Annotated in this window: 46 protein-coding genes (1 of these 46 only partly in view); 22 read left to right on the forward strand and 24 right to left on the reverse strand. The window is 61.1% G+C overall.

Annotated features, from left to right (window positions below):
• Positions 1 to 225: 225 nt before the first annotated feature.
• The 4 genes from P0D73_RS22915 (at position 226) to P0D73_RS22930 (ending at position 4,157) form a co-directional block, all read left to right on the forward strand.
• The gene (locus P0D73_RS22915) at positions 226 to 1,527 is read left to right on the forward strand and encodes an MFS transporter (RefSeq protein WP_408317739.1); all 1,302 of its coding nucleotides are present in this window, start codon (positions 226 to 228) and stop codon (positions 1,525 to 1,527) included.
• Positions 1,528 to 1,574: 47 nt separating this feature from the next.
• Positions 1,575 to 2,516, forward strand: a complete 942-nt coding sequence (locus tag P0D73_RS22920) for a glutamate cyclase domain-containing protein (RefSeq protein WP_408317741.1) — start codon at positions 1,575 to 1,577, stop codon at positions 2,514 to 2,516.
• Positions 2,517 to 2,551: 35 nt separating this feature from the next.
• Entirely contained in the window at positions 2,552 to 3,652 is a 1,101-nt protein-coding gene (locus tag P0D73_RS22925) for an alanine racemase (protein ID WP_408317743.1), read from the forward strand.
• A gap of 106 nt (positions 3,653 to 3,758) precedes the next feature.
• A complete protein-coding gene (locus tag P0D73_RS22930; protein ID WP_408317745.1) occupies positions 3,759 to 4,157 on the forward strand; it encodes a RidA family protein in 399 nt (132 codons plus the stop codon).
• Between the two features lie 29 nt (positions 4,158 to 4,186).
• Here the strand turns inward: P0D73_RS22930 and P0D73_RS22935 are convergent, their stop codons facing one another.
• Genes P0D73_RS22935 through P0D73_RS22950 form a run of 4 tightly spaced genes read right to left on the reverse strand, consistent with a single transcriptional unit; the run spans position 4,187 to position 8,473 of the window.
• Entirely contained in the window at positions 4,187 to 5,053 is an 867-nt protein-coding gene (locus tag P0D73_RS22935; protein ID WP_408317747.1) for an amidohydrolase family protein, read from the reverse strand.
• Positions 5,037 to 5,945, reverse strand: coding sequence for a polysaccharide deacetylase family protein (locus P0D73_RS22940; protein WP_408317749.1), 909 nt, complete (start codon positions 5,943 to 5,945; stop codon positions 5,037 to 5,039). Before P0D73_RS22940 ends, P0D73_RS22935 begins: the two co-directional genes overlap by 17 nt.
• A 56-nt stretch (positions 5,946 to 6,001) precedes the next feature.
• Complete coding sequence (locus P0D73_RS22945) at positions 6,002 to 7,297, reverse strand: MFS transporter (protein ID WP_408432935.1); 1,296 nt, start codon at positions 7,295 to 7,297, stop codon at positions 6,002 to 6,004.
• Between the two features lie 45 nt (positions 7,298 to 7,342).
• Positions 7,343 to 8,473, reverse strand: coding sequence for a porin (locus P0D73_RS22950; RefSeq protein WP_494478260.1), 1,131 nt, complete (start codon positions 8,471 to 8,473; stop codon positions 7,343 to 7,345).
• A 265-nt stretch (positions 8,474 to 8,738) separates the two neighbouring features.
• Between P0D73_RS22950 and P0D73_RS22955 the strand changes: the two genes are divergently transcribed.
• Positions 8,739 to 9,638, forward strand: a complete 900-nt coding sequence (locus P0D73_RS22955) for a LysR family transcriptional regulator (protein ID WP_408317753.1) — start codon at positions 8,739 to 8,741, stop codon at positions 9,636 to 9,638.
• 66 nt (positions 9,639 to 9,704) lie between these two features.
• Here the strand turns inward: P0D73_RS22955 and P0D73_RS22960 are convergent, their stop codons facing one another.
• From P0D73_RS22960 to P0D73_RS23000, 9 genes are all read right to left on the reverse strand, one after another.
• Entirely contained in the window at positions 9,705 to 10,793 is a 1,089-nt protein-coding gene (locus P0D73_RS22960; RefSeq protein WP_408317755.1) for an ABC transporter ATP-binding protein, read from the reverse strand.
• 45 nt (positions 10,794 to 10,838) lie between these two features.
• Complete coding sequence (locus P0D73_RS22965) at positions 10,839 to 11,609, reverse strand: SDR family NAD(P)-dependent oxidoreductase (protein WP_408317757.1); 771 nt, start codon at positions 11,607 to 11,609, stop codon at positions 10,839 to 10,841.
• 16 nt (positions 11,610 to 11,625) lie between these two features.
• Entirely contained in the window at positions 11,626 to 12,417 is a 792-nt protein-coding gene (locus P0D73_RS22970) for an alpha/beta fold hydrolase (RefSeq protein WP_408317759.1), read from the reverse strand.
• Complete coding sequence (locus P0D73_RS22975; RefSeq protein WP_408317761.1) at positions 12,417 to 13,763, reverse strand: extracellular solute-binding protein; 1,347 nt, start codon at positions 13,761 to 13,763, stop codon at positions 12,417 to 12,419. The genes P0D73_RS22970 and P0D73_RS22975 overlap by 1 nt, the downstream gene beginning before the upstream one ends.
• 48 nt (positions 13,764 to 13,811) lie before the next feature.
• Entirely contained in the window at positions 13,812 to 14,711 is a 900-nt protein-coding gene (locus tag P0D73_RS22980) for a carbohydrate ABC transporter permease (RefSeq protein WP_408317763.1), read from the reverse strand.
• The gene (locus P0D73_RS22985; RefSeq protein WP_408317765.1) at positions 14,708 to 15,646 is read right to left on the reverse strand and encodes a carbohydrate ABC transporter permease; all 939 of its coding nucleotides are present in this window, start codon (positions 15,644 to 15,646) and stop codon (positions 14,708 to 14,710) included. The genes P0D73_RS22980 and P0D73_RS22985 overlap by 4 nt, the downstream gene beginning before the upstream one ends.
• Positions 15,643 to 17,106: an N-acyl-D-amino-acid deacylase family protein gene (locus P0D73_RS22990; RefSeq protein ID WP_408317767.1), complete on the reverse strand. Its 1,464-nt coding sequence runs from the start codon at positions 17,104 to 17,106 to the stop codon at positions 15,643 to 15,645. Before P0D73_RS22990 ends, P0D73_RS22985 begins: the two co-directional genes overlap by 4 nt.
• A 389-nt stretch (positions 17,107 to 17,495) precedes the next feature.
• A complete protein-coding gene (locus P0D73_RS22995; protein WP_408317769.1) occupies positions 17,496 to 18,437 on the reverse strand; it encodes a MurR/RpiR family transcriptional regulator in 942 nt (313 codons plus the stop codon).
• 475 nt (positions 18,438 to 18,912) lie between these two features.
• The gene (locus P0D73_RS23000) at positions 18,913 to 19,905 is read right to left on the reverse strand and encodes a LacI family DNA-binding transcriptional regulator (protein WP_408288336.1); all 993 of its coding nucleotides are present in this window, start codon (positions 19,903 to 19,905) and stop codon (positions 18,913 to 18,915) included.
• 1,042 nt (positions 19,906 to 20,947) lie between these two features.
• On the opposite strand from P0D73_RS23000, the gene P0D73_RS23005 reads away from it, so the two are divergent.
• On the forward strand, positions 20,948 to 21,664 hold the full coding sequence (locus tag P0D73_RS23005) for an MBL fold metallo-hydrolase (protein ID WP_408317771.1): 717 nt from the start codon (positions 20,948 to 20,950) through the stop codon (positions 21,662 to 21,664).
• A gap of 657 nt (positions 21,665 to 22,321) precedes the next feature.
• On the opposite strand, the gene P0D73_RS23010 is transcribed toward P0D73_RS23005, so the two are convergent.
• Positions 22,322 to 22,630, reverse strand: coding sequence for a putative quinol monooxygenase (locus P0D73_RS23010; protein WP_132379765.1), 309 nt, complete (start codon positions 22,628 to 22,630; stop codon positions 22,322 to 22,324).
• Between the two features lie 150 nt (positions 22,631 to 22,780).
• A complete protein-coding gene (locus tag P0D73_RS23015; protein ID WP_408179737.1) occupies positions 22,781 to 24,277 on the reverse strand; it encodes a replication initiation protein in 1,497 nt (498 codons plus the stop codon).
• A gap of 1,242 nt (positions 24,278 to 25,519) precedes the next feature.
• Here P0D73_RS23015 and P0D73_RS23020 point away from each other — a divergent pair.
• Both P0D73_RS23020 and P0D73_RS23025 read left to right on the forward strand, forming a co-directional pair.
• A complete protein-coding gene (locus P0D73_RS23020; RefSeq protein WP_132381211.1) occupies positions 25,520 to 26,737 on the forward strand; it encodes a ParA family protein in 1,218 nt (405 codons plus the stop codon).
• Positions 26,734 to 27,708 carry a ParB/RepB/Spo0J family partition protein gene (locus tag P0D73_RS23025; RefSeq protein WP_408317773.1) on the forward strand — a complete coding sequence of 325 codons (975 nt, stop codon included), beginning with the start codon at positions 26,734 to 26,736 and terminating at the stop codon, positions 27,706 to 27,708. Before P0D73_RS23020 ends, P0D73_RS23025 begins: the two co-directional genes overlap by 4 nt.
• A 3,459-nt stretch (positions 27,709 to 31,167) precedes the next feature.
• Here the strand turns inward: P0D73_RS23025 and P0D73_RS23030 are convergent.
• Positions 31,168 to 31,311: a hypothetical protein gene (locus P0D73_RS23030; RefSeq protein WP_408319689.1), complete on the reverse strand. Its 144-nt coding sequence runs from the start codon at positions 31,309 to 31,311 to the stop codon at positions 31,168 to 31,170.
• 481 nt (positions 31,312 to 31,792) lie between these two features.
• Between P0D73_RS23030 and P0D73_RS23035 the strand changes: the two genes are divergently transcribed.
• Positions 31,793 to 32,071, forward strand: a complete 279-nt coding sequence (locus P0D73_RS23035) for an HU family DNA-binding protein (protein WP_408179739.1) — start codon at positions 31,793 to 31,795, stop codon at positions 32,069 to 32,071.
• Between the two features lie 361 nt (positions 32,072 to 32,432).
• On the opposite strand, the gene P0D73_RS23040 is transcribed toward P0D73_RS23035, so the two are convergent.
• From P0D73_RS23040 to P0D73_RS23050, 3 genes are all read right to left on the reverse strand, one after another.
• Positions 32,433 to 34,592 carry a malate synthase G gene (locus tag P0D73_RS23040; protein ID WP_408319688.1) on the reverse strand — a complete coding sequence of 720 codons (2,160 nt, stop codon included), beginning with the start codon at positions 34,590 to 34,592 and terminating at the stop codon, positions 32,433 to 32,435.
• Between the two features lie 41 nt (positions 34,593 to 34,633).
• The gene (locus tag P0D73_RS23045; protein WP_408432940.1) at positions 34,634 to 35,038 is read right to left on the reverse strand and encodes a heme-binding protein; all 405 of its coding nucleotides are present in this window, start codon (positions 35,036 to 35,038) and stop codon (positions 34,634 to 34,636) included.
• An 85-nt stretch (positions 35,039 to 35,123) separates the two neighbouring features.
• Positions 35,124 to 36,062, reverse strand: a complete 939-nt coding sequence (locus tag P0D73_RS23050; RefSeq protein WP_408319687.1) for an SMP-30/gluconolactonase/LRE family protein — start codon at positions 36,060 to 36,062, stop codon at positions 35,124 to 35,126.
• 236 nt (positions 36,063 to 36,298) lie between these two features.
• Between P0D73_RS23050 and P0D73_RS23055 the strand changes: the two genes are divergently transcribed.
• The 4 genes from P0D73_RS23055 to P0D73_RS23070 all read left to right on the forward strand — a co-directional run bounded on the left by P0D73_RS23055 (position 36,299) and on the right by P0D73_RS23070 (position 41,896).
• Positions 36,299 to 37,846 (forward strand): UxaA family hydrolase, encoded by a 1,548-nt coding sequence (locus P0D73_RS23055; protein ID WP_408319686.1) that lies wholly within the window; start codon positions 36,299 to 36,301, stop codon positions 37,844 to 37,846.
• Between the two features lie 99 nt (positions 37,847 to 37,945).
• Complete coding sequence (locus P0D73_RS23060; protein ID WP_342960174.1) at positions 37,946 to 39,253, forward strand: MFS transporter; 1,308 nt, start codon at positions 37,946 to 37,948, stop codon at positions 39,251 to 39,253.
• A gap of 73 nt (positions 39,254 to 39,326) precedes the next feature.
• Entirely contained in the window at positions 39,327 to 40,619 is a 1,293-nt protein-coding gene (locus tag P0D73_RS23065; RefSeq protein WP_408319685.1) for an MFS transporter, read from the forward strand.
• Positions 40,620 to 40,729: 110 nt separating this feature from the next.
• On the forward strand, positions 40,730 to 41,896 hold the full coding sequence (locus tag P0D73_RS23070; RefSeq protein ID WP_408319683.1) for a mandelate racemase/muconate lactonizing enzyme family protein: 1,167 nt from the start codon (positions 40,730 to 40,732) through the stop codon (positions 41,894 to 41,896).
• 70 nt (positions 41,897 to 41,966) lie between these two features.
• Here P0D73_RS23070 and P0D73_RS23075 read toward each other — a convergent pair whose 3' ends face one another.
• Both P0D73_RS23075 and P0D73_RS23080 read right to left on the reverse strand, forming a co-directional pair.
• Entirely contained in the window at positions 41,967 to 42,896 is a 930-nt protein-coding gene (locus P0D73_RS23075) for a dihydrodipicolinate synthase family protein (RefSeq protein WP_408179745.1), read from the reverse strand.
• Between the two features lie 41 nt (positions 42,897 to 42,937).
• Positions 42,938 to 43,936, reverse strand: coding sequence for a 2-hydroxyacid dehydrogenase (locus P0D73_RS23080; protein ID WP_408179746.1), 999 nt, complete (start codon positions 43,934 to 43,936; stop codon positions 42,938 to 42,940).
• A 142-nt stretch (positions 43,937 to 44,078) separates the two neighbouring features.
• Between P0D73_RS23080 and P0D73_RS23085 the strand changes: the two genes are divergently transcribed.
• From P0D73_RS23085 to P0D73_RS23095, 3 genes are read left to right on the forward strand one after another with little or no spacing between them, the layout of a single operon-like run.
• Positions 44,079 to 45,818 carry an IlvD/Edd family dehydratase gene (locus P0D73_RS23085; protein WP_408179768.1) on the forward strand — a complete coding sequence of 580 codons (1,740 nt, stop codon included), beginning with the start codon at positions 44,079 to 44,081 and terminating at the stop codon, positions 45,816 to 45,818.
• Between the two features lie 53 nt (positions 45,819 to 45,871).
• Positions 45,872 to 46,615, forward strand: a complete 744-nt coding sequence (locus P0D73_RS23090; protein ID WP_408319681.1) for a GntR family transcriptional regulator — start codon at positions 45,872 to 45,874, stop codon at positions 46,613 to 46,615.
• A gap of 33 nt (positions 46,616 to 46,648) precedes the next feature.
• Positions 46,649 to 47,455: an NAD-dependent epimerase/dehydratase family protein gene (locus tag P0D73_RS23095; protein WP_408288299.1), complete on the forward strand. Its 807-nt coding sequence runs from the start codon at positions 46,649 to 46,651 to the stop codon at positions 47,453 to 47,455.
• 203 nt (positions 47,456 to 47,658) lie between these two features.
• On the opposite strand, the gene P0D73_RS23100 is transcribed toward P0D73_RS23095, so the two are convergent.
• From P0D73_RS23100 to P0D73_RS23110, 3 genes are all read right to left on the reverse strand, one after another.
• Positions 47,659 to 48,360: a fumarylacetoacetate hydrolase family protein gene (locus P0D73_RS23100; protein ID WP_408319678.1), complete on the reverse strand. Its 702-nt coding sequence runs from the start codon at positions 48,358 to 48,360 to the stop codon at positions 47,659 to 47,661.
• Between the two features lie 89 nt (positions 48,361 to 48,449).
• The gene (locus P0D73_RS23105) at positions 48,450 to 49,409 is read right to left on the reverse strand and encodes a helix-turn-helix transcriptional regulator (protein WP_408319677.1); all 960 of its coding nucleotides are present in this window, start codon (positions 49,407 to 49,409) and stop codon (positions 48,450 to 48,452) included.
• A 91-nt stretch (positions 49,410 to 49,500) separates the two neighbouring features.
• Positions 49,501 to 50,367 carry a LysR substrate-binding domain-containing protein gene (locus tag P0D73_RS23110; protein WP_132379797.1) on the reverse strand — a complete coding sequence of 289 codons (867 nt, stop codon included), beginning with the start codon at positions 50,365 to 50,367 and terminating at the stop codon, positions 49,501 to 49,503.
• 128 nt (positions 50,368 to 50,495) lie between these two features.
• Here P0D73_RS23110 and P0D73_RS23115 point away from each other — a divergent pair, with 128 nt between their 5' ends.
• From P0D73_RS23115 to P0D73_RS23140, 6 genes are all read left to right on the forward strand, one after another.
• Positions 50,496 to 51,518 (forward strand): ABC transporter ATP-binding protein, encoded by a 1,023-nt coding sequence (locus P0D73_RS23115; RefSeq protein ID WP_408179751.1) that lies wholly within the window; start codon positions 50,496 to 50,498, stop codon positions 51,516 to 51,518.
• Positions 51,515 to 52,648, forward strand: a complete 1,134-nt coding sequence (locus P0D73_RS23120) for an ABC transporter ATP-binding protein (RefSeq protein ID WP_408319676.1) — start codon at positions 51,515 to 51,517, stop codon at positions 52,646 to 52,648. Before P0D73_RS23115 ends, P0D73_RS23120 begins: the two co-directional genes overlap by 4 nt.
• A gap of 102 nt (positions 52,649 to 52,750) precedes the next feature.
• Entirely contained in the window at positions 52,751 to 54,253 is a 1,503-nt protein-coding gene (locus P0D73_RS23125) for an ABC transporter substrate-binding protein (RefSeq protein ID WP_408319675.1), read from the forward strand.
• A 6-nt stretch (positions 54,254 to 54,259) separates the two neighbouring features.
• Entirely contained in the window at positions 54,260 to 55,204 is a 945-nt protein-coding gene (locus P0D73_RS23130) for an ABC transporter permease (RefSeq protein ID WP_132379805.1), read from the forward strand.
• The gene (locus P0D73_RS23135; RefSeq protein ID WP_408319674.1) at positions 55,204 to 56,100 is read left to right on the forward strand and encodes an ABC transporter permease; all 897 of its coding nucleotides are present in this window, start codon (positions 55,204 to 55,206) and stop codon (positions 56,098 to 56,100) included. Before P0D73_RS23130 ends, P0D73_RS23135 begins: the two co-directional genes overlap by 1 nt.
• Before the next feature lie 63 nt (positions 56,101 to 56,163).
• A protein-coding gene (locus P0D73_RS23140; protein ID WP_408319673.1) for a gamma-glutamyltransferase family protein crosses the window boundary here: on the forward strand, positions 56,164 to 57,671 show its 5' portion. It continues 130 nt past the right edge of the window; the window shows 1,508 of its 1,638 coding nt (coding positions 1–1,508); the start codon lies at positions 56,164 to 56,166; the stop codon falls past the right edge of the window.

A 57,671-nucleotide genomic window follows, 5' to 3' on the forward strand; every position in this document is an offset into this window, starting at 1 on the left:
TTTTCCTCACCGAGTCACCTTTGACCCAGCGCATGATCGGCGATTTCTATCGATTGCCCGGGTCACTTTCGATTATCTCCACTCAGAGCCGCGCACCTATACTCAATTTTTAACCAGCACGGAACAGGCGCCTGCGGCGTGGCAGATGACCAGTTCATCCATCGCCGATGCGCACAGCGCCGCGCATGTACGTGACATTCAAATAGCGAGTCAGGAGAAGCAGGCATGAGCAGAGCACCCGCAGCGGTCGTGGCGTACGCCCAGCCGAAGACATCGGTTCGCTGGAAGATTTTTCTCATCATGTTGCTGCTGGTCACGGTCAACTACATCGATCGTGCATCCCTGTCCGTCGCAATGCCGATGATCGCAAGCGAGTTCACGCTTACGCCGGTCATGCAAGGCCTCATCATGAGTTCGTTTTTCTGGTCGTACACGCTGATGCAGATTCCGGGCGGCATGGCAGTCGACCGCTTCAAGCCGCGGCTGGTCCTCGCGCTGTGCACTTTGCTCTGGGGTGCCTTCCAGGGTCTTGGCGCGTTGACAACCAATGCAATGTCCTTGCTCGCGACGAGGCTCGGACTCGGTGTGGCGGAAGCGCCCGTGGCCTCGGCGGGAGGTGCGCTCAATGCGATGTGGCTCACGCAGCATGAGCGGGTTCGTGGCGCATCGTTGATGGACGGCGGTTCACCGCTCGGCGCGGCGCTCGGATCAGTACTGATCACCTGGCTGATCGTCGTGGCGCACTCATGGCGCACAGCGTTCGCGATCGCCGGCGTCGGCACGGTCCTATGCGGCGTAGGCGCCTGGTACTACATCAAGAATCAACCGCGCGATCACGCCGGAGTCAACGAAGCCGAAGCGGAACATATCGAACAGGCCCGCCGAAAGGAAGATGAAAAGGAAGCGAAAAACCTGTCAGGCAACTCGCTCGATTTCTTCAGGTATCGCTCAGTGTTGCTGATGTTCGTCGGCTTCATGTGTTGCACGACGCTTTACTACGGCCTGTTGACGTGGATGCCCACCTATCTGCAGAAAGTGCAGGGCTTCAACATTCAGCAGATGGGCGGCGCCAGCTTCGTGATCTTCTTCTGCGGCTTCATCGGCGAACTCTTCGGTGCCTACGTCGCCGACAAGTGGCTCGCGAGCGGTGCCGCGCCGAACCGCGTCATGCGCACGATCTTCGGTATCGCCGGCGTGGTTGCCACGATTGCGGTGTTTTCAGTCGCACATGCGACGAGCCCCACGATGGTCGTGATCCTGCTGTCCATCACGCTCTTCTTTCTGCGCTGGGGTGGTCTGTACTGGTCGATCCCCGCCATGCTCGCCTCGCGCAACAAGGTGGGCGTGCTCGGCGGTCTGCTCAACTTCGGTGGGAATATCGGCGGCATGGTGATCCCGATCGCGATCGGCGCGATCGTTCAATTCACCGGCTCCTATTTCCTCGCGCTGATGTGTTTCGCCGCAATGGGCGTCGGCCTCATGCTCTGTTCGATCGGAATCGATTATGAAACGAAGATTCCGGTCTAAGCCATCGCCGCGCCTCGCATGAACAACGTTGCTACTGAGATTGGAAAATGGGAATAGCAAAAGTCGAAGACATCATTGGCCAAACCGTCCGGCGCGATATTGGCCGCATGAAACGGTTCGTTGAAGGTCAGCTGGAAGCGGCCGCGCGCTCGATCATGAGCACGCCCAACGCCCACGTCGGTATCGTGACTGGCTTCTTCATACGCAATGCCGTCCCGCCCTCTCCGGAGACGGACGGACTGGGCGGCATGGCCCACCTGGCCGCCGCACTTTCGAACCTCGGCATACCGGTGACGGTGATCTCGGACGCGCCATGCTGCAAGGCGGTCTGGGCTGTTACAACGGAATTGCCGAAAGACGTGGCGTTCGAGATTACCTCAGTGAGCGCCACATCGGTCAAGTCGCTAAGAGCCCGGCTCAGCGAGGCTGAACGTCCGATCACGCATATGATCGCGATCGAGCGGGTGTCGCCCGCGAGCGACGGCAAGCCGCACCGCGAGTACGGCGCCGACATGTCCGACGATACCGCTCCGCTGCATCTCCTGTTCGAGGATCCCGAGTGGCCGCGTCCGTGGGTCACGATCGGCATCGGCGACGGCGGCAATGAAATCGGCATGGGCGTGCTGCCCGAAGAAATCGTCCACGACGACATTCCCAACGGCCCATTGATCAGCGCAGCCATTCCCGCCGACTACCTGATCGTTTCCAGCGTCTCGAACTGGGGCGGCTGGGGCCTGGTATCCGCGATGGCGATGGTCGCGCCGCGAGATGCGGCCGCGCGGTTGCTCACCGATTTCACGCCGGAGCGCGACCGGGCGTATCTAGCCGCGGCCGTCGACATCGGGCAGGCGGTTGACGATAGCCGCATCGATCGCCCCGCTACGCCGAAGATGAGCGTCGACCGGCTGTCGTGGGAACAGCATGCACAAGTGCTGAGTCAGCTCAGAGCTCACGTTGACGGATATCTCGCAGCGCCGTCGCACTCGTGAGCGCGACGCCCTTTTCTTCTCTTAACGCACCAACCATGTTCGACCTTTCGAGTACCGCTCTCAAACGTGCGCCGTCATGGGCCGCCAGCTTGCCAGAAGAATTGCAGACACCGTGTTTCATCGTATCCGAGCGCGGCATCGTCGATAACCTGCATGCGACCGCCCGCGCGTGTGGAGGGGTGGAACGCCTCATGCCGCATGTGAAGACGCATCGCGCAGGGTGGATCGTCAAGAGACTGATTCGCGAGGGCGTAACCGCATTCAAGACCGCGACCGTGGCGGAAGTGGCGATGGTGCTCGAGGCCGGCGCGAAACACGTCGTCTGGGCGTATCCGACTGTGAACCCTGCTCATATCCGTACCGTGCTCGCGCTGGCGCATGCTCATCCGGACGCACGGGTCGAGGCGCTCGTCGACTCGGCGGCAGGCGTAGCCGCGTGGCGACTCGCGACAAATGGGGTGCAGTTGCCCAATCTCTCGCTGCTTATCGATCTGGATGCCGGCATGGGCAGAACCGGAGCGCCGATAGCAACGGCGACGCTGCAACTGGCCCGTGAGTTGGCCACGCTCGGCTGCTTTGGAGGATGGCATGTCTACGACGGCCACATCCATGATCTCGACAATGCCACACGCCGCAAGCGGGTGGCCGCCATCGTAGAAGAAGTCACGGCGCTGGCGCGCGCCGCCGAGGCAGAAGGATTGTCGAGAAGGCTCATCGCCGGGGGCAGCTATACGTTCGATCTGTGGCCGCTCACACTCGCCGATTTCGTGTCCCCCGGCAGTTGGGCCTATTCGAGCGCTCAACACGACCTGGAGTTGCCTGCGCTCGGCTGGACGCCGAGCGCCTATGTGCTGGCCACGGTGATTTCACGCAATAGCACGACCGCCACACTCGATGCGGGCTCGAAGGCGATCTCGCCGGACAAGCCGCTGGCCGAGCGCTTTCGCTGGGACGGCAAGATCGTCATGATGAGCGAAGAGCACGTCGTGGTCGAAAACACCGATCTGGCAGTCGGCGACCGGGTGATGCTATTGCCGCGCCACGCTTGCACGACTGCTTATCTCTACCCCAGCGCAATTGTGCTCACCGCGGAAGGGTCGTGGGAAGTGCGTGAGCAACTCGGGAACCGTCGATAGGCCATAAGGCTCGTGGCGGGCAGAAGTCGATTGAAGCGACGCCACGCAGCCACGCACGTCATACGGCAAGTTGGAAAAACACCAGATCAAGGCGAAGGGAAAAAACATGAACGATAGCGGCACGTCCCGCGCACTGCGTAGCGTCAATCCAACGGACCTCAAACCAGGCGGGCACTATTCTTCCGCGATGATCGCGGGCGACTTCGTCTTCCTGTCCGGCCAGACGCCGCGCGACGCCGACCGGAAGCTGATCGGCGACTCGATCGAAGAGCAGACCCGTGCAACGCTCGCGAATGTCGAGCGGGTGCTGGCGGCCGCCGGCGCGAGACTGCAGGATGTCGTCAAGGTCACGGTCTATCTGACCGACTTGACGCTCTTTAGCCGCTTCAATGCGCTTTACGCGAACTGGTTTGCCCAGCACAAGCCGGCGAGAACGACCGTGGAAGCCGGTCTGCAAGGTGTACTCGTAGAGATCGACGTGGTTGCCTACATCGGCAAGCATTGAACCAGGCGGCGCGGCGTGCCGCACGCATGCTAAAAGCCGTAAAGCCTCGCAGGATTTTCAACGAGGATTCGATGCCGCGTCGATTCATCCGGTATCCACAGCGCCAGGTCATCCACCAAATGGGCAGCGTCCGGCTTGTTGTCGGCCGCTTGCGTCGGATGAGGCCAGTCCGTTCCCCACAGCATCCTGTCCGGGGCAAGCCGGGCCAATCTAAGCGCGACAGCGCCGACGTCGGCGTAGACCGGCGCTCCGCTTTTCGACGCGAGATAGGGGCCGCTCAATTTGACCCAGGTACGGCCGCCGGCCAGCAGCGCCTCGACCATCCGGAACGCGGCATGCTCCGTGCCGTCCGGTTGCGGGATCTGCCCCATATGATCGATCACGAGCGGCGACGACAGACTCGCAAGCAACTGCCGATGCGCGAGTAGCTGCGCGGCGGTGGCATTGACCTGAATGTGCCAGCCGAACGGTTCGATCCGTTTCGAGAGCGGCGCCATCATCGATACAGTGACGCCGACCAGGTATTCGAGGTTAAAGCGCAGCCCGCGTACGCCCATATCGTGAAGACCGGCCAACTCACCATCCGTCACGGTGACGGGCACGGTCGCGATACCGCGCGCGGTCTTTCCGAATTGCGATAAGGCATCGAGCAGACATCGGTTGTCCGTTCCATACGTAGACGGTTGAACGACGACATGTCGCTCGACACCCAGCCTCCGCTGCAGCGCGCGATAGTCGGCGACCGTCGCGTCGGGCGGCTGCAACTGCGCTGACGGATCGACTGGATACCGCGCATCGTAGATGTGGTGGTGACTATCGGTTGCCTTCGGCGGAACCGGAAAGCGCGGCTGCCCGGCGCCGCCGGATCGCGCACTGGATTCAGGTCGGTTGTGCATGTTCAAGTGCCCATTCGGCGACATCGCGATGTGTCGCGAACCACACTCCCGGCAACGACTGCGCGTGCCGGATGATTTCTTCCAGAATCCATATCCTCGACCGGTAACCGGTAACGTGCGGATGCATCGTCAACTGGAAGACCCCACCCTCCGCATAGGCCGCATCGAACTCGCGGCGAAAGATATCGTAGACGTCGGCCGGCGAAGTATAAGGCCGCACCGCCTCGAAGCGATTCATGATCAAGTACGCGCCGTCGTCGCGAATCCACTCGACGGGCAGTTCGACGAGACCGCTCGGCACGCCGGCCTCGAGCAGTTCATAGCAGTCGACGTCGGCCATCAGCGACGAATCGTAGCGCAATCCCATTTCGCGCGCGATGGACAGCGTATGCGGGCTGAAATCCCATGACGGCGTACGCATGCCCACAGGACGCTGCCCGGTGATGGTCTCGAGCGTGTCCGCCGAGCGTAGCAACAGATCGCGTTCCGCCTCATGCGGGAGCACCGAGTTCAGTTCATGAATCCAGCCGTGCAGGCCGATTTCGTGGCCGTCGCCGACGATACTGCGTGCCTCTTCCGAATGCAAAAGGGCAGTGACCGCGGGTACGAAGAACGACGCCGGCACGGCATATTTGCGCAGCACGTCGAGAATGCGCGGCATGCCCGCCCGGCTACCGTACTGCCCCCAACTGAGCCGGCCGATCGACTTTCCGCCCTCGCGCAATTCACTGGTTTCGTGGTCGCAATCGAATGAGAGCGCCACCGCGCAGCGCGCTCCAGCAGGCCAGCCATTGGGGCGAAGCGCGCGTCCCGCGCGTACCTGGTCGACCAACTTCCGCCAATGGGCTTCAGGCCATTGCCAAGGCTGGCTATACGAGTCATCTGGGTTCATCAAAGCGTCCTTACTGACGGTTGTTAATTGAAGACCGGAAAGCGGTAGCGCCGGTCTCATACAGGCAACTTCTTCTCGTAATCGATGCCGAGCGAGCAGAGCAGCAAGCCAACGCCGGTCGCCGCAAAAAACATCATGGCGAGAAAATACGAACCGGTCGTCTGGACAATCCCGCCGACCAGAATCGGCGCGCCAATGCCGCCGACCGCCGCTCCCAGGTTCAGAAAACCACCTAGTGTGCCGACCTTGTTGCGCGTGGCAAGCAAAGGTGGAATGCACCAGTAAAGGTTGCCCCAGCGCAAAAAGAAAACCGTGCACGAGAGCAACGCGACGACCAGCGTCGCGCTGGACAAGTAAGCCACCGAAAACACCGAGACGGTGGCAATCACGCCAGCCGCGCCGAAAATCGTACGCAACACCGTGTTCGGCCTGCCGCCCGCCGCCAGCCACTTATCCGCAAGCCACGCGCCGACGAGTTCGCCGGCGAAGCCGGAAAAGTAGATGATGAAGCTCGACCCACCCATTTGACGGATATCGAGGCCGTGCTCCTTGATCAGATAGCTCGGCATCCACGTAAGCAATCCATTGAACAACGTGTTGCAGCACATGAAGCCGAAGAACATGAACAGGAAGGAGCGATACTTCAGAAAGTCGATTGCACGCCCGGATGCGTTGGCCGGCTCGCGCTCCAGTTCTTCCTCGTGCGAACGCTCGATGAACGATGCTTCGTCTTCGTTGACCGCCGGATGCTCACGCGGATGATTGCGGATATAGACCCAGGCCAGGGCGCCGGCCAGCGTCGTGGCGACACCCGCAACCACAAACGCGAGGCGCCACGAGCCCAATACTCCGATCAACGCCGAGATCAACAGCGATCCCACCGCTGCGCCGAGCGGCGCGCCGCCGTCCATTAGCGACGCGCCCCTTGTGCGTTCGTTGCGCGTCAGCCATAGCGCATTGAGCTTACCGCCGGCGGGAGCGATCGACGCCTCGGCGAACCCAAGACCGAGGCGCATGAGCAGCAGTGAAGCAGCGTTCGTGCAGAATCCCGCGCCGGCCTGGAAGCCTCCCCAGACGAGTGTCGCCACCGTGATCACGATGCGCGGCTTGAAGCGGTCGACCAGCAGGCCCGCCGGAATCTGCATCACCGTATACGACCAGAAGAACGAACTCAGAATCAAGCCTTGCACCATCGGCGAGAGCGAGAACTCCTTCGAGATCAGGGGCATCGCGACCGACAGCGAAGCGCGGTCCACGTAGTTGATCGTGATCAGCACGAGCAGGAACCAGAAGATCCTCCATCGAACCGATGATTTACGGCCGTGCGCCAGCGCTGCCATTCTCGTGTTCATGTTCACTCCCCTGCTTCAGTAATGGTTGCCGCTCGAGCGGCGCTATCAAAATCTCACGCGCAGGGCCGCACGCGCGACCCATTGCGTCGTCGTGCTCGATTCCGATCCCGGGAAACCCTGATAGATATCCGCGTTTGCTCCTCCAGCAGCCTTCTGATATGCCGCGTTCAGGTAGACGTCGGTGCGTTTGGAGAGAGCGTAGTCCGCTAGCAGGTTGACCTGGTTGTACTTCGGTCTCGCGCCGTTGTAGTCCACCTTGCCTTCCGTGAAGGTATAGCCGGCGCCCAGAGTCGTCGCTGGCGTCACGTGGTATTGCCCCCATATCTCGTAGTTGCTGAAGGTGACCGTGTTACCTGCCACGCCGCTCGCGTCCTCGAACCTGGTGTTGGTGTACGCCAGGGTGACCCGCGCCGGCCCGATCGTGTACGCGCCGCCCACGCCGATGTTCTGCATGTTGCCCGGATTGCCGACATAGCCGAATGCGCCCTGGCCGTTCGACACGCCCGGTATGGCGTTCGGCTTGAAACCACCATCCGGAAACTGTTGCGCGGGGTTGGTGGCGTAAAAGTATGCGGCGCCAAGGTACAGCGGACCATTGCGATAATTCGCGCCAGCGGCGATCGTGCTTTTCTGGCGGAAGTCGCCGGCGACACCCCCGAAGGCGTACATCGCTTCGGCCGTTAGGCCTGCCCAGGTCGGCGTGACATACTTGACCGAGTTGTTTACGCGAAAGGCATTGTCCGTGTTGTCGATATCGCTCGGGTGCGAGAACAGGCCACCCCATTGGCCATTGGAAGTGGTCGGCCCGATCATGTCGACAATCGGGTCATACTGGCGGCCGAATGTCAGCGTACCCCAGCGTTGGTTCGTCAGGCCGACGTAGGCTTGACGGCCGAATTCCAGACCACCCTGCCCGAGCGTGCCCGTGGAAACGTTGAAGCCGTTTTCCAACTGGAAGATCGCTTTCGTGCCGCCGCCGAGATCTTCGCTACCTTTCAAACCCCATCTGCTGCCGCCCTCGACGCCGCTTTGCAGGGCCCATTGACTATGGCCGGCGGAGTTGCTGACGTAGGTCAGCCCCTCATCGATCATCCCGTACAACGTGACGCTGCTTTGCGCAAACGCTGGAATAGCGAACGCGTTCGAAAGTGCGAGAGCGAGCAGTGACTTCCTTATCATAAGGATTCCCAATTCATCGTCAGAGGATTTATATGCCGATCTTGTGATAAACCGCGCACCACTTCGTATCTCGGGACCGGGCAGTGTTAGATTGCGCGCGGGGCAATCGGAGCCTACGGACTGTCTTGCTGCAAAGTGACCAATGACGCGCCACGCTTCCGTGTCAATTGAGAGGCAACCAAAGAGTGCACCGAGTATACGAATCCATTTTTTCCGGGAGATAATCAAAGTTAGCGAGACCATCTGATAGAAACCTTCGATCATGCGTATTTCTCTTCAGCAAATTGAAACCTTTTACTGGGTGGCGCGGTTGGGAGGGTTTCATGCGGCGGCGCGTCATCAACATCTCACGCAGCCGACCATTTCGGCGCGTATCCAGGAGTTCGAAGAACATCTCGGCGTGCAGCTCTTCACGCGCAGCCGGACGCGCTCCGAACTCACGCTCGCAGGCCGCGATGCGCTCGCCGATGCGGAACAGGTGCTGAAGCTCGCCGAGAAACTCGAACAGATCGCGAAGCGTACCGACCCCATGTACGGGCTTCTACGCCTTGGCGCGATCGAGTCCATCGCCCACGCTGGGCTTGCGGATCTACTGACGCAACTCAAGACGCGCTATCCGCACATGAAGATCGAACTCACGATCGATGTGGGCGTCGCGCTCGGACGCAAGCTTGGTGCGCACGAACTTGACATAGCGATACTGAACGATTCCACCGATGCGCCCCACGTGGTCGAGACCGCCATCGGCTACACCGATCTGCACTGGGTTGCTTCACCGCAACTCGTGCCTAACAACAAGATCGCACCTCACGATCTTGCGTCGGTGCCGATCATCACCGTCTCGCAACCGTCATCGAACCATTCGCTGGTGATGAACTGGTTTCGCAGCGCAGGTTGCAATCCGGACAACATCAGCTCATGCAATTCCCTGTCGATGATGTCGCGGCTCGTCGCGGCCGGACATGCGGCGGCCGTGTTGTCGCCCGCGATAATGCGCGCAGAGATCGATTCCGGGCTGATTCACGTGCTGAACACTGAGCGGCCAATCACTCAGCAAGGGTTCTTTGTCGCCTATCAGGAAGAGTGTCTTAGCGGCGCGGATACCATCGTGGAGCTGGCCAAAGAGGTGCTCACGCGCAGTCGCGTGCTTATTCCGGGGTAGTCGGCGAGCGGGAGTGGACTATTTATTGCGCGCCGTACAGCGCGAGACCGGCGTACGGCGTGTTTATCAGGACAGGGAGCGGTCGAGCTCCGGCAAACGTCGGCCGGTTTCCGCGTCGAACAGGTGTAGGGCGTCCGGTATTGGAGCGATGCACAGGCGCTCTCCCGGTCGCGCGAGAACGCGTTCGCGAAACTCGCAGACGATCTCGTCGCTGCCGTAACGGACATTGATCTGAGTGGCCGAGCCGGTCGTCTCGACGACCACGACTTCGGTCGGCGTGCCATCCTCCGTGATGACGAAATGCTCGGGACGTATTCCGAGGATCACCGGCCTTGAATGGTCCGCCCTGAGTTGGCGGCCGAGGCGAACCGTCAAGCCACTATCGGAACGGAACTCGGTTTCCTTGTCGCCATCGACAAGCGCGCCCCGCAAAAAATTCATGGCCGGCGAGCCGATGAACCCTGCCACAAACACGTTGCGGGGCTGATCGTATACTTCGAGCGGCACACCCACCTGTTCGACGACACCGTCGCGCATCACCACGATCCTGTCGGCCAGCGTCATCGCCTCGACCTGATCGTGAGTGACATAGACGGTCGTCGTCCGCAAGCGTTGATGAAGCTGCTTGATCTCGGTGCGCATGGCGACGCGCAGTTTGGCATCGAGGTTCGACAGCGGCTCGTCGAACAGGAAGACTTGCGGATCGCGCACGATCGCCCGTCCCATTGCGACGCGCTGGCGTTGCCCGCCCGAGAGTTGGCGAGGATAGCGTTCGAGGAGCGGACCGAGGGCGAGAATCTCAGCGGCACGCCTGACGCGCTGCGCGATTTCAGCCTTCGGGACATTGCTGATCTTGAGCGAGAATCCCATGTTCTGCCCAACCGTCATGTGCGGGTAAAGTGCGTAGTTCTGAAACACCATCGCCATGTCGCGGTTCTTGGGCGACACGTCGTTCACGACCTGCCCTGCCACGCGGATCTGTCCCGACGTGATGTCCTCGAGGCCCGCGATCATTCGCAGCAATGTCGACTTGCCGCAGCCGGAAGGACCCACGAGCACCGCGAATTCCCCATCCGGGATATCCACGCTGATATCTTGAATGACGGAGTGAGAGCCGTAGGACTTTTTAACATTGTGGATGCTGAGGTTTGCCAAAGCGGTGACTCCGGGAATGGATAGATGAATGGCGGGACGCTTGCTTCAAGGCATCAGCAGACCGCCATTGACCTCGACGACCTGACCGGTCACGTAGCCGCTCAATTGATCCGAGCACAGGTAAAGGAAGGTTCCGACGCAGTCCTCCGGGTCGCCGATGCGCGCCATCGGGATCTGCGTCGCGGTGGCCTTCAGCTGTTCGGGCGAGGTGACGCGGTCCTGCATGTCGGTCGTGATCACCCCGGGCGAGACGACATTCACCCTGATGCCTTCCGGCGCGAGTTCCTTCGCGATCGAACGCGAAAATGTCGACATGAAGGCCTTCGCGCCGGCATAGACCGCGGAGCCCGCGCCGCCACCGGTGCGTGCCGCGACCGAACTGACGTTGATGATGTTGCCGCCGCTCTCCTGACTTCGAAACTGGCGCACTGCCGCGCGGCATGCGGCGAACACAGGCCGCACGTTGATCGCCATATGGCGCTCGAAGAGTTCGTCGGGAAACTCTGCAATGCCGACGCGCGAGATCTGGTCGCCGGCATTGTTGATCAGCACGTCCAGCCGCCCGAAGGTCTCAACCGTTTCCCGAATTAGCCGCTCGGCGGTGCCTTGTAGCGCGATGTCGCCCTCTACGAGGCGGGCGGTGCCGCCATGCTGCTCGATGTCGGCGGCCACGGCCTCGGCTTGCGCACGTCCGCTGCGGTAATGAACCATCACTTTCGCACCACGGGCGCCGAGGCCGCGTGCCACCGCCGCGCCAATCCCGCGGCTCGCACCGGTCACCAGGCAGACCTTGTCCGCGATTTCATTCGGAATCATCTACGTTCTCCGTGGTTCAGGCTAAGGTCCGGCCGGCAACCGGTTGATCGATACACGCGGCGCGCAGGAAAGGCAGCGCAACGTCATGAAATGCGTGCGGCTGCTCGAGTTGCGGCGTGTGGCCTGCGTCCTCGATGACGGCCAACGCGGCGCCCGCAATCCTTGCGCGCATTTCTGCTCCATGCTCGGGCGTGCGCGCGCGGTCGTGCCGCCCCTGGATGATCATCGTCGGAACCCGGATGGAGGCGAGTTGGTCGAGCGTGTTATTCAATGCGTTGGAACGTGCCGCATCGACGGCGGCGGCTTGGGCCGCACTCAGCGCGATGCTGCGGAACCTTGCCAAGTCAGGAGCCGATGGAGGGCGCAGAAAGAACCCGTTCACGATCGGCTCGATCGCGGCTTCGTCCCAGGGTGCTGACGCCATGGCGTCGGCCTTCGCCAGCGCCGCGGCGGGGTCTGCGGCCATCGCGCCGGTCGCGACGAGCAGCAGACGTGCGACGCGTTCCGGGTAGCGCAAGACGAACTGCTGCGCGACGACGCCACCCATGGATCCGCCGATCAACGTGATGCGCGATAGGCCGCGTTCATCGAGCAGGCGCGCGACCGAGTCCGCCAGCGCGGCCATCGAGTACGGACCGCGTTCCCCCGCCGACGCGCCGAAGCCCGGCAGATCGGGCGCGAGACAGGCAATGCCGGCGGCGGCGAGCCGGTCGGCAGTCGGCTCCCAGTAGGCCGACGACTGACAGAACCCGTGCAGGAACACCGCAGTGGGGCCGGCGCCCTCCCGCTCAAGCGTGAAATTGGTCATTAACTCGCCTCCTTCTTCAGTTGTTGCGCTTTTTGCGCCGACGCGGTCAATGCCGCGATCGGCGTGATCTGCCGCATCAACACAGCCTGAATCTGCTGCTGCGTAAAGCGGTCCCATTCGGTGTACCAGGTCGTGGCGATGTTCTCGCGCGTGCGGGCATTCGACATTTGCTGCTGGATGATCGCTGGCTCGTAGCCCAGCTGTTTCTGCGAGGCCGCAATCTGCGGATCGCTGTCGAGCGGCTTGAACGGATACCCGACGCCGTACTTGAGATACCACGTCTGGGCGGATGAGAACTGACCCCTGGCATCCTTGCCGCCGAGGAAATACATCAGACGCCAGGCCGCGTCGCGCGCTTTGGTCTGCGCGCTCATGCCATACAGGCGCGCCCATCCCATCGGTCCTTTGCCGACATCCTTCACGGCTGGAAAGCGCGTCATGCGAATGCTGCCGGCACGCTTGCTGTACTGCGGATTGTTGGAGCGAGGAAAGACGTTTCCGACATTGGACGTGAAAATGCCTTGGCCACTCAGGAAGGCGTCGCGTACCTGGGTGTCGTCGAGTTCGAGGCCACGCGGGTCGAGGATCTGCCAGCTATGCATTGCATCGACCATCCATTGCAGCACCGTCAGCGCGGTCTTGTCTTCATTGGGAAACACAGGGTCCATCGCGGGATTGAACAGATGGCCGCCGGAGGCGAGCACCATGGACCAGAATTCGCTCAGCCCGTCCACGTTCGTTTTATAGCCCTTCAGGATCGGGTACTGGGCGAGGCCTGCTTTCTTGACCTCCAGGGCCGCGCTCTTGAGTTGATCGAGCGTGACGGGTGCCGCTTTGACGCCCGCCTTGTCGAGCGCGGCGCGGTCGTAGATGTAGACGTAGATGTCGCCGTAGTAGGGCGTACCGTATTGCTTGCCCTTGTAAAAGAGCGCCTGACGGTCGAAAGGAAAGATGTCGCGATTCAATTCGTCGAGCTTCGGCAAGCCGTCGATCGGCTGCAGCCAGCCCGCGTCGACCCATGCGCCCAGGTCCGTGTCGCGTACGTAGAAAGTGTCCGGTTGGGAGCCGGCATTGAACAGGGCGATCATCTTCTCGCTATACAACTGCATGTCGAGCGGCGAGTAGTTCACCTTGATGTCCGGATTCTCGGCCATGAACTGCCGCAGGCGCTGTTCGACCACCTGCGGCTCGAAAGCCCAGCCCGCAAATCGCACCGAGACATCGGCGGCGCGCGCCGGCGACATCAGCCCGAGGCCGCCGAGCGCCGCGCCCGTGCCAGCGAGCGCGGACATCGTCAGAAACCGGCGGCGGGACAACGCATGATAGGAATCTTCACTGGACGACATGGTGGTCCTCCTTGAGGCCATGAGATTGCATTGAATGGGTTGCCATAGTCAGTCCTTCACCGCACCGCTTGTCAGTCCCTGGACGATCAGCCGCTGGAACACGAATGCCAGCGCCAGAGGCGGGATGATGGCCAGTACGCCGCCCGTCGCCATCAGCGTGCGCTGGGTCGTCACGTCGGTGGCGAAGCCCGCGACGACTACCGGCAAGGTCTTCGACGCCGTCGTGCTCGTCAGGATCACGGCGAACAGGTAGTCGTTCCACGCGGTCATGAAGGCAAACATGGCCGAAGAGACGAGTCCGGGCATGGCGACGGGCAGCAGCACCTTGACGAGCATCTGAAACCAGCTGCACCCGTCCATCAGCGCGGCTTCCTCGAGCGAGCGCGGGATCGTCTGAAAGTAGTTCTTCAGCAGCCAGATCGTGAACGGCAGCGTGAAGGTCACGTAGGTGATGACCAGCGCGGACAGATGGTCCAGCATGCCGAGATTCTTGAGTGTCAGATAAAGCGGCACGATCAGCGCGATACCGGGGACCATGCGCGAACCGAGATAAACACCGAGCAGCGCACCCTGACCGCAAAAACGCAGACGAGCGAGGCTGTAGCCTGCGAGCGTGCCGAGCACCAGGTTGACCGCGGCCGTACCGAGCGCGGCGATCAGCGAGTTCAGCATGCCCGGAAGCATTTCCTCGGCAGCCCGGCCGCCGACGATCGCGCTCGTCCCCGATGGATGAAAGAACATCTTGTAGTGCTCGAGCGTCGGATGGCGGGGAATCCACTGCGTCGGCACTGTCAGCGCGTCCCGTTCATGCATGAAGCTGGTCAGCAGCAGCCAGCAGAACGGCGCGAGGATGTAGACCGCGACGGCAATCCCCGCCACGATCAGGAATACCTTGCGCCGCGATTGGCGGCCGGCGGGTGTGACCAACGAGTTGAGAAGAGCGCTCATGCTTCAAAGTCCCCACGTCCGTACAGCACTCGGAAATAGGCTAGGGCAAGCCCCAGCGTAATCAGGCTAACAAGCCAGGCGTAGGCGTTCCCGTGGCCGAAATCGAGGTTGTCGAACGTGGTGAGGTAGGTCTGCCAGGTGAGCGTGGTGGTAGCCGTGCCGGGACCGCCCGCTGTCAGCACATAAATGATGTCGAACGCCCGGAGCGCGGACATCGTCTGCAGGATCAATACGACGAGCAGCGACTGCGAAAGCCAGGGCAAGGTGATGTACCGGAACAGCTGGAACCTGCTGGCGCCGTCCATGCCTGCCGCCTCGTAAAGCTCCGCGGGAATGCGCTGCAGCGCGGAGAGCAACAGGATCACCGCGAGCGGCAGGAGGCTCCAGACTTCCGAGAACACCAGCGCGAGCAAGGCCGAAGTGGGAGTCGACAGCCAGCCGCGATACTGGTCGATCCAGCCAAGGCTGACCAGCAGCCCGTTGAGTGCGCCCACCTTGGCGTCATAGATCCATTGCCACATCAGGCCATTCACCACGGGCGGAATGGCCCACGGTAGCAGGACCAGCGTGCGCACCAGCGCGCGGCCGGGAAACTCGCGGTTGAGCAGCAGCGCGATCAGGATGCCGAACACCACCACCAGCAGGACCACCAGCACCGTGTACACGGCGGTGATCCGCAGGGCGGTCCAGAACTCGGACGACTCCAGTATGTCGCTGTAGTTCGACAGGCCGACGAACTTGAAAGCCCGCGGACGCTGGAGGTTGTACCGGTGCAGGCTGATCCACGCCGAGTAGGCTATCGGGAACGCGGAAAGCAGGACGATCGCGAGGAGCGCCGGTGTGTTGAGCAGCCAGGCGAACGCGCGGCGATCGTAGCCGATACGTTTGCTGCGAAGGCGCTGATTGCCGGACGACAACGACAGTGACGGTCTCATGAGCGGGTCCCCAGACGCAGGAACCTGCCGGCCCGAATGCCGGTAGGACCTTGTGCGTGGTAAGTCATCGAGCCGCTCACCATGACGCTGTCGATGCCGGCGGCCGGCGTAGTCGGCTGCGCGTAGGTGGCGCGGTCGATTACGAAATCCGGATCGAACACGACCAGATCCGCGTGCTTGCCAACCGCGATCTCGCCGCGATCCAGCAGATTGAAACGGAGTGCGGACAGGCTGGTCATGCGACGCACGGCTTCCTCCAGCGTGAACAAACCCAGCTCACGGGCGTAATGGCCTAACACGCGCGGAAAGGTCCCCCACAGGCGGGGGTGAGGATGACGATCGTGCGGCAGGCCGTCTGAGCCGATCATCGTCGCCTCGTATTGCAGGACGCGGCGCACGTCGTCCTCACGCATCTGGAAGTAACTCGCGCCGCCCGGCTGTAGGCGCTCGCAAGCTTCTCGCTGGCTGCATTGCCACTCCTGCGCGATATCGGCCAGCGAGCGCCCGCTCATTTCAGGGTAAGGCTCGGACCACGTCACCATGATTTCGATGATGCCGTCCACCAGGTCCGGGCGCAGAATGGTCGAGCCGGCGACGTAGGGGTACGCGTCGAGGCCGATCGGCTGCGCGCGTCGCGCGGCGTTGATGTGGGCGAGTGTTTCGACGGACCGTCCCCAGTTGGCGGGCCCCGCGCACTTGTGATGTGAGATCACCACGGGCAGAGCGGCATCTCGTGCTGCCGTGAACGCTTCGTCCAGTGACGCGATCACGTCCTCGGCTTCGTTGCGGATGTGCGCGGTATAAACGCCACCCGCTTCGGCGGCGATACGCGCCAGCATGGTGACCTCGGCAACGTCTGCCGCCGCGTTGGTGTCGTAGAAAAGGCCCGTGCTGAGCCCCGTCGCGCCCGCGGCCATCGCTTCGCGCATCAGGTCCGCCATCTTCGCCTGCTCCGCACGCGTCGCGGCGCGGTAAGGGTCGTCCATTGTCGCGACGCGCAATGTCGAGTGGCCGACGAGGGCCGCGACATTGACCGCTGGACGCGCAGCATCGACGGCTTGCGCGTAGGCCTGCATCGTCGGAAAGACATGCTTGTCCGAGCCGCCCAGCAAGGTCAGCGGCGGCGGCACATTCGAGTGCACGAGCGGCGCGAGACTGATCCCGCAATTGCCCACCACAACGGTGGTCACACCCTGGCTGATCTTGGAGAGCATCTGCGGCGCCGACAGCACGCATTCGTCGTCGTGGGTATGCACGTCGATAAATCCCGGCGCCACAACGCGCCCCGACGCGTCGATGCGCGTCGCCCCGCGCAGCCCGAGGTCCGCGCCGATTTCACTGATGCGGCCGTTTTCGACGCGCACGTCAGCGCGAAAACGGGACGCTCCGCTGCCATCGATCACGACACCGCCCTGAAACAACCAATGCGCGGAGCCCTGCGCTTCCTGTGTTCCGTTCATAGGTCCCGTTTCGCCAAGGCAAATGTCGCTGTGGATGAGATGTAAGTAAATTTCATTTTAAAGGCCCGGTATCGTCGCTATACGCCGCCAAAAAAGAACACCATCCGCTCCGCCGGACGCCCGGCGTTTCAAAGAACCAAACACAAAACGCATTGCAGCATCGCTGTTTACGGTACTAAATCAATTTGTAGTCCTATTGAAATAGTGCATTCCTGTATTGATCAGCCATCCTCCTCCTTACGTGGCGATACCGCTCGATGTAACTAAATTTCAGAACCAAGCGTAATGCTTTGGTCCTTTGATGTCAAAAAGAAAAAAAGTAAACTTTGGGGGCGCTGGCCGATCACGGAGGCCAACCGCGCGGCGCTATGCCGCCAGGGTAGACGTATCTATTTATCGCCAAGTGCGTCGCGCTCGGCTTCCGACCAGGCACGCTGCAACGCCGGGTGGACGTCGCTATCGACGCCCCTCTCGCGCAGCACGGACCGGACTCGCTTGAGCCGCTCGAGCGCCGATGGTCCGAGCCGCAAGCCAACGCCGACCATCAGAACCTCGATGAGTATCTGGCCCGCGAGGTACGCCTCCGTGCCCACACGCGCAGCGGCGTCCTCGGGCACGATCATTCCGATCGGAATAGTGCACTGCTTTGCGAGCGGTGTGTCGGGCCGGGTAATGCCGATCACTGTCGCGCCTTGTTCGCGCGCGAGCGCTACCGCTTCCAGCAAGGTCGGCATGCGTCCAACGTGTGAAATCGCGAGCACGACATCCCGGGGTGACAGCGCTGCTGCCGAGATGACCTGCATATGCGGATCGAAATAAGCGTTCGATGTGAGACCCAGGCGCGCGAAGCGCGACTGGGCGTCGTTGGCAAGAAAAGTCGACACACTGCCCACGCTATAGCAGTCGATCCGGCTGGCCGCGGCAAGCTTCTCAATGGCGTGACTGATCGTGTCGGCATCGAGCTGGCTCTCGAGACCGGTCAGCACTGCGGCGGCTCCGTACAGGATTTTGTGGACGAGGCTCGGTACATCATCTTTGGCGTTGACCGCTCGATGAAGGTACGGCGTGCCTACCGCCAGGCTCTGCGCAAGCTGCAGCTTGAAGTCGCTCAAACCTTCGAAGCCCACAGCGCGGCAGAATCGAACGACGGTCGGTGCGCTGACTCCGGCGCGGTGCGCAATCTCCGCGACATTGGCTCGCACCGACCACTCCGGCTCGGCAAGTATCGCTTTTCCCACCTGTTGCTGCGCGTCAGGCAGGGAGTCTGAAATCGCCCGGACTCTTGCCAGAGTGTCGGTCGTCGAGTGCGGTACTACTTGCAGGTTATTCATGCTTCAGTTCGCTGATTTTGTGCGCACGCCTGACTCCCCGCACGCAGTTTTCCTGATAACGTTTTTGCACTAGCCAGTGTAAACAAATTTCACATGCACGCGCAGGAATTGTTCCGCGTCAGCTCCATACGTGGCGGCAATCGCGAGTTGCGACGTCGGGAGAAACTGGATTACACACCTGTCGTGCATGGAACTTGCCATGCGGAGGTCGCTAAATGGGCATTCTTGCCGTTGCTGTCCGGCACATCTGAGGCGCGGACTGCCGCCGAAGCGAATGCGGCCGCACTTGTTGCGTGCTGAGTCCGCGCATGGTGCAGAGTAGGCGTCAGCCATGCACTTGTTGTCGGAGTCACTGAGAATCCGAGCAGTCGGTCCGGACACACGAATCGCCGGCCCGTCGTCGCGCCACGCGCCGCAGTCCGTGCTCGCCCGACTTTGCGTCTTTCCATGACGCGCCACACCGCGCGTCGGCGACCTAGGTGTTGCGAGGACGCGCCGTCGTGCCGCGCACGATCAGATCGGTCGGAACGATATACTGCGAACTCACCGGCCGTCCTTCGATCCGTGCGAGCAGATACTCGGCGCTGCGCGCGCCGATTTCGTCAGCGGCGAGCCGCATGGTCGTTAGCGGCGGTGACGTGAAGCTGGAAAATTCGATGTCGTTGATGCCCGCGATCGACAGGTCGCCCGGTACGTCGATACCCGACTCGCGCGCCTCGGCCAGCGCGCCGATTGCAAGCAGATCGGTGCCGCAAATGACGGCCGTCGGTCGCTCAGGGCCGTTCATCAGCGCCTTCATCGCCATCTGCCCTTCAATGATCTTGTGCGGCATCTCGATCAGATGTTCGTGGCGCAACTGCAGCCCGCGCGATTGCAGCGCCGCGCGCACGCCGATGATGCGATCAGCCGCACGATCGCTGTGCTGCGTCATTTGCGTAATCATGCCGAAGCGCGTGTGCCCGAGATCGAGCAGATACTCGGCAAGGCGACGGCCGACCGCCACGTTGTCGAAACCGACATACGGGTAGTCGTGATCGACTGTCCAGCCATTGACGAGCGGAATCTGTTCCTTCTTGATCAGTTCGTAGAGCGCAGGCGAGTGGCTGCGGCCCACGAGCATCAACCCGGCGATACCGTCCGCGATCAGGGCACGGACCTGCTTCAGTTCGTCTTCCTGGTCGTAGTACGAGCATCCGAGCAGCAATGTATAGCCGGCTTCCCCGATGCGCTTTTGCAGCGCGAACACGCCGATCGCGAAGTTCTGGTTTTCCAGCGATGGGATCACCGCGCCAATCGTTTTCGAGCGCTGTGATGCCAGCGCACGCGCCGCGGCGTGCGGTGTATAGCCGAGTTCCTGCGCGATGTCGCGCACGCGGTTCTGCAGTTCAGCCGCTACCTTTGCGTTGCCGTTCAACACGCGCGAGACGGTCGCAGTCGATACCCCTGCCGCGCGTGCAACATCGATCACGGAAATCGCATTCGATTTGCGACGCGGCGCTCTTTTCTTTGCCTCGTTGGTCAACTTGAACCCTGCCCGATGTCGAGGCGCACCATCGCGCCTTCCCTGTGCGGCATACTATAACGCGGCACCTTGAGAAATGGCCACCGCTGGGCGCGGGCCTTCGTATGCTCGGTCCGTTCAGCGTTCGCGTCGACTGTACGAGTCAGTCGAAGCTGCCGGAAAGAGCGCCTCATGCCGATCCTTCACCCTCCCCGTGGCCGCGATCTGTACGGCGTACCATCGTGCGCTATTCTCCCGGCGCGTAGCCCAGCTGCCGTACGTTTTGCCCCTGCGGTTGCGCGCATTGCTCGACACACTGGGGGCGATCACGAAGTGCTAGTCGGGGTAATCGATGCAGCGCTTTGTCAGTTGCATCACGTAGTGATGGCTGAGCAACGAAAGGATGGCGCAGCGCCGTCGGCGTACTGCCGGGACGAAACCAGTTGATCCGCATGCATGCGACCGATATGCCGTGCCTGTTCCGCTTCCATCCAGCCGAGCGCATTGGCGATTACCCGGTGGCATCGCTGCAATCCCATCGGGTGATTCGAACTCGCGGGCACCACGCGTTTGACGTCGGCGTGCGAAGACCGGGCTCAGCGGCACCCAAAGTGGCATTCACCAAATACACAATTTAAGTAATCGTTTCTCTAGCGTTTGAGATTTCCTTCGAAATTTAATCAAAGCACACAAAACCTCGGGGCTTTTTACGGGTAAACCCCAATAAATTGATGAGAAAGCGCTTACTCATTTCACCTATACTGTGGCTTCCGAACGGCCATACCAGCGACCGCGACAACGCACCTTATCGCCCGGCAATGCGCGCGGAAGAGTCATGTGTACCGATAAGATCGCAGCATCACCTTCCTCATGAATGGGTGGGAAGGGAAACGACCGAACTCGCCCCACGACCGTTCATCTGATCACCGACCCAGATTCGGCCAGCGCCCAGCCCGTCAAGTGGGCACGCTGCGTCAGCATCACAAAACAGTTGAAGCGAGCCTCAGACATGGCATTCACCATCGTACCGATCCGCTGCGGCGATATCGTCAATCATGAGCGCTCGTGTTTTTTGTACCGCAAGAACTGCGGTTCCGCGCGCCTGCATGCGCCTTGTATTGCGTGGTTGCTGCGCAGCGCTCGCCAAACGATCGTCGTCGATGCCGGGCCGGGTCCCCGCTCGCGCGCACCGCAGTGCTACACCGAGACGGATGCCGGAATCGACGACCTGCTGCAATACGGTCTGGCGCGCGAAGGCGTCGACCCGGCTTCCGTCGAACTAGTCATTCTCACTCATCTGCATAACGACCACGTCGGCGGCGCGCGGTTGTTCACGAACGCACGCTTTCATGTCCAGGAAGCCGAGTTGAAAGAGGCGGTCTGGCCGGTGCCGTTCCAGCGTCCGATCTACGAAACCAACCAGCGCGGCCGCACTCCACCGTGGGTGGACATTCTCGACCGGATGGACGTGGCGTTCGGTGACGCCGACGTGGTGCCGGGCATCCGCGTATTGCGCCTGCCGGGACATACGGGGCTCACAGGGTGTGTTGGTCGACACGCAGGCAGGACCGTATCTCATCGCGGGCGACCTGATTCCACTCTACGAGAACTGGCCGGAGGACGGCAGCGAGCCGATCCCGAACGGCAACCACACGGACCTGCGCGCTTACGACGAAAGCTTCCGCCGCATCGCGGCGCTTGGAGCAACAGCGCTACCGGCGCATGAGCCAAAGGTTTTCGATTGCAAGGTGTATCCCCCGCCGCAGGTCCGGTAAGCGGTCGGTATTGCCACGGAAACAGACGATGAGGCATAGATGGTTCTAGCCGCAGGGCGACGATGATCAACTTCATGGATCGCATCAACTTGGGCTTCGCGATACCGGCCATCGCAGCGAACTGGCGTCGACCTCCGCGGTATTCGATTTCGCCTCCGGCGAGCTTTTTCCCGGCTATGGCATCGCGCAGCCGATCTGGGCCGGCTCACCGACCACAGATACGGCAAGACGCTCATTGCCGTTACGCGGGTGCTGTGGAGCATCGCCGAACTATCGCAGAGCATGGTCCATAACGCGTTGCAACGGGCGGCCGTACGTTTTGCGATCGGTCTGTTCGAAGGAGCATCTTCCCGACCTTCCTGCTGTTCGTGAAGAACGGGTTCGCGCCCTGTAGGCGGGCCACAAGTACCAGCGTCGTTCCGTTCCCAGATCCGCGCGCAACTGATTCGGCTTCCGTTGCGCAGGTGTAGCCAAGAGCACGCTGTTCCCATCGCACCGTCGCAGCCAATATGCTGCGAACGCATTCACCGCATCATTGATCGTTTAGGTGCCCGACTGCTTGAGACATTCCCTGCTCATCAAAAGCAGGGCTGCACGAGCCCAGCCCTTTAGCAAGCCTGGAGCACGTTGATGACGCGGCTCACGAGCAACGGGCGAGTATTGCGTCCGTATTCGGCCATATGCGCGGAGGCCGCATGCGCCTTTAACGCTTCCGCGCTTTCCCAGCGTTCGATTACAGCAAAGGTGTCAGTGCCGAGCGATGTCTGAATCGTCCCGAAGTCCGGTACGTCGACTACGGCCTCGTAGCTAATGCACCCCTCTTCCGCCAGCACCGCCGGACGGTTTTTGTTGAAAAGCGCCAGCACGGCTTCGCGTTGACCGGGCTGGGTAGTGATCGTTGCAATGACATGGATCATCCGGATTTCTTCCTTTCCTGTTTCGGCGCCGATCGCCGCGCGAAAATGATAGCCGCATTTGGACATGCTTGCTGACAGGGCCTCACTGTGCGGTTCTGGTCGGGCAACTTCCGCAGCGAAGCGCAGGATTGCTGATAACCGTACAGAACGTTATGGGTTCCGCGCGCGTACACGCGCAGCTTTTCTAATTTCGCCGGCGACGTACGAACTGAACGTATTGGCAACGTCTGGCAGATTCAGAATGTTGGCCTCAGTGACATTAGCCGGTTTGAGCATTTGACGCTCAATAGCGCGCAGTCCCATCGTGCTCGACGCGACAAACTTGCGGACGAGGTCCTCCCGTGTCTTCTTGTCCGCTGTGTCGAAGAATTCGCGCGCCAGACGAATCTCCTCCTGTCGACGTTTATCGGCTGCCGCGTTGGCTGCCGCTAGGCTGGCCTCGACTTCCTTTTGCCTGTCAGACCTCGTCCCCTGTTCCCCCGTCGCGGCCTCAACAAGCTGGGCCTGAATCAACTCGACCTGCCTGTCGGCGTCGGATACCCGGTAGTTGTCCGAAAGAGCCCTCATGAGGTAGGCGGATGCTCTTTTCACCTTGATACCCTGCCTGATTGTCCAGCGGGTGTAGTCGATGGCTTGTTGAATGCGCTCGTCCGTCCAGACGAACCTGTTCTCAGCGATTTTTTCAAACTGTTTTTCAGACAGTCCGAATTCGTCTTGAAGCATTTTGAAGAGTACGACTGAGTTCAGCATGGCCGCTTTGGATGCCAATGCCCCTTCTTTGCGTTTGAGCCGGAAGCGTATCTGGTCTTTCTTTCGCGAGCCGGGAGTTCCGGCACGGGTCTCATACGACAACTCGATGTCGGACAGTTCGTTGATTTGGTTGACGGCTGGCTCGAGATAATCGCGCTTGAAGTATTTGAACTCGGCGTTGTTTGCCCATGACTTGCCGGGCAAGTTTCGAACAAGGTCGAGTGACAGCCAGTCTGTTAGCCCGCTGGGTACGGATGGCAAGACATGGTCGTAAATGCCTCGAGCGTATATGAGCGTAAATCTCGAGGTGACTAGCAGGCTGGTCCAGTACGAGTTCTCAGGGTCCTTGATGAGGCGTTGCAGTTCGATAGGCACGCGGAAGCGAATCCGGCCATTTCTGACGCTGACCCGGCCGATCAACTCAAGCCAGTCTCCGTCTTCATTCTGGACGGCCAAGTCCTCATCCGCATCGTCATCACCGGCACTGCCCTCCTCGCCGGGTTCGAGAGGTTCCTCCAGCATGCGTCCTTTCGAATCTACGGACACTACCGGTGCACTCATCACTTCGAGCATCGAAGATTTGACGCTGCGAATGACGCTGGAAAAATGTTTCTTATTCCTGCTGTCATAGCGCATCAGCCATTTAAAAAAGCTGAGCGTCACGTCATAGGTTTCCTGAATTTCAGGGTCCTGCGCGACGATGAAGTAAGCGGCATCCACAAAGCGTCTGGCGGACAGTCCTAATCCGATAATGCGCGCGAAGACCCGGTTCTTTTGATACCCGATATCTTTATCCGGACTAGTCTCATCGATGGACCTTTGCGCCGGCGCCATCTCGACGAATAGGTCCAGTGCAAATTGAAGAGGAGTGACTCGCCGGTCGACGCTGCTGGACATGCCTGTTCCCTGGAAATTTCAGCAGACTCTAGGCATACAAAGGTGAGATGTCAACAAGAAAGTCTCACCTTTGGCACTGAGACGAACAGCATGCACATCATCTCTCACCTTCGGCACACCATCTCTCACCACTAGTGAAAGCGTCGGTGCCGCAGCCCATGATGGTAGAGGGTTTCAGCCGGTTATCCACAGGTGACGCAGGAAAATCTCTCACCTTCGGTAAAACGCGCTTTTGTCTCTCACCTCGGCATACTATAAATCTCCCCTTCTGCACCCAAATGTCTCACCTGAGGTGCACATTTTCTCTCACCTTCGGCACATTGCGTCTCACCTGTCCGGCACTAACCGTTTGATAACAAAGGAATCGCATTTCCCCTGTACGTTTGTTAGTTCGTTTTTTTTCTTTAAAACAACCAACAAACTGCTCGGCAACGTGGCTAGCTAAACGGCCCGCGCTAGACATCAGAGCCGAGCGCAAAGGTCCGATATGCGGTGGGACCTAAATAGGGCTGTCAACTCTGCGCGCTCGAGTGAGTGAGACAACAAGTCTCCCGCCGCGTTTAGGTCTGTATGGCGAGAACGATGGCGCTTTTCGGATGAGAGAAGCAGTGCCGCCCCACATGCATTTGGAGCGTCAGTCTCGGTGATGTTCTTCGCGCCTGCTTCAAAGGTGAGAGATTGTGTGCAGCATTTTCTGCTGGCCGATTCACACGAGGTCTTTCGTCCACGCCGTCGGTCACATTCAGTTGCGCCGCGACGATCGTCCTACGTACAACCTTCAGCGGCGAATGTTGATGACCGTGGGGTGAGGGATTTTGTGCATGCGGATGCGCGTCCGATACTGGCATTTGTGTGGATGCACACTATCTCTCACCTTTGCCCGCTTCTTCTGTCAAACGAAATAAAAATGTAATGTAATCGTCCCATGTATGTGCTCTCATCGCTACCAGACATCTTGAACTCTAGCCTCTCAGCCCGTTTCCTCGGCTCGGTCTGACGGATTAGTGGACAAAAACTCTCACCTTTTGTCCATAACTGCATCCCCCGGCGGCGTCACCTGCTTTAAAGGTGAGAGATTTTGTGCGGGCGATTTCGTTCACGTTGGCTGCCACCGATATCGTTGAAGGCATAAAAAACAGTGGCTTACGAACGGTATTTGAGAAACTGGACGACAATACAACGCTGTTTTTGCGTTTTTCCTGTATTCTCCGTTTAGCTTCAATTTCCAGGGAAAACTCCGAAATGGCCAATGTCAGCCAACCGATGCCGATAGACCGAACCGTGACGCTTGAGGAAATCTCAGATTTCGCGGACGTCGTCACCGATTATGCAACTGAACTACGGGACCAAATTCTCGCGCCGCGCCCGCGCAAGGAAGCGCCGGTGTTTACGACTGGAGAAGTCGCAGAGCTATGCGGCCTGACGCGTCAGCAGGTGCAATACCTGGCAACCAAGGGGGATGGTGTGTTGCCGGAAGGGCAGTCCACCGGGACAGGACGAAGCCGAAGTCGGCTATTTACACTAGGTGAAGCCCGAAATTGGGTACAACAGGTGTCGGACATCTACCAGACGCCTCTGGTAGCTGGACCGAGCGATTTCGAAGGCAAAGTACTCATCACGTCGCAGTTGAAGGGGGGCTCGGCTAAAACCACAACGTCGATGTGCCTTGCCCAAGGGTTGAGCCTGCGCGGGCGAAAGGTTCTCGTTGTCGACCTTGACCCCCAGGCTTCGCTTTCCGAGCTATGTGGGCTGTACGCCGAAAAAGAGGTATCTCCGGACGATACAGTGCTTCCATTTGTTTATGACCAAAAGGTCGAAGGAGGTCTGCTCTCCCGGGTGCAGCCAACGTACTGGGATGGGTTGGATATCATTCCAGCGCATACAGAACTGGTCGGGGCCGAGTATCACCTTCCCGCGATGCAGATGAAGCTTGCAGGATTCAAGTTCTGGCAGGTGCTCCGGGATGGACTAGCGCCATTGCGCAAGCACTATGATTACATCATTCTGGATACATCGCCTTCCCTGTCCTACCTCAACCTGAACGCATTGATGGCAGCGGACGCCATGGTAATGCCGATGGTCCCGGAGAATCTCGACTTCTTCAGCTCGCTTTCCTTCTGGCGACTTTTCTCAGACGTCGCCAAGTCGTTCATCAAATACGAAGCTAACAAAAAGTACGATTTCGTTTCTGTGTTGCTGACCCGCGTGAATTACAACAGCACTTCCGCGGCACCGGTTGTCCGCACGTGGGCACAAGGTGCGTATCGTCACTGGCTGGACCCGTTTGAGGTTCCTGCCAGTTCCGTAATGAGCTCAGGTGCTCTCGCATTTACGACCGTTTTTGACATCAGCAGCTCGCATAGCCAGGCGAAATCCTTAGCGCGCGTCAAGCAGCCGTTAATTGACTATTGCCGATGGGTCGATGACATGTTCGTCAAGCAATGGAGGCCAGCACAATGAGCGCCAACAATATCCGTGATCAGATGTTGGCCAAGACCGCAAATCTTCGGTCAACAGCGGAACGAACCCCCGATGCCAGCCGTCGCGCAAGTCGGACAGAGACGGCACCGGGGATGGCCGGAGCATTGGCGGCCGCGCAGTTGAGGGTACAGGAGCTTGAGTCGTCTGGGACGACGTCGCAGTTGCCAGTGACAGAAATTATTCCTAATCCCTGGCAGCCGCGGCGCGTATTCAATGAAGCCAAGCTGTCCGAGCTGGCAGAGTCGATTCGCGAAGTCGGGCTCATGCAGCCCATCGTGGTTCGTCGGGTTGAATCGGCCTACCAGATTGTGGCAGGGGAGCGGCGCTGGCGAGCACACAAGATACTCGGGGCGGAGTACATCAAGACAGTGGTCATCGAGTGCTCCGACCAGGACATGATTGTGTTGGCGCTGGTCGAGAATATGGACCGGGACGACCTCACCGATTATGAAGTGGCCATCTCGCTTCGTCGGTCTGAGAGCGAATTTCCTAGCCGCAAAAGGCTGGCGGAGGCAGTGGGCCTCTCACGTACCGGGCTATATCAATTTCTTGCGTTCGAAAATCTGCCGGACTTCATGAAGAAGGACCTTGATTTGCAGCCCGCCCTACTCGGCTGTAACGCTGCAGAGGAAATTGTCTCGGCCCTTAAGAAGCACGGCGGCGAAGCTGAATTGGCTGCACGCGAACTCTGGCCAGATGTGGTCAAGGGAGATCTGGCCCAAGGCAAACTTGCACCGGCGATTATCGCAATGGTGACCCGTCGTGCGTCGGGGACGACGGCTCGGGAGAGGCTTATCGAGAAATTCTTCGCCGGAAAAGACCAGGCGGGAAGCATTACCAAGGACGTCAATAGCTTTACGGTGAAAATCAAGGCTGCGGCTTTGACCGAGGCACAAGAGGCGCGAATTCGGCAGCTTATCAGTGAGCTGTACAAGGGCGAGCCGCGGTGACCTAGCATTTCTTGCGACAAAGGAGCCCGCGTCGAGCGGGTTTTTTTTTGTGCCGACGCGGGCGTCAGTAATACTGACACTGGACGCCTTGAAGCAAGACGATGTGTTCTATCGCCGAGGTGGTGGGAGGTCGATGGCAGGCCGTGTCTGCGATTCGCGTTCCGCTCGGGCAAGGCGCAACATTGGGCGCACATGTGTCAGTGAAACCGACACGACCGATTCTGAATTGCATACGGTGGACGACCCGTCCCGTCGTGGACGTTTGGCCGGCCCGGCCCTGTGGGAGCAGTGTCGGTATTACTGACACTCTGAGTTTTTAACAAAAAGGACTGTAAGCAGAAAACCTTAGCCCTCTGGGGTCGTCTTCCAAGCGCGAGTCAGCAGCGAGCTTGTGCATTCCATAGAGGAGAGAGCCTTACCCGCAGCGACGCCAGAAGATGAACCGGATCGCGGTCATCACGTGGGTCTCAACGTATGCCTCACCTGCTCCTTGATGTGCTTTTCGAGTGTGGAGTCTGCTGTAGTGTGGACCGCGGTCCCGTCGGCGTTGCCTAAAGTCACGGTATTTCCTCTTGCGAATGTGAGGGACCGGCTTGGTTGGCATGACCGCGTGGCCGAGGTTTATATGCACTGGAATCTGCGCAACCGCTACACGAGGAGCCACGAGTGTACTGACAGGTTGCGACAGCGACTCTTCAACGCGCCCTGTTCGGAGTGTCGGTATTACTGACACCCGCGGCCGATAGTCGATTTGCTTCGATCTGTCCGACTTTTCTTCGTGTAGAGGCGTCAGCATCCCTGACACGCGTTCAAGCCACACCTTTCAACCCATAGCGGGCAATATATGGCGACAGCGCAGCGACTCGACTGTTCATTTGCTCGCCGCTGATAGCGAGGGCGGAAAGTGCGTCCAGTGGCGTTGCCTCCCTCTACCTCGCACAAGCGTGGTCGTGTTAGAACTAACCCGTTGCCCCAAAGGCTGCGGGCCCGCTCTACCAATATGTAGATCGTTGCACTCTGGAGAAAAGCATAACTCAGCACACGCTGCAGCACATCCACGCGCAGGTGGCCGGCCGCGAGGAGGTTGACGAACGTGTACTGCAGCGCGTGCGGCGCCGCTGCCAGCGAAGGGCGCGGTTCCCGCACGTCCAGCGCGAGAGTTTCGTTCTCCGCGAGGCGCAGCTGTGTCCGCGTCACGGCTCGGTCTAACCCGTGGCGCAGGATCCACTACCAATCCACAGAATGAGCACATGCTTTGCTCGCGGGTCTCCGTGGTTGGGATCACCACCCGAGAGAGGCGGGACTTCTCGCTTCTTCGCATCCTAAAAATCATGTTCGCGATCGGCCGCGAGCGCGTGGCCCTTCGACGACCAGATTCGAACGAACTCTGTCCGCCACTTTCGGTTTCACAGAATCGCGACCTTCCAAGGGTATCTGCTTCTTCGTGCTGCTCGCGCCCGGGCTGGGGCAAACACGCGGATAGCTGCATATTGGCCAAGCCCATCAGAAGGACCGTTGCGCACGCGAGGCAGTACTGTGTGCCCGGTACCGTGGGGCCATTGACTTCCAGCGACATGGTACGCCGCGAGTGGATGAACTTCGCGCATTCAGGGGAGGAGCGCCGCCGCCGTGCGTGAACGACTCCTAGTGTCTCTTCGGCAGGCTTTGTCGACGGCAGCCGCCAGTCCTCGTTTCTGTCACCGGGTCCGCGATGTCCCGACATGGGTTGCCGCAAAGGTAGCGTACGCCAATCGCCACGCGAACATTCCCGCAGTACAAACACGTTGTACCACTGCAAATCGACGACGAATGCCCGGCAAACGGGCGCAGCGCACAGCTATTCCGAGTGCCTTCGTGCCGCCTCACCCTGGATACGACTGCGTGAGAAATCCCTCCGCGCTTGCACAGTGCCCATCGAGGCGCGGACATCTCTGCCAACCTCCAGACGCTGGCAAGGCGAAGCATTCAAGCCCCTTCTGGCCTCGGGGGTGTTCGGGACGTCGCGGAACAGAGCAGGTGTATCAGGATCGCTTCGACGTTGTTGTACGGGAGAGACTAGGGATGAGTTAAAAGCCGGGCGCGCGATTCCGGGCCCGGCTGCCGTCGCTCGACTCAGCGATGCGCCCAACCGGCGTCATCAATGATTTGCGCCCGGAGTGAACGACCGAGGTTCGTGCACTGCTCCTCGGACGCGAATTGCCGTTCCGGCGTCGCAGCGTCAGCATTCGGCCGCGCAGTTCGATGCAGGCCTGCAGTACGGTTAGAGTCTTTGCTTGCTGCTGATGCACTGGCCGATAGCCCACTTTCCCGAGCGATGCTGAAGTCGAGTCTTCCTCTTCGGAACTCAGTCCTTCTAGTAGTGCCCCTCACCCAAAAAGAACGGTCGGTCGACGTCGGCCGGCGACTGAACCTCTGCATGCCCACACGGTTCTCGGACAGGTAGCGGTTACTCAGACATAGTGCTTGCGTGGATGGTCGCGCATCTCAGCGAGCGATGCTTCCAGCCGCGTCGTCCTCTCGATGCGGTTCATCATGGGGGCGTCGTCTGGATTGGACGTGGTCCAACGATCCGGCGTTGGAGCAGTGTCGATACGGAGACAATGAGCGGTCAAATCACCGGCGCGTGGCGCCGCCCGGTTGCGATCTTATTGTGCTGGGCCATCAATAGGACCCAGGTGAGCATTCGGACCCCTGCCAGCTGGTAGTAACCAACGCACAACACCGCAAAGAGAGACCGCCGGGTGTCTCCCTAGAACGAGACAGCTACATCAAAAAAATGGCGAAGCAGGCGGGTGCGGGCATCAATTTGCTGCGCTGGCCATGACGGCTCATATTCATCAATACGCTAGATACGTTGTATGAACTGTGGCAGCCGCTTCAGCCGGAATTCTTCCGGCAAGCCGTACGACTCCCACGCCGCAAATTAGAGGAAGCCACTCTAGTTAGGCTCGATTTTTTTGACTCAAACCGCGGACTCGTCCGGCCGGTCGTGCAAACGTTGCGGTTCGCAGTGGAGGGCTCCCAGCCTCCCGCGATGTCGGATTACCTTTGAAAACATCACGACTGCGACATGCTTGCGCGTGCAGTCGTCGCGCCGCTATAAACGGTGGATGCTTATCACGGTCGTGTTCCCTCAGGTGGAACCGCTAGACAGCTGAGCGCCGGCAAAAAACGATTGCCTTCATATGCATTATCTATCTAAATAATTAATCAATAGTTCATCATGCATCGCATCGCATCGCATCGCGTGTCCTCGCGTGCTCGGAAGTCCCGAATGCGCGTCCCGAGCAAGAACACGCTATACGCGTCTCAGTTCGACGCACGGGGGAAGCTCTGACATTGCTTTCACGATACTTGCGAAAACTGTTGCGCTCCGAGTGAATACTGTCCACTGATCCGCTGCAAAACCTTCGAAAGTTTCGACCCTCGATCTTTGCCAGAGTTGGCCGGACGCCGAAGTCACAGCCCCGTAAGCCCATCCTTAGCGACGCCGACATTGAGGGCGACACCATCGATCAGCAGTAAGTCGTTCGGTTTATCGTCACCGTAGACGCGCGTGACAGTGCGTGCATCGGTCACGTGGAAGGTGCCGACGCCGCGCATGCAGGAGCAGTTTTCGTGCTGTTGCGGGGAGGACGCCAGCAGCGCGGAGCTTTACGGGCACCTCCACGACCCGCTCGAATGCCTAGCTACGGTTAGGCTTGCAGGGGCGGTATACACGAAGCGGACTTCTGAGATCGACTAAACAGCTTCTCGTGAAACAATTAACCGATCAATGCGGAAGCGAAAAAACGATGCACAAACAATAACTTGGAGGACTTTCGAGGCACGGCTGTCCTTATGTTTCACGACGAGGCGCAGTCTAAGGCTGCGAAATCGACAAGCGCTAACAAAAATCACCGGGCACTACCTTCGCAAACCGCCATGTATCAAATATTACGTATTTTGTAGTTCTAGTCTCGTGCGCCAACCTGTTACCGATGGCTACCGAGTAGCGACGAGGATCGCGCGCTGTGTGTCATTGCGCGAACGCGCGGCGATCGGGTAGGGTGACGGTTTCCACAAAGAAAACAACGGATCGACAATGAACAAACAGGAACTGGTGGATGCGGTCGCTGCGGCGACTGGCGCGAGCAAGGCGGCAACAGGCGAAGCGATCGATGCGTTCATCGGCGCAATCACGAGCGCCGTCAGGAAGGGCGACACGGTTCAACTCATCGGCTTCGGGTCGTTTTCGACGGGAGCCCGCGCCGCACGCGTGGGCCGCAACCCGGCGACCGGCGCCGAAATCCAGATCCCCGCAGCGAAGACCGTCAAGTTCACGGCCGGCAAGGCGTTCAAGGATGCCGTGAACGGATCCTGACAGCGTGCGACAGCCGCCGGTCGGTGATATGCCGGCGGCTGTCCGTTGCGAACACGTCGCTGGTCGCCGACATGTTCCGCGGACCACGCGGGATCGCGCCGGCGTCACCGCCACTCCCGGTGAACCTGCCTGTTTTGGCGTGCGGCTTATCAGCACGACGCCGAACTCGAACACGGAAGCGTTCGCACTCCGGCATGCCTCGCGTCCACACGCCTGGGTATCCTCACTAAAAGGAACATATTGTCAACGCGGCTATTTACACCCCAGCCGCAAGTTGCCAAGCACATGCGTACGCGGGATGCCACCAGCCGCCCGCGACGCATGCTGAATCGACCACGGTTTCGACTTCGCTATGCTGCGCCTACCACTTCGCACCAAGTCGGAACTTGTGCAGCAGTGGCTCCGTATACCCGTTAGGCTGCGACCGCCCTTCAAAAACCAGCGCCTTCGCCGCCTTGAACGCGAGTGATGTGTCCAGATGACCGGCCATTGGCTGGTACTGCGGGTCGTTGGCGTTCTGCGCATCCACCACCTTCGCCATGCGCTGGAACGTTTCGTTCACCAGCGCTTCCGACACCACCCCGTGACGCAGCCAGTTTGCAATGTGCTGGCTCGAAATGCGCAGCGTCGCGCGGTCTTCCATCAGGCCGATATCGTGCATATCCGGCACCTTCGAACAGCCGACGCCCTGATCGATCCAACGCACCACGTAACCCAGAATCCCTTGCGCGTTGTTCTCGATTTCCTTGCAGATTTCCTCATCTGACCACTGCGCCTCTTCGACGACAGGAATCGTCAGCAAGCCATCGAGCAGCTTATCGCGTACGCTGTCGTAGGCGGTCTTTTCCAACTCTTGCTGCACGGCCTGAACGTCAACTTGATGGTAGTGCAGCGCGTGCAGCGTCGCGGCAGTCGGCGACGGCACCCAAGCCGTGTTTGCGCCCGCTTTCGGATGCGCGATTTTCTGTTCGAGCATCGCATGCATCAGGTCGGGCATCGCCCACATGCCTTTGCCGATCTGCGCGCGTCCGCGCAATCCCGAGCTCAAGCCGGCCAGCACGTTATTGCGCTCGTAAGCCGCGATCCATGCCGACGATTTCATATCACCCTTGCGCATCATCGGACCGGCTTCCATTGCGCTGTGCATCTCGTCGCCGGTGCGATCCAGGAAGCCCGTATTGATGAACGCCACGCGCGCCGATGCCGCCGCAATGCACGCCTGCAGGTTGACGCTCGTGCGGCGCTCCTCGTCCATGATGCCCATCTTGATGGTATGGCGCGGCAGCCCGAGCAGATCTTCGACACGGCCGAACAGTTCATTGGAAAACGCGACTTCGGCCGGGCCGTGCATCTTCGGCTTGACGATGTAAATCGATCCGGTCCGCGAATTGAGCTTGTTTTGCAGGTCGTGCATCGCGCCCAGCGACGTCATCACGGCATCCAGAATGCCTTCGGGAATCTCGCGACCGTCGCGATCGACGATCGCCGGATTCGTCATCAAATGCCCGACGTTACGGATAAACAGCAACGAGCGGCCATGCAGTTTCACGGTCGAGCCATCTGGGGCGGTGTATGTGCGGTCGGCGTTCAGGCGACGCGTGAAGGTCTTGCCGTTCTTCGTGACTTGCTCAGTCAGTTCGCCTTTCGCGAGGCCGGTCCAGTTGCGGTAAAGCTGGACCTTTTCGACGGCATCGACAGCGGCAACGGAGTCTTCGCAATCGATAATCGTCGAGACGGCCGCTTCCATCAGCACGTCCTTCACACGCGCAGCGTCGGTCTTGCCGATGGAGTCCGTTGCGTCGATCTGGATCTCGAAGTGCAGGCCGTGATGTTTGAGCAGGACGGCGGAAGGGGAGCCTGCATCGCCCTGATAGCCGATGAACTGCGCGGGGACCTTCAACGCCGACGAGCCGTTCTTGAGCGTGACAGCGAGCTTGCCGCATTCCACGCGGTACGCGATGGCGTCGACGTGCGAGCCGTTGACGAGCGGCGCGGCTTCATCGAGGAATGCGCGGGCGCGCGCGATCACGCGTGCACCGCGCACCGGATTGAAGTAGGCGGTGCGCTCGGCACCGTCGGTTTCGGGGATCGCATCGGTGCCGTAGAGTGCATCGTAGAGGCTGCCCCAGCGCGCATTCGCGGCGTTGAGTGCGTAGCGCTGGTTCGACAGTGGCACGACGAGTTGCGGGCCGGCTTGCCCGGCGATTTCGGTGTCGACATTCTGGGTCGTCGCCTTAACGGCTGCGCTCGCCGATACGATATAGCCGATGCCTTCGAGAAATGCGCGGTATGCCTTCAGATCGCGCACGGGCCCCGGATGCGCGCCGTGCCACTGGTCCAGTTCCGTCTGCAGGCGATCGCGTTCTGCGAGCAGCGCGCGGTTCTTGGGGGCGAGGTCGTGGACGAGGGCAGCGAAGCCTTTCCAGAAGGCTTCGCTGTCGATGCCAGTCCCACTCAACGCCTCATCGTCGACAAATTTGCTGAGAACAGCCGCGACACGCAGCCCGTTTCTGTCGATCATTTCACCCATCATTTGCTCCAACAGTTTCAAATATCAATCAATCAGCCATTGAGGCTGTTTGCCGCGGTTCTGGCCACTTGCGAATCCTGATCCGGTTTGACACCGGACACGCCGACTGCACCCACAACGTTTCCGTCGACCACGACCGGGACGCCGCCCTCGAGCGTGCCGGCCAGCGGCGCGCTCAGGAACGCGGTGCGGCCGCCGTTGATCATGTCTTCGTACTGCTTCGATTCGCGTCGACCGAGCGCGGAGGTACGCGCCTTTTCGGTTGCGATGTAAGCGCCTATCGGCGCACAGCCGTCGAGGCGGAGCAGGGCCAGCAGATGACCCCCGTCATCCACGACCGCGATGGTGACTGCCCACTGGTGTTTCTCTGCTTCCACGCGCGCGGCTTCCAGGATTCGCGTAGCTTCTACAACGGTCAATACAGGTTTGCTTTGCATGTCAGGCTTTCAAGTCAGTGTTTCGGAGTGAAGTGTCGCCACCGGCGCATGCCGGAGGCCGTAATACGTTTCGTGGTGAACGGGGCTATCCACCCAGCGCGCCCTGCGTGTTGACGTGCACCGCATAAATGGACTGCGACGACGCCATGAACAGCCGGTTACGCGCGCGTCCACCAAAGCACAAATTTGCGCAGCGCTCGGGCAGGGCGATCCGGCCAATCATCTTTCCCTGTGGCGAAATAACCATGACGCCATCGAGTTCGTCATTGCCCATGCCCCAGCCGCACCACAGATTGCCGTCGATGTCCGCGCGCATGCCGTCGATCGTGCCGGCGCCCGCGTCATAGAACATTCGGCCTTCACCGATTCCGCGGCCATCCGCGTCCACTTCATAGACGTGGATCATCCGGTTGGGCACACCGCGCGATTCGATGATGTAGAGCAGTTTCTCGTCGGGTGAAAAGCACAGGCCGTTCGGTCCTTTCAAGTCGCGAGTGACTACGGACGCTTCGCCAGTCATGCCATCAATTCGATATACGGAGTGGGGGAGTTCCTGCTCCGCCTTGATTCCTTCGTAGTGTCCGGAGATGCCCATCGGCGGATCCGTGAACCAGATAGAACCGTCCGACTTCACGACCAGGTCGTTGGGGGAATTAAGCGGCTTGCCTTCAAAGGAATCGAGAAGGACGGTGATGCTGCCGTCGTACTCAGTGCGTGTGACGCGGCGGCCGTGCTCGCACGTAACGAGCCGCCCTTGTCTGTCGCGGGTGTTGCCATTCGCGTAGTTGGAAGGTTTCCGGAACACGCTGACTACGCCCGTTTCCTCCTCCCATTTCAGCATCTGGTTGTTCGGAATGTCGCTCCAGAGCAGGTAACGTCCATCGCCGAACCATACCGGGCCTTCGGTCCACCGGTAACCGGTAGCCAGCCGTTCGACGGCCGAAAAAGCCACGCGGTATTTATCGAAGGAAGGGTCTAGCGAAATCACCCGTGGGTCGGGGTATCGCTCAGCTTGTTGCCACATCTCACTCTCCTGTTCAGGCCCCGGCATTTCCGCCTATTGCGGCGGCACGACCGCTAGTATAAAGGGAAATGAGTAAGCGCTTTCTCTTGAATTAGTCCATGAAGTGCCATAAGATGCCTGAAATTCTTGAGCCGAGAGCAGTGACGCATCGGCCGTAGCGGTTATGTAAGAAAGCGATTACTCGTTTCGTGCGTTTTTTGACCGCCCGGCGCAAATTTCTAGAAGGGCAATGCCTGATGACTGAGATGACGAGCAAGAACGTAACCGGGCCGGTGATTCGGTTGCATCCCGCTGACAATGTGGTCATTGCGCGCATCGACGTCGCAATCGGTACGCCGGTTCCAGCGGAAGATTTTGTTTGCCGCAGCCAGGTGGCCGCAGGTTATAAGATCGCGGCGACGCCTATCAAAAAGGGCGAACCGGTTCGCAAATACAACGTGGTGATCGGTTTCGCCGCGACGGATATTGCGCCAGGCACGATGGTCCATAGCCATAACGTCGAGTTCCGTGAGTTCGACCGGGACTACGCATTTGGAGCGGACTACCAGCCCGTCGAGATGGTGCCCGAAGCCGAGCGCGCCACGTTCCAGGGCATCGTGCGGGATAACGGCGAGGTTGCCACGCGCAACTACATCGGCGTGTTGTCGACAGTCAATTGTTCCGCCACGGTCGCGCACAGAATCGCCGAATGGTTCACGCCGGAGCGCCTGGCGGACTACCCCAACGTAGATGGTGTGGTCGCGTTCACGCACTCGATCGGCTGCGGCATGGAAATGAGCGGTGAGCCGATGGCGCTGCTCCGCCGGACGATGGCGGGTTACGCGCGGCACCCCAATCTTGCCGCGGCGCTGATTGTCGGGCTGGGATGCGAGCGCAACCAACTGGCCGGACTGATGGATCAGGAAGGTCTGAAAGCTGATTCGCGGCTGCACACATTCATCATGCAGGAGAACGGCGGCACCCGTCAGACCATCGAGGCCGGCGTAGCGGCGGTCCGGGCGCTGCTGCCCGATGCCAATCGCGTGAAGCGCACGACGGTTCCTGCAAGTCATCTGAAAATCGGTCTGCAATGCGGCGGCTCGGACGGCTTTTCCTCGATCACCGCCAATCCTTCGCTTGGTGCGGCGATGGATTTGCTGGTCCGTCATGGCGGCACCGCCATCCTTTCCGAAACACCCGAAATCTACGGCGTGGAGCATACGCTCACGCGGCGTGCGGTCAGCCGCGAAGTCGGCGAGAAACTGGTTGAGCGGATCCGCTGGTGGAAAGACGAGTATTCGGTCGGTCGAGACGTTCAGATCAACGGCCAGGTCAGCCCCGGCAATCAGGTGGGCGGACTGGCGAACATCTTCGAAAAGTCGATCGGATCAGCGATGAAAGGCGGCACCGGGCCCCTCATGCAAGTGTATCGATACGCCGAGCTGGTGAAGCAATCTGGACTCGTATTCATGGACACTCCCGGCTTCGACCCCGTCTCCGCGACGGGTCAGATTGCGGGCGGCGCAAATCTTATTGCCTTCACGACAGGGCGCGGTTCGATGTTCGGCGCCAAGCCCGTGCCATCGCTGAAACTCGCCACCAATACGCCGATGTACACGCGTCTGACCGAAGACATGGATCTTAACTGCGGAGGGATTCTGGATGGCATCGCGTCGATCCACAGCACGGGCCAGAAAATCTTCGACGCTATTCTTGCCGCCGCGTCGGGCGAGCGCACAAAAAGCGAAATGCTCGGACTGGGTGACCACGAATTCGTGCCATGGCAGATCGGCATCATGAGTTGAGTGCGCAGTGGCTCAGCGCATTGCGAGGGCGAACGGCCATTTACACCTATAAGTAAAACCGTCGCCCGTAGGCAGTCGAACAAATGGCGGAGACAGCCTGTGAGTACCCAAACCCCGGCAATACAAATACCTGACAGCGCGACAAGCAACTCGATCTACACGCGAGTGACCTGGCGCTTCATGCCCTTGCTGTTCGTCTGTTACGTGGTGGCGTATCTGGATCGGGTCAACGTGGGCTTCGCCAAGCTCCAGATGCTCAGCGATCTGAACTTCAGCGAGGCGATGTATGGCTTCGGCGCGGGCATCTTTTTCATCGGGTATTTCTTCTTCGAAGTGCCGAGCAACTTGCTGCTGCACCGGCTCGGCGCGCGCCGCTGGATCGCCCGGATCATGCTCACGTGGGCCGTGCTCTCGGCCGCGACCGCGTGGGTCACCACGCCCACGATGTTCTACGTATTGCGTTTCTTTCTGGGCGTGGCCGAAGCGGGCTTTTTCCCGGGGCTGGTGCTGTATCTCACCTACTGGTTTCCATCGCACCGGCGCGGCAAGATGATTGCTTTCCTGATGGCGGGCAATCCGGTGGCGGGCATTGTCGGCGGCCCGATTTCCGGCTTCATCATGCAGCGCCTCGCGGGGCACGCGGGCCTTGCCGGCTGGCAGTGGCTGTTCATTCTGGAAGCCGCCCCCGCGCTGATCCTCGCAGCCGTCATTTTCTGGTTCCTCGATGATCGGGTGAAGGACGCAAAGTGGCTACCGGCTCAGGACCGCGACTTCATAGCGTCGGAAATCGATGCAGAAGCACGCACCAAAAGCCACGGCTCCGTGCGCGAGGTCTTCACGTCGCTCAAAGTCTGGACCTTGTGCACGATTCTCTTCGGTATCGTGATGGGCTCCTATGCAGTTGGCTTCTGGCAGCCAACCATCATAAAGAGTTCCGGAATCACGGACGCCTTCACCATCGGCCTGCTCACGGTCGTGCCTTATCTTGCCGCCCTGATTCTGATGATTGTGGTCGGCCGCCACGCGGACCGCACGCGTGAACGCCGCTGGCACGTCGTGTTGCCGCAATGCATGGCGGCTGCGGGGTTCGTGATGTGCGCCTACGCGGGCAACAATACGTATATTGCGTTGCTTGGCCTGACGCTTGCCGCTTCGGGCGTGATTACGGCCTTACCCATGTTCTGGGCCTTGCCCACTTCCTTCCTCGGCGGCACCGGTGCGGCGGCCGGCATTGCCTTGATCAATTCGACGGGCAATCTCGCAGGCTTCGTAAGCCCTGCGCTGGTGGGGTGGCTAAAGACGGTCACGCATTCTCTTGATTCGAGCCTGTTCCTGATTGCGGGGTCGCTGATTGTCTCCGCAGGTCTCATCCTGACGCAGCTTCCCGCCAGGCTTGTCAACAAGTAGTACCTCCATGGCACTCGAGAGAAGTGCCAGATAGCAACATTCGGTATCCTCAATTACATGGAATAGAGACAACATGAAGACTGGGAAGTATCGCTACGTTGTCGCCTTGCTGCTGTTTATCGCGGGCGCGATCAATTACATGGACCGCGCGGCGCTTGGCGTGGTCGCGCCTGTCCTGAACAAGGAGCTGAATCTTTCGCCGTCGCAACTCGGCGTAGTGTTCAGCAGTTTCTTCTTCGGCTATTCCATCTTCGCATTCGTCGGCGGACAACTCGCCGACAAGTATGGGCCGCGCCGGGTCTTCTCCTGGTCGATGGGGGCGTGGTCCATTCTCTGCGGGTTGACCGCGGCCGCGACTGGATTCGGCACGTTGCTGATCTCCCGGGCGCTGTTCGGCTTCGGCGAAGGTCCGATGAATTCGACGACCAACCGGACCATCACCAACTGGTTTCCCCGGCATGAAACCGCGACCATGGTCGGCTTTACGTTTTCAGGCCAGACGGTAGGCAGTGCGATCGCCGGGCCGGTGGTGGGACTGATTGCGATCGCCTACGGCTGGCGCACGTCGTTTGTGATCATCGCGGCGTTCGGGCTGGTGTGGATCGTCGCCTGGCGCATGTTCGCTACCGACAAGCCGGCGCAAAGCAGGCGGGTCGGCGAGGCAGAACGCGAGATGGTGGAAGCGAGCCGCAGTGCGGCACATCCTGCGGAAGGCGGCGAGGAAAGCACGCCGCTGCGCAGCTACCTGTTTCGTCCGAGCACGCTCGCGCTTGGCGTCGGCCTGTTCGCGGTGAACTACACGCTGTTCGTGTTCATCTCTTGGATGCCGAGCTATTTCACCAACGCGCTGCATCTCGACATGAAGCACATGAGCTTTCTGAGCGCAGTGCCATGGGCATGCGGCGGGATTGGATACTTCGGTGGCGGCCTGCTTGCCGACGCGTGTTTCAAGCGCATGAGCAACAAGCTGCTGGCGCGCAAGGTCTCGGCGATCGTGCCGCTCGCGCTGTCGGGTCTCGCCCTGGTGGGCGTCAGCATGGTCGATTCCGTGACTCCCGCAGTACTGCTTGTCGCGTTCGCCGTACTGTTTCTGACGGCTTCGTCGCAAGCGTGCTGGGCTACCATGCACGAGCTTGTGCCCGGCAGGCATCTTGGGGGCGTAAGCGGCTTTGTTCACCTGATGAGCAACATCTCGGGCATCGTCGGTCCGACCATGATGGGTTTGGCGGTCCAGTACCTGGGTGGTTACAGCAGCGGCTTCATGCTCGGCGCGGCGGTCGATCTGGTCGGCGTGCTGGCAATGCTGCTGGTCATCGGCCGGCGCGCGGCAGGCGAGACAGCCGGGCCGCATACCACCGCCGCATAAACGGTCCGTCCCGCCACGCAAGGAGCCGGGAGGCGCAGGCGGAGCCACCCGCCCGCGGCCGTACGCGTGGCCGCGCGAGTATCTCGTTTTTTTCGAGTCGATCTACTGCCATGAAACATGTCATCGTTGAATCCGAGCAAACCGATTATCAGACACGTTCGCGGATCGTTTCGGTGGAGGCGCGCACCATCCGCGTGCCGCTTGACCGCCACACTGCATTCTCGACCCGCCTCGTCACTGCCCGCGACTACACCGTAGTACGCGTCACGACAGCCGATGACCATCACGGCATCGGCTTTTGTTACAGCGGCAACCGCGCCGGCATGCTGGTCACGTATGCCGTGCGCGAACTGTTTGCGCCGCTGTTACGTGGGCGCTCCGCGCTCGACGTCGAAGGCTCGTGGTGCGCCATGTACGACGAGTCGCTGCTGCAAGGGCGTGCGGGCTCAGTCATGCGGGCGCTGTCCATCATCGACATCGCCTTGTGGGACCGCAATGCACGCGCTGCCGGCCTGCCGTTGAGCCGCTATCTCGGCGGCACATCTAGCGCCACTGTGCCGGCCTATGCCAGCGGTGGTTACTATCTGGAAGGCAAGACGCCGGAGCATCTCGGCGAGGAAATGGCGGGCTATGTGGCGCTGGGGTTTCGCGCGGTGAAGATGAAGGTAGGGCGGCTTGATCCGCGCAGCGAGGAAGCGCGGATCAGGGCAGCCCGCGAAGCGATCGGCGATGACGTGCTGCTGATGCTCGATGCCAACAACGCATGGTCCGACGTTCCGACCGCGCTCGAATACATGCGCCGGTACGAGCCGTTCAACCCGTACTGGATCGAAGAGCCGTTCAGTCCCGACGACATCGAGAGTCATGCGCAACTGAGCCGACGCACGCCGGTGACCGTTGCGACCGGCGAGATAGAAGCGGGGCGTTGGCGGCATCAGGAGCTGCTCGACAAGCGCGCGGCCATGATCCTTCAGTCGGACGCGGCGGTATGCGGCGGGATCAGCGAATGGCGGCGGATTGCAGCGTCGGCCGCGGCCGTGGGTGTGACGATGTGTCCGCACTGGTTCCACGATCTGCACGTGCATCTGGTGGCGTCAACGCCCAATGCGCGTTATGTCGAATTTTTTCCTGACGATCAGGTGCTGAATTTCCGCCGGCTGGTGGACACGCAGCTGTCGTTCGCAGACGGCAACCTGACCGTGCCGACTCGTCCAGGCCTCGGATTCGACTTCGATGAAGCCGCGCTGAACGAATACGCGCTAGACGATTGGGCCTGAAGCGGAAGCCATGGATAGCTGGAAAATACCACCGGTTGCGCATGCAACCGGCGGGTGTTTCTTCAGGGCATCAGGCGGTGACTTCGACCCCTGGCATTGAGAAGCCGATTTCGCGGAGTGCGGCGGCGAGCGCGTCGCATTGCACTGGTGTCAGATCGACGAGAGGAGGGCGGACGACGCCCCAGTCGGCATCGTTCGAATACACGCCGATCGCCGCCTTGAGTGCGGGAATCATCGGGAATTTGGCGAACACCGCACGCGTGGCATCCAGTGCTGCCTGACGGGCATCGGCGTCGGCCGATTGCCAGTGACGATACAACTGCACGATAGCCGCCGGGTTGACGTTTCCGGTTGCCGTGATGCAGCCAACGCCGCCCGCCCGCATGGTGGCCAGCAGGAAGGTCTCGCTGCCGGCGAACACATCGAAGCCATGCGGCTGGAAGCGCTCGAGCATGGCCTGCGTGTTGCTCCAGTCGCCCGAACTGTCCTTCACGCCGGCGATCACGCCCGGGAAAGCAGCGAGCAGCCGCTCGATGAGCGCGAGGCTGAGCGGCACCTGGGACACGGGCGGGATGTGATACAGATAAATGCGCAGTGCGTCGGAACCCACGCGTTCGATGATCTGCGCATAGCTGCGGAACAGGCCTTCGTCGGTGACGCCCTTGTAGAAGAACGGCGGCAGCGTCAGCACATGATTCACCCCTAGCGAAAGCGCATGGCGTGTTAGTTCGACCGTGTCGGTGAGGGCCGAGCAGCCTGTGCCCGGCATCAGACGATCGAGCGGAATGTCTGCGCCAACCAACGTTTCGAGCAGCTTCATTTTCTCGCTGACGGCGAGCGAATTCGCTTCCGAGTTGGTCCCGAAAACAGCGAGTCCGACGTCCTGTTCGATCAACCATCGGCAATGACGGACATAGCGGTCGTGATCCGGAAGAAGGTCTCTTGTGAACGGCGTGACCACGGGCGAGTAAACGCCGCGGGGTCGGTTGACTGAAGTCATCGCGTGTTCCTTTTGATTGAAGTGAGCGTGTTTCGCGCCATTCAGCCCGGGATCTGTTGCGCAGACGAGCGGGCGTGGAGCGCTTCGGGATTGACACAGGTCGACGAGAGTTGGCCGTCGAGTGCGTCGATGAGATTGCGTACCGCGCGCATGGCCATGTTTTCGCGCGTCTGTTGCGTAGCGGAACCGATATGCGGCACCGCTACCACGTTCGGCAACTGGAGCAGCGGCGAGTCCTGCGACACCGGTTCGCGTTCGAACACATCGAGACCGGCGCCGCGAATGCGGCCTTCACGAAGATGTTCGATGAGGGCGACCTCGTCGACGACCTGGCCGCGAGCGCAGTTGATGAGGATGGCCGACGGCTTCATGGTCCCGAGTTCGGCGCTGCCGATCAGCCGCTCGGTGGCGGGCGATAGCGGCACAAGCACGCAAACGAAGTCCGCAGTGGCGAGCAACTCGGGAAGCGGCCGCCATTGCGCGCCGTAGCGCTCCTCTGCTTCCGGGTTGCGGGAGCGGTTGGAATAGATCACGTCCATGCCGAAGCCAAGAGCGGCGCGCTTGGCGACCGCGCTGCCAATGCGCCCAAGCCCGACGATTCCCAGCGTTGTGTGGTGCACGTCGACACCGAATTGCGCCTCGCCGACAGTACGCGTCCATTGGCCGCGCCGTGTCCAATCGGCAAGTTCCGAAATGCGCCGGGCGGTTGCGAGGATCAGGCTGAATACGAGATCGGCGGTGGTTTCGGTGACTTCCTCCGGCGTATTCGTCAGTACGATGCCGCGGCGTGAGAGTTCAGGGACATCGAACGCGTCGAAGCCGGCCGAAATCGTGGACGCGACCTCGAGTAGAGGCGCCGCATCGAGGATCTCCGGCGTTATCTTGAGATTGTTGCCGACCATTGCGTGAGCCGCGCCCAGTGCTTGCCTGAACGGCGCGAGGTCGCCGGATGAAACGTCGACCAACTCGACGGAGCAGTGCTCACGAAGGAGCCCCAGCACGGCAGGAGGCAACGAACGATAGGCGACGACATGCTTCATGAAGACCTCGGCGGAAGGCTGTTGGAGAGTGGATATGCGGCACCGACCGCAACACAAAAGAATCGCTTGCGGAGAGACTATAAGTATCGGTAACATTCCCGTCAAGATTATTGATAATGTCATCGACGATTCAGGAGCGACAATGAGCGAGAAGAAAAGCGGCTTGCGGCAGGGGCTGACGAACTACGGCGATGAAGGTTTCTCGCTATTTCTGCGGAAGGCGTTCATCAAGGGGGCGGGCTATACCGACGACGCGCTGTCGCGTCCCATCGTGGCCATCGCGAACACGGGCAGTGCCTACAACCCATGCCATGGCAACGCGCCGCAGTTGATCGAGGCGGTAAAACGCGGCGTGATGCTGGCTGGCGGCCTGCCTGTCGAATTCCCGACGATCTCGATCGCCGAGAGCTTTTCGCATCCGACCAGCATGTACCTTCGCAATCTGATGTCGATGGACACGGAGGAGATGATCCGGGCCCAGCCGATGGACGCGGTGGTGCTGATCGGCGGCTGCGACAAAACCGTACCGGCCCAGTTGATGGGCGCGGCGGCGGCGGGCGTTCCCGCCATTCAGCTGGTGACGGGCGCCATGCTCACGGGCTCGCATCGCGGCGAACGGGTTGGGGCATGTACGGACTGCCGTCGCTTCTGGGCGAGTTTTCGCGGCGACCAGATCGACGAAGCCGAGATCGAAGCCGTCAACAATCAACTCGTCGCAACGGTGGGGACCTGTTCGGTGATGGGAACGGCAAGCACCATGGCCTGCATCGCGGAAGCCTTGGGCATGATGCTGCCGGGTGGTGCGTCCGCGCCAGCCGTGACCGCCGATCGCATCCGCATTGCGGAGCGCACCGGCGCGCAGGCTGTGGCGATGATCGGGCGGGACCTGAGTCCGACGGCCATCCTGACGCCCAAGGCGATCGAAAACGCATTGCGGGTGCTGCTCGCAATCGGCGGCTCGACCAACGGCATCATTCACCTAACGGCAATTGCGGGCCGGCTCGGGATTCGCATCGACCTTGAGCAACTCGACCGGATGGCGCGCGAGACGCCCGTCCTCGTCGATTTGAAACCGTCCGGACAGCACTACATGGAAGACCTGCATCGTGCCGGCGGGCTGACCACGGTGATGCGCGAGATGAAAGGCCTGCTGCATCTCGACGCGCTCACTGTGACCGGCCGTACGCTCGGCGAGGAGCTGGATGCCGCCCCGGCGAGCTTCCCGCAGGAAGTCGTCCGCCCGTTTAACCGCCCGATCTTTCCGCAAGGCGGTATTGCGGTGCTGCGTGGCAATCTGGCGCCGGGCGGCGCGATCATCAAGCAGTCAGCGGCAAGCGCCAGCCTGATGGAGCATGAAGGGCGGGCCGTCGTCTTCGAAGACGCGGAGGATCTGGCTCGTCGTATCGACGACCCGGAACTGGACGTGGAAGCACATGACGTACTCGTGCTCAAGCGGATCGGTCCGGTCGGTGCACCCGGGATGCCGGAAGCCGGCTACATTCCGATCCCGCGCAAGCTCGGCCGCCAGGGTGTCAAAGACATGGTGCGCATTTCGGATGGCCGCATGAGCGGCACGGCGTCCGGCACAGTGGTGCTGCACGTCACACCTGAAGCGGCCATCGGCGGTCCTCTCGCGGTCGTACAAACTGGCGACCGCATTCGCCTGAGCGTGGCAGAACGGTCTATCGAACTTGCCCTCAGTGACGAGGAAATCGCGGCTCGTCTTGCCGCGTTGCCGGCGCGCCAGGCCGACCCCGACGAGCGTGGTTATCGCAAACTCTTTCTGACCACGATCACTCAGGCCGACGAGGGCTGCGACTTTGACTTTCTGCAAGCTACCCGGATTACCGCGACCGTTCCCGGCAACGGAAACAAGGGTTAAAGATCATATTTTCGTATAGGCTCGCGGCTTAGATCATTTTGCGGATCCTTTCTATGAGCAACGCTGCCAAGCCCAAACGCTCCGCTGCACCCACTGCGAAGACGGTCGAACGCGACCGCAATATCGACGAGACGCTGCGCAGCGTCTCAGACGAGCTCGAGGAGCAGATCGTCCTTGGCGTTCTGCATCCGCGCGAACGGCTCGTCGAAGACGATCTGTGCGAGCGCTTCAGCCTGAAGCGCCACGTCGCCCGTCTGGTGCTGGCGGAGGTGGAGCGGCGCGGCCTGGTGGAGCGCCGCAAGAATGTAGGTGCGCTGGTCAAGTCGTTTACACCGCGCGAGGTCATTGAACTGTATGCGCTACGCGAATTGCTGGAAGCAGACGCGGCGCGACGCATCGTTTTGCCGGTCAGTAGCGAGGCGCTCGATGCGCTGACGGCAATTCAGGCAGAGCACGACGAAGCGGCCATCGCCGGCGACCTGCGACGCGTCTTCCGCGCGAACATGGCGTTTCACCATGCGTTCTTTGCGTTGTCGGAAAGCCAGGTTCTAACCGAGGCGATTCGCGAGTATGAACGCCGCACGCATGCGATCCGTTCAGTATCCATCGTGTTTCCCCAGTATCTGGAGAAGGCTCGTGCCGAGCATCACCAGATGATCGAGGCGCTCCGGACCGGCGACCGGGAATCGTTGATCAAGTTATGCCGGGACCATTTGGTGCCATCGCGCGATGCGTATCTCGAAGCGCATCATCGCCGCTCGGCTGGCTACGCCGTACAGAAAGGCGAAACCGATTAGCTGTTTTTTACCTGAATCACAGAGAGGGTATCAATGACTCGAGTACTGATCACCGGCGCGGCCGGTCACATTGGGCGCGTGCTCCGCGCCGGTTTCCAGGGCCACTATGCGCTGCGCCTCGCCGATATTGCGCCGCAGGCCGAGGCACAGGCAGGCGAGGAAATCGTGACGGCGAACATCACGCGCCTGGAGGATCTTCTGCCGGCCATGGAGGGCGTCGACGTCGTCGTGCACCTCGCCGGCATCCCCGACGAGGATCGCTGGGAACGCATCCGCGATATGAACATCGAAGGTTGCTACAACGTGTTCGAAGCGGCGCGGCAAGCGGGCGTCAAGCGCGTGGTGTTCGCGAGTTCAAACCATGCAGTGGGTTTTCATCGTCGCGACCGGATGATCGACAACAGCGTCGAGCCGCGCCCTGATAGCCGTTACGGCATCTCGAAGGTGTTCGGCGAGGCGCTTGGCCGGATGTACGCCGACAAGCACGGCATGTCGGTTGCGTGCATCCGTATCGGCTCGTTCCGCCCGGACAACAGGCCGACCGTACCGCGCCACCTCTTCACATGGATCAGCCATCGCGACATGGTGCAGGTGACGCGCCGCTGTATCGACTATCCGGACTTCCACTTCGCGGTCGTGTACGGCGTATCCAATAACGCGCGCAATCGCTGGGACAATGCCAACGTGCGCTATCTCGGGTACGTGCCGGAAGATGATGCCGAACTCTATGCGGCTGAGATCGCGGCAACGGGAAAGACGGAAGATGCGCGTGAAGCGCTGTTTCATGGCGGCCCCGGCTGTCTCGTCGAATTCGACGGCGATCCGCTCCTGATGGATTGAGGGTGGCGGTCTATCGTCGGAACGATTGCACCGCGTTAAAGCAGGTACTCGTGGATCAGCTTCCTTCATGAGCCTGCGACAGGAAGCAGTTGGACGTTGAGCCTGTGCGTCCACACTCGAGTCCCGCTGCGAAAGTGCGCCTCGGTTCGCACCGGTCGCACTTGTTCGCAGGGGAGATCTTCAGGCGACTTCCCGCGCCCCGTTCATCCGACCAGCGGGCCCACCTCGAAAATGAAGTTTGCAACGCCATCCACCCCGCCTGCGACCTTGTCGCCTGGGCGTAGTGCGCCGACGCCGGCGGGTGTTCCGCTGAAGATCAGGTCTCCCGGCTTCACGGTCACGGCCTGAGACACGTAACTGATGATGTCCGCGACAGGCCAGATCATTTCGCTGAGATCGCCTTGCTGACGGACTTCTCCGTTCACGGACAACCATATGCGGCCAATGGATGGATGCCCCACCTCGGACGTCGGTTTGATCTCGCTCACTGGCGCAGACGCGTCGAAGCCTTTTGCCCAGTCCCACGGGCGGCTCAGTTTCTTCGCCGTCGCCTGAAGATCCCGGCGTGTCAGATCGACACCGACTCCATAGCCCCAGACAAAATCGAGTGCGTCTTCGCGGGCGATGATCTTTCCTTCCTTGCCGATCGCAATGACGAGTTCAATCTCGTGGTGCAAGTCGGAGGTCAGGGGCGGATACGGAAGGACGCCGGTCGCTGGCACGACTGCATCGGCAGGCTTGGAAAAAAAGAACGGAGGGTCCCGGTCCGGGTTGGCGCCCATTTCGCGCGCATGCTCTGCGTAGTTGCGTCCGACACAGAACACGCGGCGCACGGGAAATCGGCTCGTCGAACCGCTGACAGCAACGGAGGTGATCGTGGGTGGTGTCACCGAGTATTCGGTCATGGTAAGCCTCGCAAGTAGTATTGGCCTACCTACGATATCGCCCTGCGAACCTGCCGAGCAGGACAAATCCGCTGAACACCAGGACGATCTTACGGTGCTTCCTTGCGCGCGGTTGCCCCGCCGTTTCGTTGACGCGCACTCCGGTGCATGTCGCGAAAGTCGCTCGGCGACTGACCGACCGACTGACGAAACCGCCTCGAAAAATAGGCCTCGTCGCGATAGCCGACCAGAAACGCGATGTCCTTGATGCGCCGGTTGTCGTTTGCCAGCAGTTCCTTTGCGCGTGCGATGCGTCGCTCGGTCACCCACTCGACAAACGTCCGGCCCGTCTCTTTCTTGATCAGATGCGTAAGATAGTTCGGCGATAGAAACGCAGCGGCGGCGGCAGAGGTCAGAGACAGCGTGTTGCTCGCGAGATGGGCATCGACATGACGGTCCACACGGACCAGAGCATCTCGTCGGCCGAGTCTCTGGACGTTGCGCGAGGAAAGCCGAAGTAGCTGATCCGCGTGTCGCTGGCATACGATCCCAATCAACTGGAGAAGGTATCCGCGCAGGAGGGCGCTCGCACCAAAGCGCCGTGTCTCATTGACCTCCAGCATACGTGACAAAACCGGCTCGATTTCGGCGAGATCGGCGTCCGCCAGAATGAAGTCGATGTACTCCTGAAGCCTGAACGGCGCGAGTTCGGGTGCCTGCGTAATCGACACATCCTCGAGGTCCAGGGGACCCGCGACTCCGTCCGTATTGGCGCGTAGAAACGCTTGCGTAAAGTTGATGACAATGAAGCGCGAATGCGCGGGATGCGGTATCAGATGCAAGCGATGCGGCAGGATAAAGGCGACCGCACCCGCAGGAAAAGGTCGGCGTACTCCGCCGATGTGCTGTTCGGTATCGCCGCCGAGGTTGATCTGAATCTGAAAATATTCGTGCTTGTGCGGCTCTTCAATTGCGGGGCGTGAGGCTTGGTCGCGTATGTAGAAATCGAGGCGATCGCTTCGCTCAGGCATCGCGTAAGTGCGTGATGCCGCCGCCCGTGAAGCCTTCATGGCTGCATGCTCCAATTGATTCAGGGTACTGTATCAGACCATATGTCGTCGTGTGCAGACGCACCGCTGTGAAGCGGTGGGCGCAGGCCGCTCAGTCGTTGTGCAGCGTGTCGATAATCGCCTGCGTGATGCCGCGCCGGTCATACGACGCGCGCTGGATCATGCCGACCGTGCGCAGCACCGGCGAATTCGAAATCGGCAGCACGCGTAGTAAGGGATCGTTTTGCCAGTTGCCGCGATGCAGAAGCGGCAGCACCGCGACGCCGACATTTTCGCGCACCAGCGCGACGATTGTCTCGATCGAGTTGAGTTCGAGGTATTCGTTGACCGTCAGGCCGACTGTCTGCAGTGCATGCTCGACGACGCGCCCGGTGCGCACGCGGCGGTCGAAGCGCAGAAAGGGGTGGCTGCGCAGAATTCGCCGCGGGTCGTTGTCACCGATTTCGCGGCTGACCACCAGCATCAGCGGCTCCGTGTATAGCGTCGTCCACTTCAGCGTGTCAGGCAGCGTCATGTCGGCACGCGCGACGACCGCCGCGATATCGACCTCACCCGCCTCGACCATCCGCGCCAGTTCGTCGGAGCGCGACGACAGCAGCCGCACATCCAGTTGCGGATGCGCGGCCTTCAAACGCGCGATGACCAGCGAGAGCGCGCCGATCACCGACACCACCGCGCCGATGGTCACTGGCCCGACCATCGAATCCGCCGGCGTCGCTTCGAGTTCGTCCAGGAGGTCGAAAATCTGCTCGACCTTCGGCCAGATATCTTGTCCGTGGCGGCTCAGCGCGATCTGCCGACCGCTGCGGTCGAACAACTGGCGGCCGAGCGCCTGTTCGAGCCCGCGCATCTGCAAGCTGACCGCCGCCTGGGTCAGCGCGACGCTCCGGGCCGCTGCCGCGAATGATCCGGTGCGCGCGATGGCCCGAAAGGTTCTCAACATGCGCAGGGTCGGCATCGCTCATCCCCAAGAAAAAGTTAAGTATCAGTAAGAAATATTAATATTTTCTGTCGTCAAGCGCACCACATAATCGCCGCGAGGACAGCCTTGAACAGGACTACCAGCTCGATATGGAGTTTCCCAGCATGACCGATGCCGCCCGCCGACCGGTTCTGGAGGTGCGCGGCTTTTCGTTGAAGTTCTCGCGCGCTGCCGAGGTACCGAACCTCGTCCACGACGTGTCGTTCTCAGTCGGCACTGGCGAGACACTATGCATCGTCGGTGAATCGGGTTGTGGCAAGAGCGTGACGTCGCTCGCGCTGATGGGTCTGCTCGCGAGCCCGCCTGCACAACGCGTCGCCGGCACCGCGCATTTCGAAGGCAAGGACCTGTTCTCGCTAACCGAGCGCGAACTGGCTGATATTCGCGGCAACCGGCTGTCGATGATCTTTCAGGAGCCGATGACGTCGCTGAACCCGGCGTTCACGGTCGGCGACCAGATCGCCGAAAGCATCCGGCGACATCGCGATGTCGAGCGCGGGCAGGCGCGCGAGCAGGCGCTCGAAATGCTGCGGCTCGTGCGGATCCCGGCGCCGGAAACCCGGCTCGATGCGTACCCGCATCAGCTCTCCGGCGGTATGCGCCAACGCGTGATGATTGCGATGGCGCTCGCGAACCGCCCGCGCCTGTTGATCGCCGACGAGCCGACGACCGCGCTCGACGTGACGATCCAGGCGCAGGTGCTGGCGCTCGTGAAAAATCTGCAAGCCGAGACCGGCACCGCGATGGTGTTGATCACGCACGATCTCGGCGTCGTCGCTGAAGTCGCCGACCACGTCGCGGTGATGTACGCGGGCCGCATCGTCGAATACGGCACCGTTGCCGATCTGTTCGACGACCCGCAGCATCCCTACACGATCGGCCTGATGGGCGCGATTCCGTCGGTCGGTAAGCGCGAAGGCGCGCTCGCGACGATCCGCGGTTCGGTGCCGTCGCCCGAGTTGATGCCGAACGGCTGTCGCTTCGCGCCGCGCTGCCCCTTCGCCGAGCAACGCTGCATCGACGCCGCGCCGCCCGACAAGGTGATAGCCGGTGTGCATCGCGTCGCGTGCTGGCTCGCTCCGGTCGAACAGGTTGCCGCGCCGCTGTTGCGAAAGGAAATTGCATGACGACGCCCAATACACCGACGCCGCACGCACACCCGGCCTCGAATTCGCAGACGCCGATCATCGAGGCGCGCGCGCTGACGAAGCATTTTGGCGGTACGCGGCATCTCTTCACACGCTCGCCAACCGTCTATGCAGTCAACGACGTGTCGTTTGCGGTCGACCCCGGCGAGACGTTTGCGATCGTCGGCGAATCGGGCTGCGGCAAGTCCACACTGGGCCGCCTGCTGCTCCGTTTGATCGACTCGACGGACGGCCGCGTCTTCTATCAAGGCAACGACATCACGCATCAGCAAGGCGCGCCGCTGCGGCGGCTGCGCCGCGAAATGCAGATCATCTTTCAGGATCCGTTCGCGTCGCTGAATCCGGGCATGACGATCGGCCAGATCGTCGGCGAGCCGATCGCGCTGCACGGGCTCGCGCGCAACGGCGCCGAGCATCGCGAGCGCGTCGCGCAACTGCTGCGCACGGTTGGCCTGCAACCGGCCTACGCGGACCGTTTCCCGCACGAATTCTCCGGCGGCCAGCGACAACGGATCGGGATTGCGCGCGCATTGGCCGGCGAGCCGAAGCTGATCGTCGGCGACGAGCCGGTGTCGGCGCTCGACGTCTCGGTGCAGGCGCAGGTGATCAATCTTCTCGAAACACTGAAACAGGATCTCGGCCTCACGCTGATCATGGTCGCGCACGACCTCGCGGTGATTCGCCACATGAGCGACCGCGTCGCCGTGATGTATCTCGGCGAGATCGTCGAGCTCGCTGAAGTCGATGCACTGTTCGACGCGCCGCTGCATCCGTACACGCAAGCGCTGCTGCGCGCGATTCCGGCGAGCAGCCCGCACGAGCGGCGTGCAAAGCCTGCGTTGTCCGGCGATCTGCCGAGTCCGACCGCGCCGCCTTCCGGTTGCCGTTTCCATACGCGCTGTCCGCATGCGAAGCCGCACTGCGCGCAAGCGCGGCCGATCAGCGAACGGCTCGATGACGGACGGCAGGTCGCATGCCACTTCTGGCGCGAGATCCAGAACGCCGGCGGCGGCGCACCGCTGGCCACGAGCGTCAGCCCGAAATTGATCGAGCGGCTCGCGATCTACCGCGACCGCCAGACGATGCTGGCCGCGGGCGGCGTCGATTGAGCCGGTGGTCGAGATGAAAATCGGGTGAAGAATCGAGCTACCGCCGCTGCGCTGCCCGCTCACCAAACCGTTTTGTGAATTGGAAAACAAAGGGAAGTCCTCATGCGAAGAATGTTGATTGCCGCGGCGCTCGCACTCAGCGCCACCGGCGCGATGGCCCAGACCAGCCAGACGATACGGATCGGCTTGCAGGACGACATCGGTTCGCTCGACCCCGCACGCAGCGTGCAGCTCGTCGACCGGATCGTATTTGCGTCGCTGTGCAACGCGCTGGTCGATATCACGCCCGACCTGAAGATCGTGCCGATGCTGGCGACGTCGTGGACGACGAGCGCCGACGGCAAGACGCTTACGTTCAAGCTGCGTCAAGGGGTGAAGTTCCAGGACGACGAGCCGTTCAATGCGGCCGCCGTCAAGGCGAACCTGGACCGCGACCGCACGTTGCCGACGAGCAACCGCAAGAGCGAACTTGCGTCGGTCGATCACGTCGACGTGATCGACGACTACACGGTCGCAATCGTGTTGAAGCAGCCAGACGCCGCGCTGCTCGCGACGCTGACCGACCGCGCCGGCATGATGCTCGCGCCTAAGACGCTGGCCGATCCGGCTGGCGTCGCCGCGCATCCTGTGTGTTCGGGCCCGTACAAGTTCGTTCAGCGCGTGCAGAACGATCGCGTCGTGCTAGAGAAATTCCCGGGCTACTGGGACGCCGACAAATACCCGGTCCAGCGCGTGATCTTCCTGCCGATTCCGGACAGCACCGTGCGCCTCGCAAACCTGCGTTCGGGTTCGCTCGACATGCTTGAGCGCCTCGCGCCGTCCGATGTCGCGTCGGTCAAGAGCGACGCGAGCTACAAGTTCGCGCCGGTCAGCGGCTTCGGCTATTACTACGTTACGTTCAACATCGGCAACGGCAAGCGCAGCAACGCGCTGCTGAAAGACAAGCGCGTGCGGCAGGCGTTCGAACTCGCGATCGACCGTGACGCGATCAACCAGGTGATCGGCGCGGGCATCTTCGCGCCGGCGAATCAGGCGGTGCCGAAGTCGAGCCCGTACTACAACGCGTCGCTGCCGATGACGCATCGCGACGTCGCGAAGGCGAAGGCGTTGCTGAAGGCGGCGGGCCACGAGCACGTCGACATCGAGTTCACTTACCCGAACAACACGGTGTCGAGCCAGATCGTGCAGATGATGCAGGCGATGGTCGGCGAAGCCGGCTTTAACCTGAAGCTGCGGCCGACCGACTATGCGACCGAGCTCAATGCCGCGCACAGCGGCGACTTCGAGGCGATGTACCTCGGCTGGTCGGGCCGTGTTGATCCGGACGGCAACCTGCATCAGTTCAACACGTGCGCCGGCAACCTCAATTACGCGCATTACTGCAACGCCGAAGTCGACCAGCTGCTCGACGCCGCGCGCGTGAAGCTGACCGCCGCGGACCGCAAAACGCAGTACGACGCGGCGTCCAGGCTGCTCGCCGACGACGATCCGATCATCTACGTCTACAGCCAGCCGTGGCCGTTCGAACTGTCGAAGAAGGTGCAAGGCTTCACGCCTTATCCCGACGGCCTGATCCGCCTACGCGGCGTCAGTGTCAAGGGCTGAGCGATCATGCTGCAGATCATTGCAAATCGCGTGCTGGTCGCCATTCCGACGCTGATTCTCGTGTCGATGCTGATCTTTGGCCTGCAGAAGCTGCTGCCCGGCGATCCGGTGATGGCCATGGCCGGGGAAGATCAGGATCCACAGTTGATCGCGTCGTTGCGCGTCAAGTACCACCTCGACGAACCGGTGCCGACGCAGTACGCACTGTGGGTTCGCGACGTCGTGCATGGCGATCTCGGCGCGTCGCTGCGCACCGACGTGCCGGTGACGTCGCTGATCGCGCAGAAGCTGCCGGTCACACTGCAGCTTGCGGCGATGGCGATGATCTTCGCGATCGGCATCGGCATTCCGGCCGGCGTCATCTCCGCTGCAAGCCGCGGCGGCGCGCTCGATTACGGCGCGAACATCTTCGCGCTGTCCGGCATGTCGATCCCGAACTTCTGGCTCGGGATCATGCTGATCTTCATCGTCTCGGTGCGCTGGCACCTGCTGCCGTCGTCCGGCTACGTGTCGCCGGCCGAAGACTTCTGGCTCAGCATCAAGACCATGTTGATGCCCGCGTTCGTGCTCGGCGCCTCGCTCGGCGCGCAATTGATGCGCCACACGCGCAGCGCGATGCTGAGCGTGCTGCGCACCGACTATATTCGGACCGCGCGTGCCAAGGGGCTGCTGCGCGGCACCGTCGTCGTCAAGCACGCTTTTCGCAACGCGCTGGTTCCTATTGTCACGGTGCTCGCGCTGCTGTTCGGCGAACTGCTCGCGGGTGCGGTGCTGACCGAGCAGGTTTTCACGATCCCCGGCTTCGGCAAGCTCATTGTCGATGCCGTGTTCAATCGCGACTACGCGGTCGTGCAGGGTGTCGTGCTCGTCACCGCGCTGTGCTTCATCGTCGTGAACCTGTGCGCCGACGTGCTGTACGTCCTCCTCAATCCCCGACTGAGACGCAGCTGATGGCTACTTCCGCCAACCCCGTTCACGCGTCGGCCGCTGCGTCGCAGACGACCGTACTGCCGCGCCGCAAGCGCCGCGGAATCGCGAAGTTCATGCGCAATCGCGCCGCCGTGTTCGGCGCGGCGCTCGTGCTGCTCATCGTCCTGATGGCGATATTCGCGCCGTGGCTCTCACATTACGACCCGGTGCAGGCCAGCTTCATGACCGTGCGGCAGGCGCCTTCGGCCGTGCACTGGTTCGGCACCGACGAACTCGGCCGTGACGTGCTGAGCCGTCTGCTGTGGGGCGCGCGCGCGTCGCTGCTGGCGGGCGTCGTGTCGGTCGGCATCGCGGTCGTGATCGGCGTGCCGCTCGGCTTGGTGGCCGGCTATTTCGGCAAGCTCGTCGACGGAGTGATCTCGCGAATCGCCGATGCGTTGCTGTCGATTCCGTTCCTGATCCTCGCCATCGCGCTCGCCGCGTTCCTCGGACCGAGCCTGACCAACGCAATGGCCGCGATCGGCATCTCCGCGATGCCGCGCTTCGTCCGGCTGACGCGCGGCCAGGCGATCACCGTGAAGGCCGAGGAATACGTCGAAGGCGCGCGGGCAATCGGCCTCGGCCACGCGCGGATCATCGTGCGGTACATCCTGCCGAACGTGTTACCGCCGATCATCGTGCAGGCAAGCCTGACGATCGCGACTGCGATCATCGCCGAAGCGAGCCTGTCGTTTCTCGGGCTCGGCCAACTGCCGCCAGCGCCGTCGTGGGGTTCGATGCTCAACACCGCGAAGGATTTTGTCAGTCAGGCGCCGTGGATGTCGATTTTCCCGGGCATCGCGATCTTTCTGGCCGTGCTCGGTTTCAACCTGCTCGGCGACGGCCTGCGCGATGCGCTCGATCCGCGCGAGTCGTAACCCGAGTCCGTCACCGCCTCAATGGGCCGACGGCCCCCTCATTACTCTCGTTTGAGTTTTTCAATGACACGTTTCAATTGGCAAAACCCGTATCCAACACCCCGTTTGCCCGTGTTCGCGCGCAACATCGTTTCGACGTCCCACCCGCTTGCCGCACAAGCCGGCTTGCGGATGTTGTGGAAAGGCGGCAACGCCGTCGATGCGGCGATTGCCGCGGCGGCGGCGATCACGGTCGTCGAGCCGGTTTCGTGCGGGCTCGGCAGTGACGCGTTCGCGCTCGTCTGGGACGGCGCGAAGCTGCATGGGCTGAACGCGTCGGGCGTGTCGCCCGCCGCGTGGAACGTCGATTACTTCAAGCGTAAGTACGGTGAGGAAAACGGTCTCGCGAAGCACCCCAAGCGCGGCTGGGATGCCGTGACGGTGCCGGGCGTAATCGCCGGCTGGGAGGCGCTGCATCGGAAGTTCGGCACGCTGCCGTTCGCCGACCTGATGGAGCCGGCGATCGAAATCGCCGAGCGCGGCCATGCGGTGGCGAGCGTCGTTGCGTACAAGTGGGCGGCCGCTGTGCCGGAACTGAAGGACCAGCCGGGCTTCGCCGAGACGTTCATGCCACGTGGCCGCGCGCCGGAAGTGAGTGAACTGGTGCGCTTCCCCGGGCACGCGAAGACGCTGCGCAAGTTGGCCGAACAGGGCCCGCGCGCGTATTACGAAGGCGAGATCGCCGAACAGATCGCCGCGTTTTCGCGCCAGGGCGGCGGCGCGCTCACGATGGACGATCTGCGCAACTATCGCGTCGACTGGGTCGAGCCGATCAGCAAGGACTATCGCGGCCACACGGTGCACGAAATTCCGCCGAACGGCCAGGGCATTGCCGCACTGATCGCGCTCGGCATTCTCGAACAGTTCGACGTGGGCGCGCTGCGGATTGACGGCATCGAATCGCAGCACCTGCAGATCGAAGCGATGAAGCTCGCGTTCGCCGACGTCTACCAGTACGTCGCCGATCCGCGCTCGATGGAGGTCACACCCGAACAGATGCTCGACGACGCGTACCTGAAGTCGCGCGCGAAGTTAATCGACCCGAAGCGTGCCACGCAGTTCGATTTCGGCATGCCGAAGGCGGGCGGCACGATCTACATGTCGGTGGCCGACGAGCGCGGCATGATGGTGAGCTTCATTCAGTCGAACTACATGGGCTTCGGCTCGGGCATCGTCGTGCCGGACGCCGGCATTTCGCTGCAGAACCGCGGCTATGGGTTCTCGATGGATCCGAAGTCGGCGAACGTGGTCGAGGGCGGCAAGCGACCGTTCCATACGATCATCCCTGCTTTCCTGACCCAGCGGGTCGACGGCCGCCAGGAAGCGGTGATGAGTTTCGGCGTGATGGGCGGCGACATGCAGCCGCAAGGACATCTGCAATCGATCGTGCGCATGCTCGACTACGGCCAGCAGCCGCAGGCCGCGTGCGACGCGCCGCGCTGGAAGGTCAATCGCGACTTCACGGTTGACGTCGAAGCAACGCTCGATGAGGACACGGTGCGTGCACTCGTGGGTCTCGGCCACACGATCAA

The organism is Paraburkholderia sp. RL18-101-BIB-B, assembly GCF_046026985.1.
Lineage (GTDB): Bacteria > Pseudomonadota > Gammaproteobacteria > Burkholderiales > Burkholderiaceae > Paraburkholderia.

Bases quoted from the DNA above. Each gene is read 5' to 3' on its own strand.
- P0D73_RS23010 (WP_132379765.1), bottom strand. From the start codon at position 22,630: ATGATCCATGTCATTGCAACGATCACTACCCAGCCCGGTCAACGCGAA.
- P0D73_RS23005 (WP_408317771.1), top strand. From the start codon at position 20,948: ATGGCATTCACCATCGTACCGATCCGCTGCGGCGATATCGTCAATCAT.
- P0D73_RS22985 (WP_408317765.1), bottom strand. From the start codon at position 15,646: ATGAGACCGTCACTGTCGTTGTCGTCCGGCAATCAGCGCCTTCGCAGC.
- P0D73_RS23120 (WP_408319676.1), top strand. From the start codon at position 51,515: ATGACGACGCCCAATACACCGACGCCGCACGCACACCCGGCCTCGAAT.
- P0D73_RS23030 (WP_408319689.1), bottom strand. From the start codon at position 31,311: ATGCGCGGCGTCGGCACCTTCCACGTGACCGATGCACGCACTGTCACG.
- P0D73_RS23025 (WP_408317773.1), top strand. From the start codon at position 26,734: ATGAGCGCCAACAATATCCGTGATCAGATGTTGGCCAAGACCGCAAAT.
- P0D73_RS23020 (WP_132381211.1), top strand. From the start codon at position 25,520: ATGGCCAATGTCAGCCAACCGATGCCGATAGACCGAACCGTGACGCTT.
- P0D73_RS22980 (WP_408317763.1), bottom strand. From the start codon at position 14,711: ATGAGCGCTCTTCTCAACTCGTTGGTCACACCCGCCGGCCGCCAATCG.
- P0D73_RS23040 (WP_408319688.1), bottom strand. From the start codon at position 34,592: ATGATCGACAGAAACGGGCTGCGTGTCGCGGCTGTTCTCAGCAAATTT.
- P0D73_RS23090 (WP_408319681.1), top strand. From the start codon at position 45,872: ATGAGCAACGCTGCCAAGCCCAAACGCTCCGCTGCACCCACTGCGAAG.
- P0D73_RS22940 (WP_408317749.1), bottom strand. From the start codon at position 5,945: ATGAACCCAGATGACTCGTATAGCCAGCCTTGGCAATGGCCTGAAGCC.
- P0D73_RS23100 (WP_408319678.1), bottom strand. From the start codon at position 48,360: ATGACCGAATACTCGGTGACACCACCCACGATCACCTCCGTTGCTGTC.
- P0D73_RS22995 (WP_408317769.1), bottom strand. From the start codon at position 18,437: ATGAATAACCTGCAAGTAGTACCGCACTCGACGACCGACACTCTGGCA.
- P0D73_RS23115 (WP_408179751.1), top strand. From the start codon at position 50,496: ATGACCGATGCCGCCCGCCGACCGGTTCTGGAGGTGCGCGGCTTTTCG.
- P0D73_RS23070 (WP_408319683.1), top strand. From the start codon at position 40,730: ATGAAACATGTCATCGTTGAATCCGAGCAAACCGATTATCAGACACGT.
- P0D73_RS22975 (WP_408317761.1), bottom strand. From the start codon at position 13,763: ATGTCGTCCAGTGAAGATTCCTATCATGCGTTGTCCCGCCGCCGGTTT.
- P0D73_RS23035 (WP_408179739.1), top strand. From the start codon at position 31,793: ATGAACAAACAGGAACTGGTGGATGCGGTCGCTGCGGCGACTGGCGCG.
- P0D73_RS22915 (WP_408317739.1), top strand. From the start codon at position 226: ATGAGCAGAGCACCCGCAGCGGTCGTGGCGTACGCCCAGCCGAAGACA.
- P0D73_RS23110 (WP_132379797.1), bottom strand. From the start codon at position 50,367: ATGCCGACCCTGCGCATGTTGAGAACCTTTCGGGCCATCGCGCGCACC.
- P0D73_RS22970 (WP_408317759.1), bottom strand. From the start codon at position 12,417: ATGACCAATTTCACGCTTGAGCGGGAGGGCGCCGGCCCCACTGCGGTG.
- P0D73_RS23080 (WP_408179746.1), bottom strand. From the start codon at position 43,936: ATGAAGCATGTCGTCGCCTATCGTTCGTTGCCTCCTGCCGTGCTGGGG.
- P0D73_RS22955 (WP_408317753.1), top strand. From the start codon at position 8,739: ATGCGTATTTCTCTTCAGCAAATTGAAACCTTTTACTGGGTGGCGCGG.
- P0D73_RS23045 (WP_408432940.1), bottom strand. From the start codon at position 35,038: ATGCAAAGCAAACCTGTATTGACCGTTGTAGAAGCTACGCGAATCCTG.
- P0D73_RS23055 (WP_408319686.1), top strand. From the start codon at position 36,299: ATGACTGAGATGACGAGCAAGAACGTAACCGGGCCGGTGATTCGGTTG.
- P0D73_RS23130 (WP_132379805.1), top strand. From the start codon at position 54,260: ATGCTGCAGATCATTGCAAATCGCGTGCTGGTCGCCATTCCGACGCTG.
- P0D73_RS23015 (WP_408179737.1), bottom strand. From the start codon at position 24,277: ATGTCCAGCAGCGTCGACCGGCGAGTCACTCCTCTTCAATTTGCACTG.
- P0D73_RS23125 (WP_408319675.1), top strand. From the start codon at position 52,751: ATGCGAAGAATGTTGATTGCCGCGGCGCTCGCACTCAGCGCCACCGGC.
- P0D73_RS23075 (WP_408179745.1), bottom strand. From the start codon at position 42,896: ATGACTTCAGTCAACCGACCCCGCGGCGTTTACTCGCCCGTGGTCACG.
- P0D73_RS23065 (WP_408319685.1), top strand. From the start codon at position 39,327: ATGAAGACTGGGAAGTATCGCTACGTTGTCGCCTTGCTGCTGTTTATC.
- P0D73_RS23095 (WP_408288299.1), top strand. From the start codon at position 46,649: ATGACTCGAGTACTGATCACCGGCGCGGCCGGTCACATTGGGCGCGTG.
- P0D73_RS23050 (WP_408319687.1), bottom strand. From the start codon at position 36,062: ATGTGGCAACAAGCTGAGCGATACCCCGACCCACGGGTGATTTCGCTA.
- P0D73_RS23135 (WP_408319674.1), top strand. From the start codon at position 55,204: ATGGCTACTTCCGCCAACCCCGTTCACGCGTCGGCCGCTGCGTCGCAG.
- P0D73_RS23105 (WP_408319677.1), bottom strand. From the start codon at position 49,409: ATGAAGGCTTCACGGGCGGCGGCATCACGCACTTACGCGATGCCTGAG.
- P0D73_RS23085 (WP_408179768.1), top strand. From the start codon at position 44,079: ATGAGCGAGAAGAAAAGCGGCTTGCGGCAGGGGCTGACGAACTACGGC.
- P0D73_RS22925 (WP_408317743.1), top strand. From the start codon at position 2,552: ATGTTCGACCTTTCGAGTACCGCTCTCAAACGTGCGCCGTCATGGGCC.
- P0D73_RS22945 (WP_408432935.1), bottom strand. From the start codon at position 7,297: ATGAACACGAGAATGGCAGCGCTGGCGCACGGCCGTAAATCATCGGTT.
- P0D73_RS22935 (WP_408317747.1), bottom strand. From the start codon at position 5,053: ATGCACAACCGACCTGAATCCAGTGCGCGATCCGGCGGCGCCGGGCAG.
- P0D73_RS22920 (WP_408317741.1), top strand. From the start codon at position 1,575: ATGGGAATAGCAAAAGTCGAAGACATCATTGGCCAAACCGTCCGGCGC.
- P0D73_RS22965 (WP_408317757.1), bottom strand. From the start codon at position 11,609: ATGATTCCGAATGAAATCGCGGACAAGGTCTGCCTGGTGACCGGTGCG.
- P0D73_RS22930 (WP_408317745.1), top strand. From the start codon at position 3,759: ATGAACGATAGCGGCACGTCCCGCGCACTGCGTAGCGTCAATCCAACG.
- P0D73_RS22990 (WP_408317767.1), bottom strand. From the start codon at position 17,106: ATGAACGGAACACAGGAAGCGCAGGGCTCCGCGCATTGGTTGTTTCAG.